The organism is Actinomadura rugatobispora (assembly GCF_042656285.1).
Lineage (GTDB): Bacteria > Actinomycetota > Actinomycetes > Streptosporangiales > Streptosporangiaceae > Spirillospora > Spirillospora rugatobispora.
This window is the reverse complement of sequence record NZ_JBHSON010000090.1, coordinates 1-50510: the sequence shown is the minus strand read 5'-3', so window position 1 is coordinate 50510 and position 50510 is coordinate 1. Positions and strand designations below refer to the sequence as shown.

Sequence of the window (50510 nt, the reverse complement as noted above, 5' to 3'; positions counted from 1 at the left end):
GGCCGTTCATCTTCTCGTGGTGGTGCATGATCCCGGCCAGCGCCTCGTCCAGGAACCCGATCTCCCGCACGATCTCCAGCCCCCGCATCGGATGCAGCTGGATCGCCGCGAACTCCTCCTCCGTCAGCGACCCCGACTTCTGCAGGAACTTGGTCGGCACGCCCAGCTTGCCCACGTCGTGCAGCATCCCGGCGTACCGGATCGCCTCGACCCGGTCGGACCGCATCCCGATCTCCTGCGCGATCATCACCGAGCCGCGCGACACCCGCTCGGAGTGGCCGCGGGTGTAGTAGTCCTTGGTCTCCACCGCCTGGCACAGCGCGGCGAGGGTCGCGGCGTGCGCCTGCTGCTGCGCCCGCGTCTGCTCGAACGCCCACCGCGCGATGAACAGCGGCAGCAGCACCAGCACCGCGGCGAACGGGCCGATGCCCACCCGCGACCACAGCCCGGCGATCAGCAGCCCGAACATGCCGTAGCCCAGGCAGCCGAAGGCGAGCTGGCCGCTGGCGCTCAGCAGCTCGCGCGGCGCCGCCTGCTTGCTCAGCAGCAGGATCCCCGCCACCAGCAGCAGGTTGACCAGGACGAAGGTGACCAGCGCGCCCAGGAACGGCCCGATCACGTGCTCCACCCAGTCGACCTGGCCGGGCTCGAACCGCTGCCCGCCCAGGGCGCCGAAGACCACGCCCGACGCGTACCCGCACAGCGCGAACTGGGCGCCGTTGAACAGCCGCTTCACCGGCGCGAACAGCCGCTGGCCGGTGACGATCGCGCACACCCCCAGCAGCGCCGCCCCGGCCGGGCCCAGCAGCACCACCGAGGCCAGGCTGGCCGCGAAGCTCAGCGAGACCCGGGCACGCTCCACGTTCAGCAGCGCCGGGGCCGAGTCGCAGATCAGGAACAGCACGGCCAGCACGGCCAGCGTGCGCCATTCCATGCCCTCGTAGGACGCCGTCGCGATCAGCCCGGCCGCCAGCGCGACCACGCCGCAGACGTACGCCCAGGCAGCGAGAGGTAGTCCACGCATGCCGCCCCCTCGGGAGTGACCTTCCCCCGTGCCGTCGCCGGGGGTTCGACGCGGGCCGCCGCCGGGGCCGGCCGTGCCGCGCTCGCGGCACGTCAGACCCAGGACACGCCCCTGGTCATGGTCAGCGACGACGACGTCATGACAGGCCCGATCCGGTCGAGACCGGCGGTGACCACATGCACGAGCATGGCTCGCTGCCTCCCCCGCGTTCCAAGGCCCGCCGGATCCCTCGACCCGGCCCCCAGGCGAACACTTCCCCTCCGCCCGGGCACGCATGTGTTCCCGTCGCTGATTCCGGCACAAGCGTAACGCGCGAGGTCCAGGTCACACAGGCAAGCCGAGAATCGTGAGCAAAGTGTGAAGGGAACGTCACCCGGGGTGAGAGGCGCGGCCGCGGGCCCACCCGACGGTGGCGGCCAGCCCCTCGCGCAGGGGTGTGCGGGCCGTCCAGCCGAGATCCTCGCGCGCGGTGGACGGGTCGACCGCCATCGCGGGCAGGTCGCCGAGCCGGGGCGGGGCGAACGCGGGGTCGTCGGGCGCCCCGGCGGCCTCGGCGACCAGCGAGTGCAGCGCGCGGTCGGTGGTCTGCACGCCGGTGCCGACGTTGTAGCGGCCGCCCCCGCCGCGCCCGTCCACGGCGCGGGCGAAGGCGTCCACGACGTCGAGCACGTAGACGTAGTCGCGGGTCTGCGTGCCGTCGCCGAACACCCGGGTGGGACGGCCCGCCAGCAGCGCGTCGGTGAAGATCGAGATGACCCCGGCCTCGCCCTCCGGCGTCTGCCGCGGGCCGTACACGTTGGCCAGGGTCAGGATGGTGAAGTCGAGGCCGTGCAGGGCCCGGTAGGTGCGCGCGTACACCTCGCCGGTGACCTTGGACGCCGCGTACGGCGAGGCGGGGCGCAGCTCGGCGGACGCGGGGACGGGAAGGGCGTCCGGCACGCCGTAGACGGCGCAGCTGGAGGTGAAGACCACCTTGCGGACACCGGCGGCGCGGGCGGCCTCCAGCACGTTGGCGGTGCCCAGAACGTTGGTGCGGGCGTCGGCCAGCGGGTCGGCGACGCTGGCGCGCACGCTGACCTGCGCGGCCAGATGGCAGATCACCTCGGGCGGGCGGGCGGCGACCCGTCCGGCCAGGTCCGGGTCGGCCACGTCCATGCGCCACAGGTCGATGTCGGAACGGGTGTTGGAGCCCGACGACAAGTCGTCCAGGCCGGTCACCTCATGGCCGTCGGCCAGCAGGCGGTCGACCAGATGGGACCCGATGAAGCCGGCCGCGCCGGTGACGAGTACGCGCACCCGAGCACGATACCCAGGCCCCCGGGCGCGGCGCCGCCGCCGTCAGGCCGTCAGCCCGTCAAGCCGTCAGCCCGAGCCGGTGATCTTGCCGGGGGAGGCGGACTCGGCGGCCGCGGACGGGGCGGCCGACTCGGCCGTCCTGATCTCGCCGCAGACCTCCTCGATCCGTCCCATCACCTTGGCCCGCAGGTCCTCGGGCGCCTGGTCGGACCGGCAGCACTTGTTCACCAGCTTCTTGACGGCCTCCTCGAGGCCGTACTCGCGCAGGCACGGGCCGCACTCCTCGAGATGCTGCTGCACCTCGCCGCAGCCGCCCTGGTCCAGCTCGCCGTCCAGATAGGTGTAGACGCGGGCCAGTACTTCCTCACACGGCGTCTCGTGGTGGTCGCCACAGCTCATGGCTCACTCACCCTTCCCGCTCGCCCGGGACAGGCCGCGCTCCCGGGCGTAGTCCTCGAGCATTCCGCGCAGCTGCCGCCTTCCGCGGTGCAGGCGCGACATCACGGTCCCGATCGGCGTGCCCATGATCTCGGCGATCTCCTTGTACGCGAAGCCCTCGACGTCGGCGAGATAGACCGCGATCCGGAACTCCTCGGGCAGGTCCTGCAGCGCCCGCTTCACATCGGAGTCGGGCAGGTGCTCCAGGGCCTCGGCCTCGGCCGACTTCAGGCCGCTGGAGGTGTGCGACTCCGCGCGCGCGAGCTGCCAGTCCTCGATCTCCTCGGTGGCCGCCTGCTGCGGCTGCCGCTGCTTCTTGCGGTAGGAGTTGATGAAGGTGTTGGTCAGGATCCGGTAGAGCCACGCCTTGAGGTTCGTGCCCTCCTTGAACTGGTGGAAGGACGCGAACGCCTTGGCGAAGGTCTCCTGCACGAGATCCTCGGCGTCCGCCGGGTTGCGCGTCATGCGCAACGCGGCCGAGTACAGTTGGTCCAAGAACGGGAGCACGTCGCGCTGGAAGCGCTCCTGGCGCTGCTCCACGGTCTCCGTGGTGCCCGGTACCTGACCCACCCCCTCCGCTGTGGTGACGCCGTCGGCGTCGTACTGCACAGACGATAGCGGGCCTCGCTGCCTCTTCACGCCGCCGGGGGCGGGCACGCCACCGGTGCGCACCGGCGCCGCGGGGCCTCTCGCGTGTTCGGCAACGGCTGTGGTCATGGGCTGCACCTCCGCTGTGACGGACTCTTCTGCCGCGCGCCGGACGTGCCCCGGACGTGCCGGGGCAGCACCGTCCGAAGTTCGGAAACCGGCCACCCGGAACCCGTGTCGTTCGGCGCATGCGCGCGGGCGTTATGAGACGGTGCAACGCCGGTACGGCCCCGTCGATTCCCGGCGCCGGGGCCGGAGGGCATTCCATCCGGAACTGCACGGAGGGTGATGTCCGGGCCCGGCGGGGGAACAATCGACATACACGGCGAGAACAGGAGCAAACCGTTGCTACCGGTGCCGGCCCGACCTCCCGAGCCCTCCGTTGCCAGCCTGCGCGATTCCCCGGGCGAACCCGTCCCGGACGAGGACGAACCTCTCGCGCTCTACTGGCGGTTCTACTGGGCGGTGGCCGCGGCCCAGCTGGACCGCTGGCTGCCGCGCCGGCCCGCGCGGATCCTGGACCTGGCGGGCGACACCGCGCGCAGCGGCGCGCAGGCCGCGGCCGCCGGGCACCGGGTGATCCAGGTGCTGGACCCGCAGCTGGGCCCGCACGGCCCCGCCGGCGCCGAGGCCCCCGCCGGCGCGCTGGAGATCAACGGTTCGGCCCGTCCCGAGACGGCCGGGCCCGGAGCGACCGGGCCCGGGGCGGCCGGCGGCCCCGAGGGCGGCGCGAAGAGCGTGCCCGCGAACGCGAACGCGAACGGGAACGCGCACGCGCGGGGCCGCGGGAACGGGATCGCCCCGAAGAACGGCCGGGGCTCCGGCCCGCCCGCCGGCCCGCCCTCCGAGCCGCGGCGCGTGATCGCCGACTCGGGGGCGCTGGGCTTCCTCACCGACGGCTGCGTGGACGCCGTGGTCGCGGAGAACCGGGTGCTGTCCCGGCATCTGGTGACCGAGGCGGCGGTCGCGGAGATCGCCCGGGTGCTGCGGCCGGGCGGCCGGGTCCTGCTGTCGGTCGACTCGCTGACGCTGGGCATGGCGCTGCTGGCCGAGCAGAACTGCTGGGCGCACCTGTCGGACGTGCCGAGCGCCGAGGTGCTGCTGGTGCCGTGGCCGGACGGCACGATGACCCGCTGCTTCTGGGCCGAGCAGCTGCGCGAGCTGCTCGCCGACGCCGGGCTGGAGGTGGAGTGGATCAGGCCGCGCACGGTGCTGTCGCCCTCGACCGTCGAGCACGTGCTGTCGTCCTCGCCGCGGGCGCTGCCGCGGCTGGTGCGGACCGAGCTGAACGCGCCGCTGAACGACGACTCGCTGGGCGTCCACCTGCTGGCCAGCGCACGCCGCCGCGGCTGACCCGCCCCGCCCGCCGGCCGGGCGGACGGAGGGGCGGGGCGGCCGGCGCGCGGCGGGGTCAGCGCATGGCGCGGTCGTGCTTGGCCTGGCAGGTGACGCAGCGGGCGGCCTCCGGGCGCACCTCCAGCCGGCCCTCCGGCACCTGCTTCCCGCAGCCCAGGCACCGCCCGTAGCTGCCCGCGGCGACCCGGGCCAGCGCCGCCTCCACCGCGGCGCGGTGCCGCCCCATCGACTCCAGCGCCGCCTCGACGCGGTCGCTGTCGGAGAGGTTGGAACCCGCGTCGGCGGCCGAGAGCTCGCGCTCGGGATGCTCGCTCTTGAGGACCGCTGTCGAACGGTCCAGATCGGCCAGCAGGGCCTCGAGGCGGGTGCGGGCGGTGGCGGTGTCCACGGTGCCGGAACTCCTCCCGGTACGCGCCGCTGGGGGGTCGGCGCAGGGGTTCGCCGTCCGACCGCCTTCGCACCGACGGTCAGAACAAGGTGTCGGAATGTCCGCCTGGACTATCCCCGTTCGCCGAAGGTTTTATGAGTTCCGGACCGTTGTTTCTCACGCTGTTGACCGCTTTTGATACGGGATAGGCGTCCATGGTCCCCGACATGGCGGGCACCAGCAGGCCGCGGACCTGCTCGGTGTCGGTGAGGGCCGGGTCCAGCCAGGCGTCCCAGCGGTCCGCCTCGACGATCATCGGCATCCGGTCGTGGATCCGGCCGAGATCATCCGGCGCGTCCGTGGTGATCACCGTGCAGGTCCACACCCATTCGCCCGTCTCGGGGTTCTTCCACAGCTCGTAGAGCCCGGCCATGGCCATCAGGCCGCCGTCCTTGGGGTGGATGAAGAAGGGCTGCTTCTGCGGCTTCTTCTTGCCCTTCTTCTGCTTCTCCGCCGGGTCGGCGGGCTCCTCGCCGCCCTGGTCCTGGAGGGTGTACCACTCGAAGTAGCCGTCGGCCGGGAGCAGGCAGCGGCGCTTGGCGAACGCGCGGCGGAACGAGGCCTTCTCGTGCACCGTCTCCATCCGCGCGTTGATCATCCGGCTGCCGATGGACAGGTCCTTGGCCCAGGAGGGCACCAGGCCCCAGCGCAGCGTGCGCAGCTGCCGGACGGCCTCGGCCTCGGCCTCCGCCCCCTCCGGCGGCGCTCCCCCGCCCGCCTCGGCGCCGCCCGCCGCCCGGTCCCCGGCGTCCCGCGGCACGCGCGTCAGGATGGCCGGCACCTGCTTGGTCGGCGCGACGTTGTAGTCGGGCTGCAGATCATTCTCTACGGCGTCCAGCTGCACCTGGAACTCGTCGAGGAGTTCCTGGCGCGCCCTCGCCGTGGCATATCGACCGCACATGGGTCCATCCTGCCCGTTCCCTACGACGGCGCGCCGTGCTTGACCCCGCAAGCGGTGGGCATGTAGCCCTCCATGCGACCCTTCACGACCCTGGCCCGCCCCCTCGTGGCGGCGCCGTACATCATGACCGGGCTGGAGACGCTCCGCGATCCCGGCCCGCGGGCGGAGCAGGTGGCGCCCGCCGTCAAGCCGATCGCGGACCGGCTGGAGTGGCTGCCCACCAAGGACCCCGAGACCCTGGTGCGCGTCCAGGGCGCGCTCAGCCTCGGCACCGGGGTGCTGCTGCTCACCGGGAGGTTCCACCGGGCGACCACGCTCCTGCTGGCCTGCCAGCTGGTCCCCGCGCTGGCGACCGAGCACCGGTACTGGACCGAGGACGACCCCGAGCGCCGGGCGAGCGAGCGCTCCCACCTCCTCAAGAGCGCGAGCCTGTTCGGGGCGCTGCTGATGGCCGCCACCGAGCCGCGCCGCTCGCCGCGCACCGCCGAGCTGCGCCGTGCGGCCCACGACGCGCGGGTGCAGGCCGCGGCCGAGACCAAGGCGCTGCGCCGGGAGACCGCCGCCGAGATCAGGAACGCCCGGCGGGAGGCCGCCCGGCAGGTCCGCGACGCCCGCCGCCGCGGTGCGCTGCGCCGGGCCCGTACGGCGAAGGCGGCGCGGTCAGCGCAGGGCCCGGTGAAGGCGGTCCAGGGGTCGGTGAAGACCGTGAAGGGGCAGGTCAAGGCCGCCAAGGGCCCGATGAAGGCGGCGCAGGGGTCGGCGCGGCGGTCGGGACGCGCGGCGGTCCGCAAGATCAAGCGCTGAGCCGCCGGCGGAGGCCTCTTCCCGAAGAGAGCCTTAAGAAAGCCTCAAAGGTGTTGAACCCGGTGCCGAATCGGGACCGTACTGCCTGCTGACCGCCCGTCCCTCCGGGCCACCCGGCGGCGCCGCCGCGCGCACTCCGCGCGGCGGCCGGCCGGGGACCCCCCGACCCACGGAGACGCACGGCCATGGCAGCACCTGGAGCGGCCGGGCGCACGACCGGCGGGCTGCGGAACCTCATCCGCCGCCCCCGTCCCGCGCCCGCGGCCGACGACGAACGGCTCGTCGGCGAGCTGTACCGCGAGTACCACCGTCCCCTGCTCGCCTTCGTCCTGCGGCTGACCGGCGGGGACCGGCAGTGGGCCGAGGACGTCGTGCAGGAGACCATGATCCGGGCCTGGCGCAGCGCCGACCGGCTCGACACCGGGGCGGCGTCCCTGATGCCCTGGCTGGCGACCGTCGCGCGCCGTATCGTCATCGACCATCGGCGGTACCGCGACGTGCGCCCGCCGGAGGTGGGCGACGCGCCGCTGGAGAACCTGCCGATGGCCGACGAGATGGACGGCCTCCTGCGCAAGGTGGTGGTGGCCGACGCGCTGCGGGCGCTGTCGGCGCCGCACCGGGAGGTGCTGACCGAGACGGTGCTGCGCGACCGCACGGTCAACCAGGCCGCCGAAGTGCTGGGAATCCCGGTGGGCACGGTCAAGTCCCGCGTCTATTACGCGCTGCGCGCGTTGCGTGTCGCACTGGAAGAGAGAGGGGTGACGGCATGAACTCGCGAGTGGAGCACACCGATGTCGGCGCCTACGCCCTGGGCCTGCTCGAAGAGGACGACCGAAGGGCCTTCGAGGCACATCTTCGCGAATGCGGGTCGTGCGCCGCCGAACTCAGGGACATGGCCGGAACGGCGCATGCCCTCGCCGATATCAAGGACTTCACCGACGCCGTGGACGGCGCGCCCGCGCCGCCGCCGGCCCCGGCGGCGCCCCCGGCCCCCGCCGCGGACGCGCCGCCCGCCGAGGTGATCGATCTGGTGCGGCGGCGGCAGCGGGCCGCGCGCCGCACCCGCCGCGGCACGTACGTGATCGGTACCGCCGCGGCGGCCGTCCTGCTGGCGACCGGCGTCACGATCGGATCGGCGATCACCGACGGCGAGTCCCCCGCGCCGTCCGGGCACGACCACGGGCCCGCGCAGGCGCTGGTCATCTGGGGTGAACGGCACTCGGGGACGGACCGGGCGAACGGCACGTCCGGCACGCTGGGCCTGGAGAGCAAGGGCTGGGGCACGCACGTCGGGCTGGAGTTGCGCGGCGTGCGCGGCCCGCTGCGGTGCCGCCTGGAGGCGGTCTCCCGCGCCGGTGAGCGCTCGGTCGTGACCGGCTGGGCCGTCCCGCCGAAGGGGTACGGCGTGCCGGGCTCCCCCGCGCCGCTGATCACGCACGGCGGCACCGCGCTGTCCAAGGGCGAGATCGACCGTTTCGAGGTCGTGGTGGAGGGCACCGGCGCCAAGCTGCTGACCATTCCCCTCTGAGCGGGGCGGGCGGCGGCCCGCGCCCGCGCCCGCCAAGCCCGATAGCCTTGCGGCATGCCCTCGACGCACTGGTCCGCCCCGGTCGCCGACGCCCCGGTGGACGCCACCGTCCCGCTCCCGGGTTCCAAGTCGATGACCAACCGGGCGCTGATCCTCGCCGCCCTGGCCGACGGCCCGGGCCGGCTCGTCCGCCCGCTGCGCAGCCGCGACACGCTCCTGATGGTCGAGGCGCTGCGCGAACTCGGCGTCGGGATCGTCGAGGACGCCTCCGGCGACCTGCGGGTGATGCCGCACGATCTGGCCGGCCCCGCCCAGATCGATGTGGGCCTGGCCGGAACGGTGATGCGGTTCCTGCCGCCGGTCGCGGCGCTGGCCGCGGGGCCGGTCGACGTCGACGGCGACCCGCGCGCCCGGGAGCGGCCGATGGGCCCGATCATCGGGGCGCTGCGCGATCTCGGCGCGACCGTCGACGACGGGGGGCGCGACGCGCTGCCGTTCGTGGTCCGCGGCACGGGCGCGGTGCCGGGCGGCGCGGTGACGATCGACGCCTCCGGGTCCTCGCAGCTGGTGTCCGGGCTGCTGCTGGCCGCGCCGCGGTTCGGCAAGGGCGTGGAGGTACGGCACGAGGGCCCGCCGGTGCCGTCCGCGCCGCACCTGGCCATGACCGTGCGGATGCTCCGGGAGGCCGGTGCGGCGGTCGAGACGGGCGAGGACGTGTGGCGGGTGGCGCCCGGCCCGATCCGCGCCCGCGACTGGGTCATCGAGCCCGACCTGTCCAACGCCGCCCAGTTCCTCGGCGCCGCGCTGGTCACCGGCGGCCGGGTCACGGTGCCGGGCTGGCCGGAGGACACCACCCAGCCGGGCGACGCGCTGCGCGGGCTGCTGGCGCGGATGGGCGCCGAGGTGTCGTACGGCCCCGGCGGCCTGACCGTGCGCGGCACCGGCCCCGCCGAAGCCGGCGGCGTCGCCGGGTACCGCGGGCTGGAGGCCGACCTGCACGAGGTCGGCGAGCTCACGCCCGTGCTGGCGGCGCTGGCCGCGCTGGCGGGCACCCCGTCCCGGCTGACCGGGATCGCGCACCTGCGCGGGCACGAGACCGACCGGCTGGCCGCCCTGGTCGCCGAGATCAACGGGCTGGGCGGGGACGCCCGGGAGCTGCCCGACGGGCTGGAGATCCGGCCGCGGCCGCTGCACGGCGGCCTCTTCCGCACCTACGACGACCACCGCATGGTGATGGCCGCCGCCGTACTGGGCCTGGCCGTCCCGGGGGTGGAGGTCGAGAATGTGGCCACCGTGGGCAAGACGCTCCCGGGGTTCACCGATCTTTGGGACGGCATGCTCGCCGAGGTGCCGCCGGCGGAGAGGGGCTGACCACTGCCACCGCGCCGAGCACGGGAGTACGACGAGGACGACGTCCGGGTGCGGCCCGGCCGCCGCGGGTCGCGGCCGCGCACCCGCCGCCGTCCCGCGCACGAGGACGCCGTCGCCGGGTTCGTGACCGCGGTCGACCGCGGCCGCTACCGCTGCCTGGTCGACGACGGCGAGGGCGAGGGCCGGCGGACGGTGACCGCGATGCGGGCCCGCGAGCTGGGCCGCAAGGGCGTGGTGGTGGGCGACCGGGTGGCGCTGGTCGGGGACGTGTCCGGGGCGCCCGACACGCTGGCCCGGATCGTCCGGGTCGAGCCGCGGACCTCGTCGCTGCGCCGGACCGCCGACGACAGCGACCCGTTCGAGCGGATCATCGTGGCCAACGCCGACCAGCTGGTGATCGTGACCGCGCTGGCCGATCCCGAGCCCCGGCCGCGGATGATCGACCGGTGCCTGGTCGCCGCGTACGACGCGGGCATGGACCCGCTGCTGTGCCTGACCAAGGCCGATCTGGCGGCGGCCGACGAGCTGGTGACCGCCTACGCGCCGCTGGGCGTCCCGTACGTGGTCACCCGGCGCGGCGGCGACACCGCCGAGCTGCGCGGGCATCTGACCGGGCGCGCCAGCGTCCTGGTGGGGCATTCGGGCGTGGGCAAGTCGACGCTGGTCAACGCGCTGGTCCCGGAGGCGGAGCGGGCGGTGAGCCATGTCAACGCGGTCACCGGCCGGGGCCGGCACACCTCGTCGTCGGCGATCGCGCTGGAGCTGCCCGGCGCGGACGGCTGGATCATCGACACCCCCGGGGTGCGCAGCTTCGGGCTGGCGCACGTGCGGCCGGAGCGGGTGATCGAGGCGTTCGAGGACCTGGCCGAGGGCGCCGCCGAGCGCTGCCCGCCGCACTGCGACCACCTGCAGGAGGCGTGCGGGCTGGACGGCTGGGTCGCCGACGGGCACGCGAACCGGGCCCGGCTCGACTCGCTGCGGCGGCTGCTGGCCAGCCGCGAGGGCGAGCGCGAGGGCGACCGCGAACCCGAGCCCGAGGGCGCCCCCGAGGGCGGATTCGACGGCGAGAGCGAGCAGGGCGGCGCGGAGCCGTCCGCGGCCGGATAACGCTCAAAACGGGCGACCGTCCGTCGGTAGGGTCCTCCTATGGCCCCCCAAGTGATCGCCGCACGCTACGAACTGGTGGAGCTGCTCGGCCGCGGCGGGATGGGCGCGGTGTGGCGCGCCCGCGACCGCACCCTCGACCGCGAGGTGGCGATCAAGGAGGTGTCGCTGCCGCGGGGCCTGGACGAGGCCGCGGTGGGCCGGGTGTACGCGCGCACCTTCCGGGAGGCGCGGTCGGCGGCGCGGCTCGACCATCCCGGGATCGTGACCGTGCACGACGTGATCGAGGAGGACGGCCGGCCCTGGATCGTGATGCGGCTGGTGCGGGCGCCCGCCCTCGACCGGGTGCTGGGCCGGGACGGGCCGCTGCCGCCCGGCCGGGTCGCCGCGATCGGCCTGGACCTGCTGGACGCGCTGCGCGCCGCGCACGCCGCCGGGGTCGTGCACCGCGACGTGAAGCCCGGCAACGTCCTGCTCCCGCACGGCCGGGCCGTGCTGACCGACTTCGGGATCGCGACCATGGCCGGGGACGAGACGCTCACCCAGGCGGGGGCGATCGTGGGCTCCCCCGCCTACCTGGCGCCCGAGCAGGCCCGGTACCAGAAGGCCACGCCCGCCTCGGACCTGTGGTCGCTGGGCGGGACGCTGTACGCGGCGGTCGAGGGGCGCCCCCCGTTCCGGCGGCCGGACATGTGGGGCGTGATGGCGGCCGTGCTGTCCGACGAGCCCGACGCGTTGCGGCTCGCGGGCCCGCTGACCCCCGTCCTGAACGGGCTGCTGCGCAAGGATCCCGAGCAGCGGATCGGCCATGACGAGACCGAGCGGCTGCTGCGTGAGGTCGTGCAGGGGGCGCCCGCCCCGAACCCCATGGCGAGCCCGTCCGGCCCGCCTCCCGCGCCGCCCGCGAACGTGCCCCGGAACATGACGCTGCCGCCGATGCCCGCGCCGCCCACGGTGGAGACTCCCCTGCCCGGCACGCCCGGCACGCCGCGTGCGCCCGCCAGGCGCGGCCCCCGCTGGGCGCTGATCGTCCCGGGGGGCGTGCTCGCCGCCGCGCTGCTGGCCGCCGCGGTCGTGCTCGTGGTGTTCATCGGTACCGCCCAGGACGACCCCGGCGTGTCCCCGTCGCCCTCGGGCCGGTCGGGGTCGCCGGGGGCCACGGCGCAGTCCACGGCGGTGCCCCGGGGCTACCGGGAGTACCGCGGGGCGCGGTTCGTCGCGGCCGTCCCCTCCGGCTGGAAGGAGGACCGCGACGGCTCCGGGCCGGACATCACCTTCACCGATCCCGGGCGCGACGCCAGGCGGGGGATCGCCGTCCAGAAGGTCGCGAACACCACCGGCAACGAGGGCGCGTACCTGGCGCAGGCCGAGCGAGGACTGCGCCAGGAGTACGACGAGTACGACCGGGTGTCGTTCGATCCGTCCCTGCCCTACCTGGGAGGCCAGGCCGCCCAGATCGAGTTCACCTTCACCAGGGACGGCGTGAAAGGCCGCTGCCGGGTCCGGCTGATCAGTTTCGACGCCTCCCTCTACATGATCACGATGGTGGGGCGGGCCGACACCTGGCAGGCGGGCATGCCCCACTTCGACACCTTCCTCAGCAGCTTCCGCAGCCCCTGACCCCGGCAGGCCGGGGGCCGCGGTGCCTGGGTCCGGTGGGACCACGCCGGCCGCCGATCCGTCGCCGATACTGACCCCATGGACAAGCGAGCCGAGCTGAGCGAGTTCCTGCGGTCCCGGCGGGCCAGGCTGCAGCCGGAGGACGTGGGGATCCGCCCGTTCGGCGGGCGGCGCCGCGTCCCCGGGCTGCGCCGCGAGGAGCTGGCGCAGCTCGCCGGGGTGAGCGTCGACTACTACGTGCGCCTGGAGCAGGGCCGCACCCGCAACGTGTCCGAGGAGGTCCTGGACGCGGTGGCGCGGGCGCTGCGGCTCGACCACGACGAGCGCGCCCACCTTCGCAACCTGGCCAGGCCGAAGGCGACCGCGCGGCGGCGGCCCGCGCCCCGTCCCGAACGGGTCCGGCCGGGGCTGCGGCGGCTGCTGGAGATGGCCGACGGCGTCCCGGCCTACATCATCGGGCGGCGCTGCGACGTGCTCGGCTGGAACCGGATCGCGGCCGCGCTGTTCACCGACTTCGGCGCGCTGCCGCCGGCCGAGCGCAACTGGGCCCGGCTGATCTTCCTGAACGAGGACGTCCAGGCGCTGTTCGACGACTGGACGTACAAGGCGAAGGAGACGGTGGCGTACCTGCGGCTCAAGGCCGGCGAGTACCCCGGCGACCCGGAGATCGCCGCGCTGGTCGGGGAGCTGTCGGTGCGCAGCGAGGACTTCCGCCGCTGGTGGGCCGACCACAACGTGCGCGACAAGGGCCACGGGCGCAAGCACGTGCACCATCCGCTGGTCGGCGCCATCGCGCTGGACTACGAGACGCTGCGGCTGCCCGACGACCCCGACCAGGCTTTGGTGACCTACACCGTGGAGGCGGGGTCGGAGTCGGAGACGGCGCTGCGGCTTCTGAGCGGTTGGGGGGTCAAGGACGCCGAGATGCGGTGACAATGGCCGGATGGAGCGACGCGCGTTCCTCATGACGGCGTTGGGCACTGCCGGTACGGCCGTGTCGGGTGCGACGATGGCGGGGTGCTCTGACGACAACCGGCCGCCCGCCGCGCGCCGCACGCCCGCGCCCCCCGCCGCCGGATCTCCCGCCGTGACCGCCCCGGCCGACTGGAACGCCCTCGAACGCGGCCTGGAGGGGCGGCTGATCCGGCCCGGCGACGCCGCGTACGACGAGGCCAGAAGGCTCTACATCCCGCGCTTCGACCGGGTCCGCCCGGCGGGCGTGGCCTACTGCGACGGCCCCTCCGACGTGGCCGAGTGCCTGGCGTTCGCCGCGGCCAAGCGGCTGCCCGTGGCGGTGCGCAGCGGCGGCCACAACTACGCGGGCTGGTCCACCGGGACCGGCCTGGTGATCGACGTCTCCCCGATGGACTCGGTCAGGGTGGAGGGCGGGGGCCGCGGCGGGCGCGCCACGGTCGGCGCCGGGACCCGCCTCATCGGCCTCTACGACCGGCTGGCGGCCGAGGGCGCCGCCGTGCCCGCGGGCACCTGCCCGACCGTGGGCGTCGCCGGGCTGACGCTGGGCGGCGGCCTCGGCGTGATGTCCCGGGCGCACGGCCTGACCTGCGACGTCCTGGAGTCGGTCGGAATCGTCACGGCCGACGGCAGGTACCGGGTCTGCGACGCCCGCCGCGACCCCGAGCTGTTCTGGGCATGCCGCGGCGGCGGGGGCGGCAACTTCGGCGTCGCGGTCGGGTTCACCTTCCGCACCCATCCCGCCGGCGGCCTCACCACGTTCTCGCTGCGCTGGCCGTGGTCGCGGGCGGCGGAGGTGATCGGCGGCTGGCAGCGGTGGGCGCCGTCCGCGCCCGACGAGATCTGGACCAGCCTGCAGATCAACACCGAGCCGTCGGGCGGCTCCCCGACCGTCGACGTCACCGGCGTCGCCCCCGGCGAACCCGACCTGGACGGGCTGATCGCCGCCGTCGGCGCCGACCCGTCCGGACGCGACGCGCAGAACCGCTCCTACCTGGACGCCATGAAGGCCACCGGCGGCTGCGCGGGCCAGTCCACCACCGAGTGCCACGCGGGCGGCGACCTGCCGGGCCGGCGGCCCGGGGGCCGCTTCCCCCGCACCGACTACTCCGGCAAGTCGCACGTCGCCCACCGGCCGCTGTCCGGCACCGCGATCGGCGCGCTGACCGGGCGGTTCACGGACGGCAACGGGGTCGGCGGCCGGTCAGTGCTGATGGACGCGATGGGCGGCGCGATCGCCCGCACCGCGCCCGGCGCCACCGCGTTCCCGCACCGCCGCGCCCTGTTCTGCGTCCAGTACCTGGCCGACGGCGACGACCTCGGCTGGTTGCGCGCCACCCACCGGGCGATGGAACCCCATCTGGGCGGCGCCGCCTACGTCAACTACATCGACCCCGACCTGCGGGACTGGCCGCGCGCCTACTACGGCGCCAACCACGACCGGCTCGCCAGGGTCAAGGCCGCCTACGACCCGAGCTCGCTGTTCCGCTTCCCGCAGTCCGTCGGCCGCTAGTCGCGGCCGGAGGAGCCGTCCGGCTCGTGGCGCTCGGGGCCGTCGGAGGCGGTCAGCTCGTCCAGCAGGCCGCGCGCCCGCTCCTCCACCTCGTCGAGCGCCCGCACGTGCGCGGGGGCCAGCTCCTCGACGCACCGCGTCATCGCGTTCGCCACCTGGCTGAACGCCGCCTCCTCCGCGCCGCGCAGCGCGGCCCGCACGGTCGCCGACCGGGCGCCCAGCGCCGCCCACTCCAGCTCCAGCCGCGCCACCGCCTCGTCGAACGCCCGCGCGGTCTCCGCGCCCGCCTCCTGCAGCGGCCCGGGGACCGGGCCCCGCCCCGCCTGCCGGGCCTGCGCCGACAGCGCCGAGATCCGGCTCGCCAGCGCCAGCCCCTCGCGGGCCAGCGGCAGCACGTCGTGGATCAGGTCGGTCACCGCCTTGGCCAGCTCCTCCACCCGGCCGAGCAGGACCTGCGTCGCCTCCTGCAGCCCGGTCGAGGTGGCGGCGGCGACCCGCTCGGCGGCCTCCCGGTGCCGCTCGTCCACGACCGGGACGATCTCGGCGTCCAGCCGCCCGCGCAGCTCCCGCTCGCGCCCGTCACCGGCCGACCCGTCGCCGGAGCGTTCCCGCCAGGCGGTCCAGACCCGGTCAAGGCGCTCCCGGCCGGACGCGGCGATCTCGCCGCCGATCTCCTCCAGCGCCTCGGCGGACCGCGCCTTCAAGCGGTCGACGCGGTCCTGCAGCGCGTCCCTCTTGAACGGGTCGTTGATCTCGTTGAGCAGGGTCTGCAGCCGCCGTGACACGTCGATGGCGTGCTCGGCCAGGGGGACCAGCCGGTCGGCCAGCTCGTCCAGCGTCTGCGCCCGGCGTGGGTCGGTCAGCTCGGCGACCCACCCGGGAAGGTCGTGCGCCATCCTCCCATGCTCCCATCCGCGGGGACCCGAACGGCCGCGCGACGCCCCGCCCACGGGCCCGCGCGCCTCCCCCGAGGGCCACACCTCGGCGCATCGACGCCGGTAAGTGTGTCGGCGCACGGTGTGATCGCGGTAGCGTGGCACGCCGTGGCGGGCTATTCCGATGACCTGCGTCTCGCGCATGTACTGGCGGACGGGGCCGACGACATCACGACCAGGCGCTTCCGCGCGCTCGATCTCGACATCGAGACCAAGCCGGACCTGACCCCGGTCAGTGACGCCGACCGCAGCGTCGAGGAGCAGATCCGCGGCACGCTCAAGCGCGCCCGGCCGCGCGACGCGGTCATCGGCGAGGAGTACGGCAAGACCGGCTTCAGCCAGCGGTGCTGGATCATCGACCCGATCGACGCCACCAAGAACTTCGTGCGCGGCGTCCCGGTCTGGGCGACCCTGATCGCGCTGATGGAGGACGACGAGGTCGTGGTCGGGCTGGTGTCGGCGCCGGCGCTCAACCGGCGCTGGTGGGCGGCGCGCGGCGGCGGCGCCTGGACGGGCCGCAGCCTGTCCCGGGCGTCCCGGATGCAGGTGTCGTCGGTGACCGAGCTGTCGGACGCGTCGCTGTCGTTCTCCAGCCTCACCGGCTGGGAGGAGGAGGGGCGGCTCGAACGCTTCCTCGACCTGACCCGCTCGGTGTGGCGGACCCGCGCCTTCGGTGACTTCTGGTCGCACATGATGGTCGCCGAGGGCGCGGTCGACATCTCCACCGAGCCGGAGGTGTCGCTGTGGGATCTGGCCGCCCTCCAGGTGATCGTGGAGGAGGCCGGGGGCATGTTCACCGACCTGTCCGGGGTGCCGGGCCCCGACGGCGGCAGCGTCCTGTGCACCAACGGCCGGCTGCACGCCGAGGTCCTGCGGGTGCTGGGCGGCGGCCAGCTCTCCCTGCGCATCTGACGGCGCATCTGACGGCGCATCTGACCTGCGGGCCGCCCCGATCTGGCCTTCGACGGCAGACGCGACATATCGTGGAACGACCGGCCGCGTGCGCTCGTTCTCCTGATGGGCGGCCGTACGGAGGTTAAAGATGTCGACACCGACCAAGATCCTGATCGGCGGGGTGGGCGCGTTTCTGGTCCTGTCCATCCTGGGCTGGTGGACCGTCGCGCTGATCCTGCTCGGCGTGACCGCGATCCCGGTCGTGGGCTACCTGATGCTCGACCCGTCGCAGCGGCGCCGGGTCCGCGCGCAGGGCCGCAAGCGCCTGGGCAGCTGACCTGGGGCCCGGCGGTCCCGCGGCCGCCGCCCCGCCGCGTTCCGCGCGCCGGCGCTCGCCTAGGGTGCGGGTGTGGCGGAGACGCGGATCGGTGTGGTGGGCGCGGGAATCCTGGGGCTGGCCGTCGCACGGCGGCTGGCGGAGCTGCGCCCTGACGCGCGGCTGACCGTCCTCGACAAGGAAGACCGCATCGCGGCCCACCAGACGGGCCACAACAGCGGCGTGGCGCACGCGGGCCTCTACTACAAGCCCGGGTCGCTCAAGGCCACCCTGTGCCGCCGCGGCATCGTGCTGCTCCGCGACTACTGCGCGGAACGGGGCCTGCCGTACCGGGAGTGCGGCAAGGTCGTGGTGGCGCGGAGCGCGGCCGAGCTGGGCCCGCTGGAGGAGATCGAGCGGCGCGCCACCGCCAACGGCGTCCCCGGGCTGCGCCGCCTGACCGGCGCGGAGCTGCGGGAGATCGAGCCGCACGCCGCCGGGGTCGCCGCGCTGCACTCGCCGCATACCGCGATCGTCGACTTCACGGCGGTGACCCGGGCCTACGCCGACGACGTGCGGGCCGCGGGCGGCGAGCTGCGGCTGGGGTTCGAGGTGACGCGCCTCGGCCGCCGGGGCGGGTCCGTCACGGTCGCCTCCCCCGGCGAGGAACTGCTGTTCGACCGGCTGGTGATCTGCGGCGGCCTGCAGACCGACCGGCTGGCCCGGATGGCCGGCGACTCCCCGGCCCCGGCGATCGTGCCGTTCCGCGGCGAGTACTACCGGCTCGTCCCCGAGCGGGACGACCTCGTCCGCGGGCTCATCTACCCGGTGCCCGACCCGCGCTACCCGTTCCTGGGCGTGCACTTCACCCGGCGCGTCGGCGGCGGCGTCGACATCGGCCCCAACGCGGTCCTGGCGCTGGCCCGCGAGGGCTACCGGCGCCGCGACGTGCGGCCCGGGGAGCTGTGGGAGACGCTGCGCTGGCCCGGTTTCCGCCGCATGGCCGCGCGGCACTGGCGGACCGGGATCAAGGAGATGTACGGCTCGGCGGTTAAGCGGGCCTTCCTCTCCGAGGCCCGCGCGTTCGTGCCGGCGCTGGAGGCCGCCGACATGGTGCCCGCGCCCGCCGGGGTGCGGGCCCAGGCCGTCGATCCGGACGGGTCCCTGGTGGACGACTTCCGGATCGGCCGGCTGGGCCCCGTCACGACCGTGCGGAACGCCCCGTCGCCCGCGGCCACCTCGTCCCTGGCGATCGCCGAGCACCTGGCCGACCGGATCCTGGCCGACTAGGGGCGGGCGGTCACCAGAGCTCGCGGTCGGCGCCCCTCGGGTCGGCGACCACGGCGTCGGCGGCGCCGTCGAACACCTTGACCAGGCGGGTGCCGGGCTCGAACCGCTCCCAGCCGGGGTCGCCGGCCACGGCGAAGTCGACCCAGGCCCGGTGCATGGCGGCGGCCAGGTCCCGCGGCGGGTCGGAGCCGGTCAGCTCCCCGCCGGTCTCCAGGGTGTCGAAGACGAACGGCAGCTCCAGCGCGTGGCAGGCGCCCAGATCGGGACTGGGCGAGCGCCAGGCGAACTCGTACATCCAGGTGCGCCCGGCGGAGTGGCCTTCGGCGAGGCGGTTGGCGGGCATCCGGAACAGGCCGTCGGTGATGATCATGGCCAGCAGCTCGCCCGCGGCCGTCCCGGCGTGCCGCTCGCGGTACGCGGCGATCACCCCCGGCGGCACGCCCATCCCGGCGGCCACCAGCCCCACCACGTCGTCGGTGAGCGCGGCGGCCAGCCCGGTCGGCATCAGGAACAGCCGGAACTCCTCGCTGGTGTAGCCGGCGAGCAGGTCCACGTCCCGGCCCGCCCCGGCGGCGACGGCGTCCTCGGGACGGCGCGCCAGCAGGTCGCCGTCCAGCACGGGGATCAGCGCCATCCCGGACGCGGCGGTGCTCGCGCCCCAGCGGCCGGGGTCGGGCACCGCCGACACCTCCGCCGACACCGCGCTCTGCGCGGGGATGATCGCGGCCGGGTCGAGGGCGGCGAACGCCTCGGCGCTCGGCTCCACGCCGAGCCGGGCCGCGATCTCCTTGGTGACCAGCAGGGCGTCCTCGGCGGTCTGCGCCACGGCCCCGGCCCCGCTCTGGGCGATCGCGCGGTGGAAGAGGCCGAGGTCGAGCGACAGCAGCGTGCTGACGCTCATCCCGCCCGCCGACTCGCCGAAGACGGTGACCCGGGCGGGGTCGCCGCCGAACGCGGCGATGTTGCCGCGGACCCACTCCAGCGCGGCGATCTGGTCGCGCAGGCCGCGGTTGGCGGGCGCCGCCGCGCCGGGCAGGTAGGCGAAGCCCTCGACGCCGAGCCGGTAGTTGACGGTCACGCAGACCACGCCGTCGCGGGCGAAGGCGGCGCCGTTGTAGGTGCCGACCGCGCCCGAGCCGTTGCGGAACGCGCCGCCGTGGATCCACACCATGACCGGCAGGCCCTCGCCGCCGGGCGTCCAGACGTTGAGGTTGAGGCAGTCCTCGCCGGGGATGTCGGGGTCGGGCAGCAGCCGGTCGAACGGCTTGGCGTAGGGGGCCTTGGGGGCGGTGGGCCCGTAGGCGGTGGCGTCGCGGATCCCGTCCCAGGGCTCGGGCGGACGGGGCGGGCCGAACCGGTCAGGGCCGAACGGGGGCGCGGCGTAGGGCACGCCGAGGAAGGCCGAGACGCCGTTTCCGCGGGTGCCGCGCACTCTGCCGTACAGGGTTTGGACCACCGTCTCCATGCGCCCGCCCACCTCCGCCACTAGAACGAGATTCGACCCCGCTGAGCTTAGCGAACGGCCGAACGCCCGGGCCGTCGGTGACGGCCCGGGCGTTCGCAACAGTGGCGGGGGCGGGATTTGAACCCGCATAACCCGGCTTATGAGACCGGTGGGCTTCCGAATTGCCTCCACCCCGCGTCGGTGTGCCTCCACGTTAGGGAACGACCCACGGGACGGGCAATCGATTATTCGGGCCGGTGGAGCATGCGGGTGAGGTAGGAGCGGGCGAAGGCGCGGATGTCGTCCTCGTCGTCCAGGGCCAGCCCGCCGCCCGGGACCAGCAGCAGCGAGACCGCCACCCGGAGCAGCACCTCGGCGACGGCGGCGTAGTCCTCGCGGTCGTCGGGACGGGCGCGGCGCAGCCGGTCGGCGAGGATGTCGCGGGCGGCCAGCATCACGGCGCCGCCGTTCATGCTCAGCTGCGGCAGGAACGCCTCCGGCTCGCTCTCCAGCACCCGGGTCATCAGCGGATGGGTGCGGGCGCCCCGCAGCCCGGCGACGAAGCCCTCGACGACGGCGTCCTCCGGCGAGGGCAGGTCCTCGGTCGCCTCGGCGATCGAGGTCAGGAAGCGGCGGCACTCCCGCAGGATCACCGCCTGGAGCAGCTGCTCCTTGTTGGTGAAGCGGCGGTAGATGGTGGTGCGGGCGACGCCGGCGCGCTTGGCGACGTCCTCGACGCTGACCCGGCGCAGCCCGTAGCTCTCGAACTCGGCCAGCGCGGCGTCGAGGATCCGGGCGTCCAGGTCGTCGCCGTCGTGCCCGGCGTCCGGCAGCCGCGCCAGCAGCCCGGCGATCCGCTCGGTCATGAGCGGATGCGCTCGTCGTAGGCCCTGCGCGCCTCCGGGTCGTACTCCAGGAAGATCCTGTCCAGCCCGTACCGGCGCGCGATCGCCCGCTTGAGCCGGTCCGGGAACAGCACCCCCAGGCGCGCCTGCGCGCCCAGCTTGCGCGGGACGACGACCTGCGGCCGGGGCCGCCCGATCAGCTCGACGACCGCGGCGGCGATGTCCTCCGGCTCGGCGTTCGGCTGGCCCTTGGGACTGGCGGTGCCCGCGACCAGCTCGGTGTCGGTGAACGTGGGCAGCACCGCGCTGACGTGCACCCCCCGGTCCAGCACCTCCAGGCGGGTGGCCTCGGTGAACGCGACGACCGCGGCCTTGCTGGCGTTGTAGAGCGCCAGGCCCGGGGTGTAGAGCACGCCCGCCAGGGACGCGATGTTGATGATGTGGCCCCTGCCGCGCGGCAGCATGCCCTCCAGGGCGAGCTTGGTGCCGAGCATGACGCCGTGCACGTTGATGTCGAGGCAGCGCCGCGCGTCGGCGTCGCTCTCGCCGGTCACCGGCCCGATCGGCATGATCCCCGCGTTGTTGATCAGCACGTCCGGCGGACCCGCCGCGGCGAGGAAGGCGGTGAACGACTCCCGCGAGGTCACGTCCAGGGGATGCGCCGCGACGCCCAGCCGCGCGCCCGCCTCCTTGACCGCGCTCTCGTCGATGTCGCCGATCACCACCGTGGCGCCCTTGGCCTTGAGCGCCCGCGCGGTGGCGTACCCGATCCCCCGCGCCGCCCCCGTGATCGCGATGACCTTGCTCATCCCGCCTCCAAGCGCTCGAGCCGCACGGGCAGCCCGTCCCTGGGCGAGGGGAGGGACGTGGTGTCCAGCGGCCACTCGTACCGGCCGGGCACGCTCCACCGGTAGTTCAGCAGCACCTGGTGCAGGATGCTCTTGACCTGCATTCCGGCGAAGTGCAGCCCGATGCACTTGTGCGCGCCGCCCCCGAACGGCGCCCAGGCGTACTTGTGGATCTTGTCCTCGCGCCGCTCGGGGGCGAACCGCTCCGGATCGAACCGCTCCGGGTCGGGCCACCATTCGGCCATGTGGTGGTTGGTGAGCGCCGGCACCACCACGGTCGTCCCGGCGGGAATGTGGTAGCCGAGAATGGAGGTGTCCTTCACCACGCGGCGCGGCAGGGCCGGGACGGGCGGCAGCAGCCGCAGCGCCTCCTTCATCACCAGATCCGCCGACGGCAGCGCGTCCAGGTCGTCGAACTCCAGCACCGGCCTGCCGAGCGCCAGCGACTCGTCCCGCAGCCGCTCCTGCCACTCGGGGAACTTGGCCAGGTAGTACGCCATGGTCGTCAGGGTGATGGTGGTCGTGTCGTGCGCCGCCATCAACGCGAAGATCATGTGGTTGACGACGTCGTCGTCGGTGAACCGGTGCCCGTCGTCGGTCTCGGCCTGGCACAGCGCCGCGAACAGGTCGTCCCCGCCGTCCCGCCGCTTGGCGGGCAGCTGCCGCCGGAAGAACGCCTCCAGCACCCTCCGCGCCTGGACCCCCTTGTGCCACCGCAGGCCGGGCACCGGGAAACGGACGTAGGCGGTCCCGGCGCGCACCGCGTCGACGAACGCCCCGTTGACCCGGTCCGCCTCGGCCCGCCCCAGCTCCACGCCCATGAACACGTCGGTGGCCAGATCGAGCGTGAGCTGCTTGATGTGGTCGTACACCGTGAAGCCCTGCCCGGGCTCCCACTTCCCGAGGCCGTCCTTGATCCCGGGGGCCATCGCCGTCATGTACGAGCGCAACCGGTCCCGGGTGAACGCCTGCTGCATGATCCGCCGGTGATGCAGGTGCTCCTCGAAGTCCAGGAGCATGATGCCCCGGTAGAAGAACGGCCCGATCAGGTAACTCCAGGCGGGCCCGTTGGCGAACGCCTTGTCCCGGTTGACCAGGACGGTCTCGGCGGCCTCCGGCCCCTGCACGGTCACCATCCGCTGCCCGAGCAGCCAGCCCCAGCTCACCGGTCCGAACTGCTCGTACCGCCGCTGCGCCACCTTGAACGGCTGCCGCATGACCTGGAGCGTGTTGCCGATATAGGGCGGACCGGGCTGCCCGACGACGGCCTTGAGCCCGCTGCCCTCCGGCGGCGACGCGAGGATGCTGGCCATGAACCCCTCCGGCCGAGGAACAAAAACGCGAAATCTGTAGCTTTGTTGTAACCCAGCCTCGCCCCGGACGTCCAGTCGAGCGTCAGCTCGAAGCCAGCCGGCGGCGGGCCGGCTCGGTGAGCGGGCGGTAGGCCCCCGCGCGGTCCCGGTAGTAGGCCCGGCCCTCGGCGGCCGGGACGCCCTCGGCCCTCAGCGGATCGGTGCGCAGCCGCCGCCCGGCCGTCACCGGGACCTCGTCCACCACCCTGACCAGGGCGGGCCGCAGTTCCGGCGGGAGCCGCAGGAGCGCCTCCGTCAGGTCGATGGGCCGGAGCTCGGCGCCCTCCCGCAGCGTCACCGCCGCCGCGGCCAGCTCCGCACCGCCCGCGGGCACGCCGTAGACGGCCACGACATCGATGTAAGGCAGATCACCCAGGGCGTCCCGGATCGGTCCCGGCGGGACCACGCCCTCCGCCGTACGGATCAGCTCGGCGTCCCGCCCGGCCAGCCAGAAGTCCCCGTCCTCGTCCCGGTGGAACAGGTCGCCGGTGGACGCCCACGCGTCACCGGGCGCGAACAGCCCGCGCAGCGGCCGCCCCTGGCCCGGCTGGACCCGCGCCACGAGCATCCCGATCTCACCCGGCTCGCACTCCACCGCGAACCCGTCGGGGCCTTCCGCCAGGCGGCCGTTCTCCAGGTCGTACAGGGCCAGCCGGGTCTCGGCACTGCCCGGCAGCGGACGGCCCAGCGAGCCGGGCTTCTTCCCGCTGACATTGACCAGGATCGCCTCGCCCTCGGTGGAGGCGTAGAACTCCAGCACCCGGGCCGGGGCGAACCGCCGCTCCACCCTCCGCCACAGGCCGCGCGGCATGCCCGAGCCGATGAACAGCCGCACGGGATGGTGCCGCTCGCCCGGATGCGGGGGCGCGTTCACCAGGTCGCGCAGCAGCGTCCAGGTGTACGAGGCGACCGTCACGCCGTACCGCCGCGCCTCGTCCCAGAACGTCTCGGGGTCGTAGGCGCTCGCCAGGGCCAGCCGCGCCCCGCCCGCCGCCGCGCCGCCCAGGCTCATCAGCAGCGCCGACGGGTGCTGCAACGGCGTCAGGCTGAACACGGTGTCGGCCGGGGACAGCGCCGCCGACGAGGCCGTCCCGAACGCCGACAGCGCCCACCGCCGGTTGGTGATGCGGCTCGCCCGCAGGTGCTCACCGTCCCCGGTGAACAGCACCAGCGCCAGATCACCCGCCAGCCCGGGGTTGGGCTCGTACCAGCCCGGGACCTTGACCGACTCGGGGTCGATCCGCTCCATGTCGAAGACGTCGACATCGCGCCCGTCCCGCACGCCCCCCAGCAGGAAGGTCTCCACGTCCAACTCCAGGGCGCGGCGCACGTTCTCCGGATCGGCGATGACGCGGCGCACCTCGCCCAGCTCGGCCTCGCGCCGCACGTCCCCGTCCGGCCGCAGCAGCACCGCCACCGCGCCCAGCCGGCTCAACGCGGCGACCAGCGCGAGCGCCGTCGGCCGGGTGTCCATCAGCACGCCCACCGGATCGCCCTGCCGCACCCCGATATGGATCAGCCCGCGCACCACCGCGTCGATCCGGTGCTTGGCCGCCTCCTGCGTGTACGCCCTCCCCCGGTACAGGAAGAAGACATCGTCCGGGGCCCGCCCGGCCTGCTCGTCCAGCAGCAGGCCCAGCGACATCCGCGTGCCGGACTCGATCCGCTCCAGCCGGGCCAGCCGCGGCAGGTTCTGAGCGGCCTCCTGCCCCAGCTGCTTGGAACTCCGGACGACCCGCGCCGCCGACCTGACCGCGCCGGCCCCGATCCCGGCGACCAGCTGCAGCCCGTACTCCGCCGCCCCACCGGACGGCGCGGGAACCTCCGCGCCCGCCGGGACCACGATCTCCGGCAGCTCTCCCAGCCCCTCCCGCCACTTCGCCCAGTCCGCCACCGCGGGCCACGTCCGGGCCGCCGCGAGACTGCCGACCACCAGGCCGAAGTGCCCGGCCCGCAGGAACGCCTCGTACACCTCCGCCCGCGGCGCCGCCCGCCGGATCCCCCGCACCATCTCCGGCGAGGCGATCTCGTCGGCCTCCCCCACGAACGTCAGCACCGGGCAGGAGATGTCGGCCAGCGTCACCAGCCGGTCCCCGATGACGAACCCGCCGGTCAGCATGCGGTTGTGCGCGATGAACTGCCGCACGAACTCCGCCAGCGCGGGCCCCGGCCAGGACACCCAGCCCTCCCGCTCCAGGAAGCGCCGCTGCCGCTCCCGGGGCGCGAGCCGCTCCCGGTCGTGCAGCCCCAGGATGAAGTCGACCCGGCTGCGCACCGACTTCACCGGGCTCAGCAGCTGGAACCCGGTCCGCGTCACCCACCCGGGCACCGCGAAGCCGCCCAGCGGGATGCGCCCGGTCTCGCTCGCGATCCACGCGGGCAGCCCGAACGGCAACCCGACACTGGTGTCGGCGGGACTGCCGAACGACACCACCGACGCGATGCCCTCGCCCCGCCGGTACGCGGCCGCCTGGTAGCAGAACATCCCGCCCTGCGAGTAGCCCGCCAGGTGCACGTCCCGCCCGGTGATCTCCCGGGCCCGGTCGACCGCCTCACCGACCGCCAGCACGTGGTCGGTGACGGTCCGCTCCAGCCCGCCCGGCTCCCTCTCGGGCGCCCCGAAGTCGACGACCCACGGATCGACGCCCGCCTCGTGCAGCACGCCCACGGCGCTGACCCGCGACGAGATGTCGTACACCTCGGCGCTGACCATCAGCGGCGGCACCAGCACCACCACGGGCCGCGGCCCACTCCCCGGAAAGTAGTGCCGCAGCCGATGGGTCCGGCGTTCGGCGACCACCTCGTAGGGCGAGGCGTCGTCATCGGTGTCCAGGCCACCGAACCGCACGACTTCCAGGGCGTTCTGGGCGGTGCGGACCACCGCGCCGAGCAGAGAGGGCATCCACGACATGCTGCTACAACGTGCGGGCTCCCGCCATCCGTCCCGCGCGGAGCAGCTCCCACATGTACCGCCGCCGCGGCTTGCCGCTGGAGGTCCGCTGGATGAGGCCGCTGCCCACCACCACGGTGACCTCGACCTCGTCCCCGAGCCGCCGCCGCAGCATCTCGCGGACCTCGGAGACCCACCCCTCATCGGCCGTCTCCGCGAACAGCGCCAACCCCTTGGTCCCGGCCCCCGGAACGCCCACCACCACGATGCGCCCCTTACCCAGCCCGCTCACCTCGGCGATCTTGGCCTCAAGATCCTCGACATAAACGGACCGCCCACGCACTTTGATGCTGTCCCCCATCCGCCCGAGCACGAACAACTGCCCGCGATAGAAGAACCCGGCATCCCCCGTAAAAACGAATCCACCGTCAAATCGCGTCGACCTGCCCTCCGCCCCCGCGTAATACCCCCCGCACGCGGAAGCCCCACCGACAACGATCTCGCCGAGAAACCCCTCCCCCAACACCCGCCCGTCATCATCAACGATGCTGACCGGCACATCCTCCTCAGGAGTCCCGCACCCCACCACCCACCCGGCCTTGGCCCCCACGGACTCAGGCCCCAGCTCATGCTCCTCCAGAACCCGCACAGGCTTCCCGAACTCCAACGAGGAGTCATCGGGCCGCACGGCCAGCGGCCGGCGCCGCACCTGGTCCATCGTGACCAGCAGCGTCGTCTCCGCCATCCCGTAGGCGGGCTTGAACGACTCGCGCGCGAACCCGAACGGCTCGGCCATCCGCGCGAACACCTCCAGGGCGTGCGGGTCGATCGGCTCCGCCCCGATGATCGCGGTCCGCCACCCCGACAGGTCCACGCCCTCCAGCTGCTCCGGCTTGATCCGCCGCGCCGCGTACGCGAACGCGAACGGAGGCGCCGCCGTGTGCGCCGCCTCCGCGAAGGTCCGCACCCATCTCGCCGGGTCCCGGATGAAGTGGTCGGGCCGCATCAGCCGCAGGTGCCCCTGCCGCGCGATCGGCACGAGGAAGCACCCGATCAACCCCATGTCGTGGTAGAGCGGCAGCCACGACGAAACGACGTCCTCATCCTCGAACCCGGCCGTCCGAGCGATCAGCTCGGCATTCGCCTCGAGATTCTCCCAAGTAACAACAACCCCCCGAGGCGCCCCACTAGACCCAGACGTGAACTGAAGAAGCGCCAACTCCCCCGCATCCTGCACCGGCGCCTCAGCATCACCCTGCCGGGGCCGCCAGGGAGCTCCCCCCACCCCCGCCTCCGCCATGGCACGCCCCGCCAAAGGGGAGAGCTCCTCCGAGGCCACCACCAGAACGGGCCGGGCCTGCCGAAGAATGGCGGCCACATGCGCCACGTAGTCGTCCCCGTCCTGGAACAACGGCGGCGTGATGAGACACACCGTGGCACCCGCCGCCCAGACCCCGTAGTACGTCTCGATACACGTGAAGTCCGTGGGCAGGATGACGCACACGACATCCCCGGGAGCGACACCCTCCTCGATCAGCGCCGCCCCGGTCCGCCGCGCGGCACCCGCCAGCGCCGTGTACTCGCGAAACTCCCAGGAGCCGTCATCCCGCGCGAGATGGACGCCGCGTCCGGCCTTCGGCTTGTCCAGCCAGTCCCGCAGCGCTGATGCCATCTCGTTCCCTTCGCCCGTACCTGACTCGTGGGTAACTTCACCAGTGCCCGGGCCCGGCCGTCAACCGGAGAAACGATCAAAAAGGGCCCGCCACCCCAGAAGCACGGCCGCGAGGAACAGGGTCGCCACCACCACGAACGCGACCGCCGTCCCCTGCCCCGAAACCGCCCTGAGCAGCATCCCCACGACGAGCGTCGCCGCCCAGATCCCCACCCCCACGGGAAAGAGCACCGCCGGCCCCCTCCAGGCCCGGGTAACACCCCACCCCAAGGCCAGCCCCACCAAAAACGGCCAGGCCGCACCAGCAAACCCAACCAGGCCCAGCCCCTCATCATGCGAGGCCCGCCCGATCCCCACGAAGACCAGCACCGAACAAACATCCAGCCCGGCAGCCCACCCATTCCGCATACCCCAAAGCATATGAACGCCCGAGACCCATAAACACAAAGCGCCGGCTCAAAAACCCCGCACCCACCCGCACACCCACGACAACCGCCAAGGAAGGGCGCCCAGCGCCCGCCCAAAGGCCCCCCACACAAGGGGGCGTGGGGGCGGAGCCCCCACATCGGGGGTTCCAGGGGGTCGCCCCCCTGGGAGAAATGCGAAGGGTCCCCTTGGGAGGGCGCAAAGCGCCCGACCAAGGGGACCCCAGGACCAGTAGCGGGGGCAGGATTTGAACCTGCGACCTCTGGGTTATGAGCCCAGCGAGCTACCGAACTGCTCCACCCCGCGGCGTTGAGATAACTCTATGGGGCCCGGGGGGCTTAGGCAAACTGATTGGCGGCGAGCGCGGCGGTGAGCATGTCGGTGAGGTCGCGGACGAAGGCGTCGTGGCCGAGGTGGGAGTCGGCACGTCCGACGCGGTCGGCGAGGGCGGCGGTGAGGAAGGCGATGAAGACGGAGATGCGCTCCTGGGCGAGCGTCTCGGTGAGGAAGGCGCGGCAGCGGTCTTCGAGGGCGGCGAGCTGGGCCGCGAGGGCGGTGTCCTTGATCAGCGGCGGGAGGTTGTGGCCGCGGATGCCGGCCTGCCCGGCGACCTGGACGACGATGCGGAGGAAGTCGCGGCCCTGTTCGGTGCGGAGTTCGGCGGCGGTGGGTTCGACGATGGCGGCGACGACGGCGCGGAGCGGGGCCGTGCGGAGGGGGCCGAGGGAGGCGGCGCGGCCGGGCTCCATGCGTTCGACGCCGGCTTTGAGGATGGCGGCGAGGAGGCCGCCGCGGGAGCCGAAGTGGTAGGTGATCGCGGAGTCGTTGGCCTGGCCGGCGCGTTCGACGATGTCGCGGGTGCGGGCGCGGTCGACGCCTTCGGTGGCGAAGAGGCGGGCTCCGGCGGCCATGAGGCGTTCTCGGGTGGCGGTTGCGTCCTTCGGCACGCCGATGATACTAACAGGAGGCGTTAATAACGGAGGCCGTTACCATGTACGACCCGTTCTCCCCCGCCTTCCAGGCCGACCCGTACCCCGCCTACCGCCGGCTGCGCGACGAGGATCCGGTCCACCGGCACGACGACCCGCCGTTCTGGGCCCTGTCCCGCTTCGAGGACGTCTGGGCGGCCGTCCGCGACCCCGCCGCGTTCTCCTCCGCGCAGGGCCTGACCTTCTACCCCGACGAGATCGGCAGGCTCGGCCTCGCCCCGACGATCGTGATGCTGGACCCGCCCCGGCACACCGCGCTGCGCCGCCTGGTCAGCCACGGCTTCACGCCCCGCCGCGTCGCCGCCCTGGAGGACCGCCTGCGCGCGTTCGTCCGCGACCGGATCGCCGCCATGGAACGACGCGAAGCCGACGGCGAGCAGGCCGACCTGCACCGCGACTTCTCCTCGCCGATCCCCACCTACGCCCTGGCCCACCTGCTCGGCGTCCCCGAGCCGGACCGGGCGCGGTTCGCCCCCTGGGTCTCCGCGCTGACCACCCTCCAGGACGACGGCTTCACCGCCGCCTCCCTGAACGAGGCCGGCGCGGCCGACGCCGTCGCGGAGATGTTCGGCTACTTCACCGACGTGATCGCCGCCCGCCGCGCCGATCCGGGCGACGACCTGATCAGCGCGCTGACCGCCGCCGAGGCCGACGGCGAGAAGCTGACCGACTGGGACGTCCTCGGCTTCTGCTTCGTCATGGTCGCCGGCGGCAACGACACCACCGGCAACCTGATCTCCCACGCCGTCGCGCTCCTGGACGAGCACCCGGCCGAGCGCGAGAGACTGCTCGCCGACCCGGCCCTGATCACCGGCGCCCTCGTGGAGTTCCTCCGCCTGGAGGGGTCGGTGCAGGCCCTCGCCCGCACGACGACCAGACCCGTGACCCTCCACGACGTCGAGATCCCGGCGGGCCAGAAGGTGATGATGCTGTACGGCTCCGCCAACCGCGACGAGCGCGAGTTCGGGCCGGACGCGGATCGCCTGGACGTGACCCGCGCCATCCCGCGCCACCTCGGCTTCGCCACCGGAGTCCATTTCTGCATCGGATCCCACCTGGCCAAACTGCAAGCCAGAGTAGCCCTGGAAGAGCTTCTCTCCCGTCACCCGAACATAGGCGTCGACAGGACGAGGGCCGTCCGCATCCATTCCCCGTTCACCCGGGGCTGGCGATCGCTCCCGGCCACGAACCTCTGACTCAGCCCATGTGCGGGTAGCGGTGGTCGGTGGCCGGGACGAAGGTCTCCTTGATGGAACGCGGCGACGTCCAGCGCAGCAGGTTGAGAATCGACCCGGCCTTGTCGTTGGTCCCGGACGCGCGACCGCCGCCGAAAGGCTGCTGCCCCACCACGGCCCCGGTGGGCTTGTCGTTGACGTAGAAGTTGCCGGCCGCGAACCGCAGCACCTCGGCCGTCCGGGCGATCGCCGCCCTGTCCTGGGCGATGACCCCGCCGGTCAGCGCGTACGCCGACACCGACTCCAGTTGCGCCAGGACCTCCTCGTACCGTTCGTCGTCGTAGACGTGAACGCCGAGGATGGGCCCGAAATACTCGGTCTTGAAAATATCGTTCGTGGCATCGTCCGAGACCAGCACGGTCGGCCGCACGAAATACCCCACCGAGTCGTCATAAGTACCACCCGCCACGATCTCGACCGCCGGGTCGGCCTTCGCCCGCTCGATCGCCTCACGATTCTTGGCGAACGCCCGAGCATCGATGACGGCACCCATGAAATTGCCGAAATCGCTGACATCACCCATCGCCAAGCCCTCGACCTCCTCCACGAACTCCTCCGCGAACCCACCTTCCCAGATGGACCGCGGAATGTAGGCCCGCGAGGCCGCCGAGCACTTCTGCCCCTGATATTCGAACGCGCCCCGTACCAGCGCCGTCTTGAGCACCGCGGGATCGGCCGACGGATGGGCGACCACGAAGTCCTTCCCACCGGTCTCGCCCACCAGCCGCGGGTAACTCCGATAGCCGGAGATGTTCTCGCCCACCGCCCGCCACAGCTTCTGGAACGTCGCCGTGCTCCCGGTGAAATGGATTCCGGCCAGTTCCGGATGGACCAAGGCGACCTCCGAGACGGCGACCCCGTCACCGGTCACCAGGTTGATGACCCCGGGCGGCAGGCCGGCCTCCTCCAGGAGCCGCATCAGCAGAACGGCCGAGTACGTCTGCGTCGGCGACGGCTTCCACACCACCACGTTCCCCATCAGCGCGGGCGCGGTCGGCAGGTTCCCGGCGATCGCCGTGAAGTTGAACGGGGTGATCGCGTACACGAACCCCTCCAGCGGCCGGTGGTCGCTGCGGTTCCACACGCCCGGCCCGCTGATCGGCTGCTCGGCCAGGACCCGCCGGGCGTAGTGGACGTTGAACCGCCAGAAGTCGACCAGCTCGCAGGGGCTGTCGATCTCCGCCTGCTGCACCGTCTTGCCCTGGCCCAGCATGGTCGCCGCCAGCAGCGTCTCGCGCCACGGCCCGGCCAGCAGGTCGGCCGCCCGCAGGAAGATCGCCGCACGGTCGTCGAACGCCATCGCCCGCCACCCGGGCGCCGCCGCGAGCGCCGCACCGATCGCGTCCCGCGCATCGCCCTCCGTCGCGGTCCCGAACGTGCCGAGCACGTCCGAGTGCCGGTGCGGCTGGACCACCTCGACCTTGGGCCCGGCACCCATCCGCCGCACGCCCCCGATCGTCATGGGCAGGTCGATCGGCGCGGCCTGCAACTCGGCCAGCTTCGCCTCGAGCCGCGCCCGCTCGGCGCTGCCCCGAGAGTAAGCACGCACGGGCTCGTTAACGGGCTCGGGCACACGGGTCACAGCGTCCATGAGTACCTCCATCAGACAAACGAGCGGAGAAAGAACACGAGATTGGCGGGACGTTCGGCCAGCCGCCGCATGAAGTAGCCGTACCAATCGGCCCCGTAGGGGACGTAAACGCGCACGCGCTCCCCGGCGCCGACCAGCCGCCGCTGCTCGGCGGCGCGGATCCCGTACAGCATCTGGAACTCGTACGACCCGGGCTCCCGCCCCCTCGCCAACTCCAGGGCGATCTCGATCATGCGGGGATCGTGCGTGGCCACCATCGGATACCCGTCCCCGCGCATCAGCAGCCGCAGCGCCCGCACATACGCACGGTCGATCTCACGCCTGCTCCCGTACGCGACCGACTCCGGCTCCGCGTAGGCGCCCTTGACGAGCCGCACCCGCGACCCGGCGAGCTCCCGGAGATCCCCCTCACTGCGCCGCAGCATCGCCTGGATCGCCACGCCCACCCAGGGGAAGTCCACCCGCAGTTGCCGGACCACCTCCAGGGTCGCGTCCACCGTCGTGTGGTCCTCCATGTCGACCGTGACCGTCATCCCGGCGAGCTCCGCCGCCTCGCAGACCGACCGGGCGTTCTCCAGCACCAGCCCCCGATCCACCGCCAGCCCCAGAGCCGACAACTTCACCGAAGCCTCGGCGTCCCACCCCTCCAGAGCCGCGAACAACTCCAGGTAGGCGTCCCGAGTACGCTCCGCCTGCGCCCTGTCCAGGGTGTCCTCGCCGAGATGGTCCAGCGTCACCGCGAGCCCGTCACCCGCCAGCTCCCTGACCGCGGCGACCGCCCCGCCGAGATCCTCCCCGGCCACGAACCGGTCGACGACCCCCCGGCTGAGCGGAAACCCCGTGACCAGACTCCGGACCCGCCGCGAACGCGCGGCCGCCAGAAGAAGAGGACTGAGCATAAGACGGACGTTAGATTCCGTTCACCAACAGCCCATACAGTCAAATGCCACTTTCTAGAGAACCCCTCACCATACAAATGTCTGAACGCGACGACCTGCAGGACCTCGTGGAGACGGCCGCCGATCTCCTGAGGGCCCCCGCCACGCTCGAAGACCGCGACTTCCACCTGGTCGCGTACGCGGCGCACGGCCCCACCATCGACCCCGTCCGCACCGACTCGATCCTGCACCGCCGCTCGACCTGGGAGGTCCGCGCCCGCTTCGAGCAGCACGGCATCGCCCGCGCCACCGGCCCCGTCCGCATCCCCGCCGACCCCGAGGCGGGCCTGCTCGCCCGGCTCTGCCTGCCCGTCCGCTGGAACGGCGTGACCTACGGCTACCTGTGGCTCCTGGACGACGACCAGCACATCACCCCCGCCATGACGGCCCAGGCCGCGCCCCTCACCGAACGCGCCGCCCTCCTGATGGCCCGCCAGACCAGGGACCGCGACGACCTCGGCTGGAAGCTGGCCGACCTGCTGACCGTCCGCCCGGACGTGCGCGCCCAGGCCACCAGCGAACTGGCGGAGGTCATCAAACCCCCGTTCGCCGTGGCCGTCCTGCGCGGCGACGACCTGGCCCCCCTCAACCCCTGGCTGCTCCCCCGCAGCGCCGTCACCACCGTGTGGGAAGGCGACCACATCCTGGTGACCCCGCCCGCCAACGCCGTCCACATCATCGAACGGGCCCGCCAGCTCCTCCTGGAACGCAGGCAGTCGCCCACCTACGCGGGCCTGTTCAGCCCCTGCACCAGCCTCGCCGGCATCCGCGAAGCCTGGCTGCGCGCCCGCGTGGCCGCCCGCACCGCCGCCGACGGCGAGACCCGCACCTGGTCGTCCCTGGGCGCCCTGCGCCTGCTCCGCTGCGCCGACGACGCCACCCTCGCCGCATCGGCGATCCCGCCCCAGCTAACGCCGCTCCTGGACCACCCCGAACTCACCGAGACCGCCCGCACCTACCTGGACCTGGCCGGCGGCGTCCAGGAAACGGCCCGCGACCTGAACATCCACCGCCAAACCCTCTACCACCGCCTGCGCCGCATAGAGGAACTGACGAACCTCTCCCTCTCCAACGGCCAGGACCGCCTCACCCTCCACCTGGCGCTGACCCTCCACCCCCACCTCAATACGTGACCGACCGCCGAACCAAGCAGTTCGCCCCGGACGACGTCCGGGGACCGCGGCTGCACGGTCGTCATGCCTGACAGAGGCAACCCAGCAGGAAGCGTCCCTAAAGCCCGCAACCACCCGCAGAAACCCAACAACCGCCAAGGAAGGGCGCCCAGCGCCCGACCAAAGGCGCCACGCGCAAGGGGGCGTGGGGGCGGAGCCCCCACATCGGGGGTTCCAGGGGGTCGCCCCCCTGGGAGAAACGCGAAGGGCCCCCTCGGAAGCAAGCGCAGCTTGCGACCAAGGGGACCCCAGGACCAGTAGCGGGGGCAGGATTTGAACCTGCGACCTCTGGGTTATGAGCCCAGCGAGCTACCGAACTGCTCCACCCCGCGGCGTTGAGATAACTCTAGGGCATGGCGGGTGGGGTGCCAAATCAGTTCCCCCCGCAGGAGGGGACGGCGCCCTTGCCGCTGTTGATGGCGTTGATGGCGCCGATGGTGCCCTTGAGGGTGTCGGCGCGGACGAGGCGGAGGCCGTCGGGGCGAGCCTTGACGGCGTCGGGGCAGTTGTCCTTGGGGGTGAGGAAGACGGTGGCGCCGGCGCGGCGGGCGGCGATCATCTTCTGCTGGATGCCGCCGATGGGGCCGACCTGGCCCTGGGGGGTGATGGTTCCGGTGCCGGCGATGAAGGTGCCGCCGGTGAGTGGGCCGGGGGTGAGCTTGTCGACGATGGCGAGGGAGAACATCAGGCCGGCGCTGGGGCCGCCGACGTCGCCCACACTGATGTTGATCTTGAAGGGGAAGCGGTACTGGTCGCTGAGGACGATGCCGACGACGGCGCGCTTGCCGTCGGGGGCGGCGGCGGTGGTGAGGGTGGTCTTCTCCTCCTTGCCGCCGCGCTTGTAGGCGACGGTGACCGGGTCGCCGATCTTCCGCTTGGCCATGAGGCCGGTGACGGCGGAGACGTTGGCGACGGCGGTGCCGTCGACCGCGGTGATCTCGTCGCCGGGGCGCAGCTTGCCGTCGGCGGGCAGGCCCTTCTGGACGGAGTCGACGATCGCCTGCGTCGGGACCTTGATGCCGAGTTCGTGGAGGGCGGCGGCCTCGGCGCTCTGCTGGGAGTCGCGCATCTGGCGGGTGTTCTCCTCGTCGACCTGCCGCTGCGACTCGTTCTTGGGGAAGATCGTCTCTTCGGGGACGATGGCGACATCGCCGTCCAGCCAGCCCTGCAGGGCGCTGAACAGGTCGATGCGGCTGCCCGGACCGCCCCGGTACGTGACGGTCGTGAAGTTCAGGTGGCCCTTGTCGTCGTAGGTCTGCCGCCCCTCGATCCTGACGAGGGGCTCACCCTTCTCGTTGGTGCCGAGGGTGTTGCTCGTCGGACCGGGCATGAGCGCGACGTACGGGACGGGCATGAGGGAGCCCACCAGCGCCAGCACCATGACGAGAGCGCTGGCGACGGCGAGCGTGGCGGCACGACGAGACATGCGGAAACTCTATGCGGGAACGGGTGTTCAGCAGGCCCCGACCCACTCGTCGCCGCCGTCGGCGAACCGCTGGTGCTTCCAGATGGGCACCTGGGCCTTGAGGTCGTCGATGAGGCGGCGGCAGGCGTCGAAAGCCTCGGCGCGGTGGGGGCAGGACGCGGCGACGACGACGGCGAGGTCGCCGATGTCCAGGTCGCCGACGCGGTGGACGGCGGCGAGGGCCTTGACGGGGAAGTCGGCGGCGACCTTCTCCATGACGGCGCGGAGTGTCTGTTCGACGGTGGGGTGGGCGCTGTAGGAGAGGCGGCTGACGGCGCGCGCGTGGTCGGAGTCGCGCACGGTGCCGACGAAGAGGGCGACGCCGCCGGCCCCGGGGTGGCCGACGGCGGCGAAGACCTCGTCGATCGACAGCGGCGTCTCGCGGACGCCGATCAGCCTGATGACTTCCTGTCCGCTGTCCTCGTTCACGTTCCGCAGGCTACCCGGCGGCCGGAACGCCGGGCAGGGCGCCCGGTGCGTCGGGTTCGTCCGGGTCGAAGGTGGCGGCGAGGGCGTCCGCCAGACCGGGGACGAGGTCGGCACCGAGCAGGACCTCGTCGTCGACGTCGTGGCGGCGCAGCCTGAGCGCGGCGTGCCGGGTGCCGTCCCGCAGCACTCCGACGATCATGCGGACGTCCTCGCGGGCGGGGTGCCTGGCGGCCCATTCGGCGGCCTCGTCCTCGTCCTCGGGGATCTCGTCCTCGGCTTCGGGGGGCAGCACGACGCGTTCGAGGACGAGGGCGCAGCCGGCGACCGCGTCCGGCCAGGCGATGGTGGCGAGGGCGTCCTCGACGGCGGCCTGTTCGGGGAGCGCGGGCTGCTCCAGGGCGGCGAGGGTGTCGGTGTCGGCGCTCAGGCCCAGCTGGTCGGCCAGCTCCGGTTCCGCACGGCGCAGTTCGGCGCTCTCCACCAGGGCGTAGAGGCGCGGGGCGGCATCCCAGCCCTCCTGCGCGGTGTGGCGTTCCAGATCCTGTACGACTTCTTCCAGAAGACTCACGGGCCCATCTTTCCCCCAATCGGCGGGAGGAAATGCGGGAACCCCCCGTCTACTCGGTAAGTTGCATAGACAGCACCGGCGGGCGGCCGGTGGGCACGACCCTTCGAACGGAGAGGCCCTTGACGTTCCGGACCCCCTCATTCGGGCGCCGGCTGGGGAACGGCCGGAGCCGGCTGGTGCTACCGGTCCTGGTGGTACTGGCGGTGCTACTGGTCGCCTTCCTGCTGTTCACCTCGATCTGGACGAACCTCCTGTGGTACCGCTCGGTCGGCTTCTCGTCGGTCTACACGACCGAGCTGTGGGCCAAGGTGCTGCTGTTCTTCGGATCGGGCGCGCTGATGGCGCTGCTTGTGGGCGCCAACATGGTGATCGCGTACCGGCTGCGGCCGGCGTACCGGCCGCTGTCGGTGGAACAGCAGGGGCTGGAGCGCTACCGCGCGGTCGTCGATCCGCGCCGCAAGCTGATCGCCGCCGGGCTGCTGGGCCTGCTGGGGCTGCTGACGGGTTCGTCGGTGGCCGGGCAGTGGCCGGTGTTCCTGGCGTGGCTCAACCGCACGCCGTTCGGCGTGAAGGACCCGCAGTTCCACAAGGACGTGTCCTTCTACGTCTTCACCTACCCGTTCCTGCGGCTGCTGCTGGGCGTGCTGTTCGCGACGGTGATCCTGTCGATCCTGGCCGCGCTGATGGTGCACTACCTGTACGGCGGGCTGCGGCTGCAGGGCCCCGGCGACAAGGCCAGCCCTCCGGCGCGCGCGCACCTGTCGGTGCTGGTGGGGCTGTTCGTGCTGATGAAGGCGGTGGCGTACTGGTTCGACCGGTACGGCCTGGTGCATTCCGAACGGGGCGCGACGACGGGCGCCTCGTACACCGACATCAACGCGCTGCTGCCGGCCAAGACGATCCTGGCGGTCATCGCGGTGATCTGCGCCGCGATGTTCTTCAGCAACATCGTGCGGCGCGGGATGATGCTGCCGGGCGTGGGCTTCACGCTGCTCGTGCTGTCGGCGGTCCTGGTCGGCGGGGTGTACCCGCTGGCGATCCAGCAGTTCCAGGTCCGGCCGGACGAGCTGGCCAAGGAGCGCGAGTACATCCAGCGCAACATCGCGTTCACCCGCAAGGCGTACGGGGTGGAGAACACCAAGGTCACCACCGAGTACGGCGCGCGTCCCGAGACCGACCCGAAGAAGCTGCAGACCGAGGCCGAGCAGCTGGGCGGGGTGCGGCTGCTCGACCCCAACGTCGTGGGCGAGACGTTCCAGCAGCTGCAGCGGATCCGGCCGTTCTACCGGTTCCCCGACACCCTGGACGTCGACCGCTACAAGGTCGGCGACCGGAACGTGGACGCGATCGTGGCGCTGCGGGAGCTGTCGGGCGCCCCGGCCGGGCAGCGCAGCTGGGTCAAGGACCGGATGGTCTACACGCACGGGTACGGCTTCGTGTCGGCGTACGGCGACCGGTTCGCCAACGGCGGCGTGCCCGAGTTCCTGACCAAGGACATGCCGCAGGCGCCGAACTCGCAGGTCAAGGTGGACCGGCCGCAGATCTACTTCGGCGAGCGGTCGCCGGCGTACTCGGTCGTCGGCGGCGCGGGGCAGCAGGAGCTTGACTACCCCGACAACAGCCCGGCGGGCCAGAAGAACACCACCTACGAGGGGCGCGGCGGCGTCCCGATCGACTCGTTCTTCAACAAGCTGCTGTTCGCGACCAGGTTCCAGGAGAAGAACCTCCTGCTCTCCGGCGCGATCAACGACAATGCCAAGATCCTCTACAACCGTCATCCGCGGGACATGGTGCAGCGGGCGGCGCCCTGGCTGACGCTGGACGGCGACCCGTACCCGGCCGTGGTGAACGGCCGGATCCTGTGGATCCTGGACGGCTACACCACCTCCGGCGCCTACCCGTACTCCGAGCAGACCAGCCTCGGGGACGCCACCCGCGACACCATCACCGACACGCGCTCGGCCGTGGCCCGGCAGGCCAACGACCGGATCAACTACATGCGCAACTCGGTGAAGGCGACGGTGGACGCCTACGACGGCCAGGTGCGGCTCTACCAGTGGGACGAGAACGACCCCATCACCAAGACGTGGATGAAGGTCTTCAAGGACACCGTCCAGCCGCGCAACACCATCCCGCCGGAGCTGGAGAGCCACTTCCGCTACCCGCTCGACCTGTTCAAGGTGCAGCGGCAGATCCTCACCAAGTACCACGTGACGGACGCGGCGGCGTTCTACAACGGCGAGGGCTTCTGGGAGGTGCCGGAGGACCCGGGCGCGAAGGGCCGGCGCCAGCCGCCGTACTACCAGAGCCTGCGGATGCCGGGCACCGACGGCCCGGACTTCTCGCTGACCACGGTGTTCAACCCGCGGGAGAACCCGAACCTGGCGGCGTTCATGTCGATCGGCTCGACACCGGGCCGCAACTACGGGCAGATCGAGGTCCTGCAGCTGCCGCGGAACTCCCCGGCGCAGGGCCCGGGCCAGGTGCAGAACTCCTTCGAGACCGATCCGAAGGTCAAGAACGAGCTGTTCGCCCTACGCCAGGGCGGCACCCGGACCGTGCCGGGCAACATGCTCACGATCCCGTTCGGCAACGGGGTGCTGTACGTGGAGCCGATGTACGCCATGGCGGCGGGCACGGCCGAGCAGCAGCCGTACCCGCTGCTGGGCAAGGTGCTGGTGCGGTTCGGTGACAGGATCGCCTCGGGCAACAACATGAGCGAGGCGATGGAGCAGCTGCTGGGCGGCATCTCGGCGGCCCCGCCGCCGTCCAACACCCAGCCGGGCCAGAACCAGCAGGGCGGCACACCGCAGCTCACCCAGCAGGCGCAGCAGGCGATCGACGAGCTGGAGTCGGCGGTCGGCGCCTACGAGAAGGCCCAGAAGGAGCTGAACTACCCCGAGATGGGCAAGGCCTGGGAGCGGATCAAGAAGGCCCGCGACGCCCTGGCCGCGGCCCAGCAGACCGCCGGCCGCCCGGCCGCAGGCGCAACCCCGAGCCCCAGCCCGTCCCCCTCAGGCTCCCCCTCCCCGTCAGCCTCACCCAACCAAGACTGACCACCACGACACCGGAGAAGGGCCGCGCGACAGATGCCACGCGGCCCTTCGCCTTTTCCCCCGAGTAACAAGCTCAGCCGTCGGCCAAGCCCCGAACGGTGGCTCGGGCGTGCGATCGCGTCCGAAGGCAGTTCCGAGCCTGCGAGGAAACTGATCGCGGAGCGAGCCGCCAGGCGAGTTCGGAGCGATGCAGCGATCGCCGCGTTCGCGACAAGCGACGAGCCCCCAGGCGAGGAGCGCAGCTCGCGAACGCAATAAGCACAGCGAGTTCGGAGCGATGCAGCGATCGCCGCATGCGCGACAAGCGACGAGCCGCCAGGCGAGGAGCGCAGCTCGCGCATGCAATAAACACTACCGGCGCCGTTTTCGGGCGCGGCGGATGGCGGCGGCGGCGCCGATCGCGGCGACGGTGGCGCCCGCGGCGGTGGCCATGGTGGCCTCCTTGCCGCCGACGCGGCGGCCGACGACGGCGTGCCGTCCCGCGCCCTCCTCCATGAGCGTCCGCAGCGCGGTGGCGTTGTCGTAGGCGGGTTTCCATCCGGCGGCGCGCAGGCGGGCGCAGTCGACGACCCACGGGTAGGCGACGTAGTGCAGGTCGGTGGCGGGGGCCGGGGTCATGCCGAGGCGGTGGAGCCGCTGCGCCATGCCGAAGGTCAGCGCGGCGGGGAGTTCGAAGGTGCGCTTGCCGGTGATCTCGGTGACCTCCTCCGGGCCGAGCCAGCCTTCGCAGCCGACCCCGATGGGCCCGGTCAGGCTCTCGGCGACGACGAGTTCGAGCGCGGACGCCAGGTCCTCGATGTGGCAGAACTGCCAGCCGGGGGTGCTGCCCTTCACCGACAGCAGCCGGGGCGCCTCGAAGTGCCGGGTGATCACGGTGTCGACGCCCGGTCCCACCAGTGCCGCGGGCCGTACGACCGTGACCTCCAGGCCGGGGTGGCTGAGGCGTGCCCCGGCGGCCAGTTCCTCGATCTCGACGTAGTCGCCGGCGATGCTGGTGTTGGCCTCGGCCAGCATCGGGGCGTCCTCGGGCAGCGGGATCTGGTTGTCGGGGCCCGCGCCGTACACCATGGCGCTGGTGACCAGCACCACCCGGCGCACGCGGGCCGCGGCGGCGGCGGTCACGACCGTCTGGGCGCCCCGCACGTTGTGGGTGCGGCGCTCGCGCGGGTCCAGCTCGGGCGAGCGGCGCAGGTCGAGGTTGACGATCACGTCCACGTCGGAGAGCCGGTTGGACAGCAGCGGGTCGCGGATGTCGGTCACCCGCCAGGTCACGTTCGGCACGTCGCCGCGCTGCTCGTCGATCGCGACGACCTTGCGGACGGCCTCGTGCCCGGCCAGCCGGGCGGCCAGCAGGCGGCCCGCCCCGGTGGCCGCTCCGGTGACGGCGACGACCGGGCCCTTGCTACGCCCAGGGCGAACCTTGCCCGTTGCCACGGAGCTGCCCCCTTCCTTGTGTTCGCGACTTCGCCGGGACCGGCTAACGTTGCGGATATGAGCCCATCATGCATCCCAGGGGCGAACCGATGAGTGACACTCCCTTCGGCTTCAACCGTCCCGGCAACGACGACGGTGACGACGACAAGCCCCAGGATCCATTCAAGGCCATGGGCGGCGACATGCAGCAGTTCGCCGACATGCTGCACCGCTTCGCCGACATGATCGGCAGCCAGGGTGCTCCCGGCGCCGGCGGTGGCCCGCTGAACTGGGATCTGGCCAAGAACATAGCCCGCCACGCGGTGGCCGAGCAGGGCGACCCCTCGGTCGTGGACGCCGAGCGCCGTCAGGTCGAGGAGGCGCTGCGGCTGGCCGACCTGTGGCTGGACGAGGGCACCACGCTCCCGGCGGGGATCCGCAGCCCGAAGGCGTGGAGCCGCTCGGAGTGGATCGAGCAGACGCTGCCGGTGTGGTCGAAGGTCTGCGACCCGATCGCGACCCGCATGGTCGAGTCGATGGGCGGGGCGCTGGGCTCGGGCGACATCCCCGCCGACATGCAGGCGATGGCCGGTCCGCTGATCGGCATGGTCAAGCAGATGGCGGGCGCGATGGTGGGCGGCCAGGCGGGGCAGGCGCTGGGTGCGCTGGCCCGCGAGGTGGTCGGGTCGTCCGATGTGGGCCTGCCGCTGGCGCCGGAGGGCGTGGGGGCGCTGCTGCCCGCCGGGGTGGAGGCGTTCGGCGAGGGCCTGGAGATCTCCGATGACGAGGTGCGGCTGTACCTGGCGCTGCGGGAGGCCGCGCACCAGCGGCTGTTCGCGCACGTGCCGTGGCTGCGCGCCCATCTGCTGCGCGCGGTCGAGGACTACGCGCGGGGCATCACCGTCGACCTGTCGGGCATCGAGCGGGCCGTGCAGGGGCTCGACCTGAGCAACCCGGAGGCGATCCAGCAGGCGCTCGGCGGCGAGCTGCAGCTGACGCCGGAGGAGACGCCGCAGCAGAAGGCGGCGCTGGCCCGGCTGGAGACCAGCCTCGCGCTGATCGAGGGCTGGGTGGACACGGTGGTCAACCAGGTCGCGGGCGACCGGCTGCCCGGCTCGGTGAAGCTGGCCGAGGCGGTGCGGCGGCGCCGCGCCACGGGCGGGCCGGCCGAGCGCACCTTCGCCACGCTGGTGGGTCTGGAGTTGCGGCCGCGGCGGCTGCGCGAGGCGGGCGCGCTGTGGCGCAGCCTCACCGAGGCGCGCGGCGTGCAGGGCCGGGACGCCATCTGGGAGCACCCCGACCTGCTGCCGAACGCCGAGGATCTCGACGACCCCGAGGGGTTCGTGCACGGCCGGGACCTGATCGAGGGCTTCGACCTGGACATCTCCGCGCTGACCGGCGAGGCGAAGCCGGACGAGAGCAAGGGCGAGGACGACGAGAGCGGCGGCAAGGGCGGCGGGGACGGCGAGCCCGGTGACGGCCCGGGGTCCCGCGCGTGAGGTCGCGTCCGGGCCGCTCGCGCGTACCCGGCTGCCGGTTCACACCGGAGACCGCGTCCGCGCAGGTCAGAAGGCGTGTGGCGGGGGCCGGGCTGTGCTGGCAGCGGCCGCGTGATCAGGAGCGGCGGCGCCGCCACCCGGTGAACTCGCTGTATCCGCGTGTGAGCCGCCGCGTATGACGGGTCCGTCGCCGGGCCCGCTGCACGCGGACGCCGTACGGGTGCTGGAGGGGTGGCGGGCGCCGGACGAGCGCCAGGAGAAGCTCCGCCGCGACTTCCTGCGCCATCTGGCCGATCATCCGGACGGAACGTTCCGGGAGTGCGTGGCCGGGCACATCACCGCCAGCACGATCGTGGTGGACGAGTCCCGGACGCGGGTGCTGCTGACCCTGCACCGCAAGATCAGGGCGTGGCTCCAGCTGGGCGGGCACTGCGAGCCCGGCGACGCCACGCTGGCGGGGGCGGCGCTGCGGGAGGCGACCGAGGAGTCGGGGATCGACGGGCTGCGGCTGCGGCCCGTGCCCGCGCAGCTCGACCTGCACGCCGTCCGCTGCCATCCGGAGGGGTCGTGGCATCTGGACGTGCAGTTCGTGGCGCTGGCGCCCGCGGACGCCCGGCACGCGATCAGCGCCGAGTCGGAGGATCTGCGCTGGTTCCCGGTGGACGCCCTGCCCGAACCGACCGACGACGCCGTCCGGCGGCTGGCCCGTCTGGCGTCGTCCCGGTCCGGCACGGCGGGTTAGCGCAGCGGGTGGCCCTGGAGGAGGGCGCGGGTGTTCTCCCAGCCCTCCAGGCCGGGGTCGAGCAGGCGCATGTCGGCGGGCGTGCGGAGGCGGTGCCAGCCGGGGCCCTGCGGGACCAGCCCCGGACGGGGCGCGGCGGTGCGCAGCCGGGCCAGTGCGTCGGGGGTGTCGAGATCGACGTCGCCGAGGGCGGCGGCCAGCCACCCGGGCAGCGGCAGCCGTGCGGCCAGCGCGACCAGCCCGTGCGGCGTGCCGCGACGGTGTTCGTGCCGCGGCGGGCCCGCGTCCAGGGGGCCTTCGGCCTGGCAGGCGGCGGCCGGGGCGTCGCCGAGGGCGCGGAAGAGCTTGCCGATCAGCAGCGGCGGGAGGTCGGGGGCGTCGGAGGCCAGCAGCACGGCTTCCTCGGCGCCCAGCGCGTGCAGGGCGGCGAACGCGGCGGCGAGACCGTGCTCCCGGACGATCGCGGTGCCGGGCCAGGTGATCGCCTCGGCGGCGGGCTGCCCGGGAGGGTCCAGCACCAGCGCGGGCGTGACCAGTTCCAGGCCGGCCACGACCTCGTAGGTGTCCTCCAGGAGCGCGAGGCGGAACTCCTCGGGATCGATTCCCGGCGGGCTCGGGCTCGGGGCGGCGCCGTCCGGGTCCTCGACGGACAGGACGGCGGCGTAACGGCGGGAGGCGGGGGACGACGGGCCGGGGCCGGAACTCACCCGGCGACCCCGTGGTGGCACTCGGGAGGCAGCTCTTCGTCACCGGCGGCGCCGTCGGCGTCCATCTCCATCGGCAGGTGGGCGGCGGCGGCCACGCCCTCGAGGTAGCCGCGGGCCCGCTCGGCCTTGGGATAGTTGCCGACCAGCTTCCAGAAGTCGGCGCCGTGCCCGGGGACCAGCAGGTGCGCCAGCTCGTGCACCAGCACGTAGTCGACGACCCAGGACGGCATGCCACGCAGCCGTGTGGAGAGCCTGATGGTGCCGTCGTCAGGCGTGCAGGACCCCCAGCGGGTGCGCTGGTTGCCGACCCAGCGGACGCTGGCGGGAACGGCGCGGCCGCCGAGATGGCGCCTGGACAGTTCGCGTGCCCGCACTTCCAGGTCGGCGTCGGAGGGGCGGCGACGGCGTTCGCGCTCCTCGAGCCGTTCGAGGATGGTCGCGATCCACTGCTCCTCCTCGGCCTTGGTCAGCCGGGAGGGCAGCATCACCACGACCTTGTCCCCATCGCGGTATGCGGACACCGTCCGCCGGCGGCGGTTACTGCGGCGGACCTCTACGTTAGGGGGCACTCCAGAACCGTACCTAAAAATTTGCTTCCTCCACAGGGGGTGTTGGGAGTTTCCGCAGGTCAACCGGCCTGTTTTCAAGCATCCCCATACTGTTTCCACAGTGTCTCCGCGCGGTTTCCACACCGACTGCCCAATGGGCCCCACCTCCCGTCCGCAGCGTGGCGCCGACGCTCGCCGGGGCCGCGCGCGTTCCGGAAGGTCGCCGCTTGATCCGTTCGCTGCCGGGTACGAAGGGGGCGTTCACGACCGAAATGCGACATGAGCAGGGGTGATCACGCTGACAGGGCACCAGCGGCGGCAGGCCAGCGGCACCGGTGCGGAGACCGCGCCGGAGATCCTGGAAGGGCCGGACGGCACCCGGCTCGGCACCCCGCCCCCGTCCCTGGGACGCCGCGTGGGCGGCGGCATCGCGGGCGCGGTCGCCGGAGGGGCGGCGGGCCGGGTGCTCCGGCCGGTGGCACGCAAGATCGCCCAGCGGTACGGGCTCCCGCCGGGCGCGGTGGTCCGCGTGACGGAGATCGCCGCGCCGATGCTGCTGTCGGCGGCGATGGAACGCCTGGCCAGGCACAGGGCGCGCGCCAGAACGGGCACGACGGCCGAGGACGCGAAGGCGGAACTCCCCCCGGACGAGCCCCCCGGCCCGATCAAGCTCTGACCCGCCTCGACCCCGGCGGGGCGGGCCGTTTCGAGGCGGCCCCGCCGGGGTCGTCCGTTCGGCGCGCCTACTCGCCGGTGAAGACCGGGCGGCGCTTCTCGCGCTGGGCCGCCAGGCCCTCCACCATGTCCTTGGACGCCATGGTGACCGGCTGGGCGAGGGATTCCCAGCGCAGCGCCGACTCCATGTCGGGATGGCCGCCGTTCGAGAGGGCCACCTTGGTCAGCCGGGTCGCGATCGGCGCCTGCGCGGCGATCTGGCCCGCCACGTCCAGGGCCTCCTGCAGCACCAGTTCGCGCGGGACGGCCCGGTTGACCAGCCCGTGCGACTCGGCCTGCGATCCGCTGACGGCCCGTCCGGTGAACAGCAGCTCGCGGGCCAGCGGCAGCCCGGCCACCTCCGGCAGCAGCCAGGTCGTGGCCATGCCCGGGTGCAGTCCGAGGGCGGTGAACGGCACCAGCAGCTTGGCGTCGGCCGCCGCGTACCGCAGGTCGCAGGCCAGCGCGAGCGCGAACCCGGCTCCGACCGCATGCCCGTTGATCGCCGCGATCGTCGGCACCTCCAGGGCGCGGATCGTCAGCCAGGTCCGGTAGAACTCCAGCATCCGGTCGCGCAGCGGCGGAACGGCGATCGCGTTGCTGTCGGCCAGGAAGCCCAGGGCGCCCCCCGAGGAGAACGCGGTTCCGGCGCCGGTGACGACCACGCAGCGCAGGCCCGTGTCGGCGCGCAGGGCGGCGATGGCGTCCTTCCAGGCGGCGGTCATCTCGTCGGACATGGCGTTGCGCCGGTCCGGGTCGTTCAGGGTGAGGACGGCGACGCCGTCGGGACGGCGCTCCACGAGCAGGACATCGGACAGCTCTTCGGGCATGGCCCGCACGCTATCGCCCCCGCCACCCCGCGCTGCGCACCGGCCTCGCCCACGCGCGTGCGGCGCGGTCGTCCAGGCCGGGCACGGCTCTCACGCGCGCATGCGCAATATCACAGATCGGGCCACGGCGTGAGAAAGCGCACACTTACCGCATTGTCGCAGGTCGCCGCCGCGCACCGGAGGAAGGCGCCGGGGCGGTTGCCGTATCGTTGTAGCGGAAACGGAAGCGGATCACCGACAATGGTCGGCGTGAGCGATCTCCCCCGCCGCGCGGTGACGCGGTCCGCAAAGCTGGCGTCCCTCCCGCTCGGTTTCGCCGGGCGCACCGCGCTGGGGGTCGGGAAACGCACCTTCGGCCGCCCCGCCGAGGCCGTCGCCATGGAGATCCAGCAGCGCACCGCCGAGCAGCTGTTCAAGGTGCTCGGCGAGCTCAAGGGCGGGGCGATGAAGCTCGGCCAGATGCTGTCGATCTTCGAGGCCGCGCTGCCGCCGGAGATCGCCGGACCGTACCGGGCCACGCTCACCAAGCTCCAGGAGGCCGCGCCGCCGCTGCCGGCCGCCGCCGTCCACAAGGTCCTGGCGGAGGGGCTCGGCCAGGACTGGCGGGAGCGGTTCGAGTCGTTCGACGACGAGCCGGCCGCCGCCGCCTCGATCGGCCAGGTGCACCGGGGCGTGTGGGAGGACGGCCGCGCGGTCGCCGTCAAGGTCCAGTACCCCGGCGCCGGGAAGGCCCTGATCAGCGACTTCAACCAGCTCGCCCGGCTGGCCAAGCTGTTCTCGGTGCTCATGCCCGGCCTGGACGTCAAGTCGATGCTGGCCGAGCTGAAGGAGCGGGTCGCCGAGGAGCTCGACTACACCGTCGAGGCGGCCTCGCAGACCGCGGTCCGCGAGGCGTACCCGGCGGACGACCCCGACTTCTACATCCCCGAGGTCATCGCCCAGTCCGGCGACGTGCTCGTCACCGAGTGGATCGACGGCACCCCGCTCTCGAAGATCATCAGCTCGGGCGACGAGGAGGAGCGCAACCACGCCGCCCTGCTGTACTGCCGCTTCCTGCTGTCGGGCCCCAAGCGGTCGGGCATGCTGCACGGCGACCCGCACCCCGGCAACTTCCGCGTCATGGCCGACGGCCGCCTCGGGGTGATGGACTTCGGCGCCGTCGACCGGATCCCCGAGGACTTCCAGTACCGGATGGGCCGCCTGCTGCGCATCGGCACCATGGCCGACATCGACCAGGTCGAGGAGGCGCTGCGCCGGGAGGACTTCATCCGCGAGGGCGTGGACGTCGACGCCGAGTCCCTGCACGCGTTCCTGGCCCCGATCACCGAGCCGTTCGTGAACGACACGTTCAAGTTCAGCCGCGAGTGGCTGCGCGACATGGCCGCCCGGGTCACCGACCTGCGCCCGACCAACGTCGTCCGCCAGCTCAACCTGCCGCCGGAGTACGTGATCGTCCACCGCGTGCTGTCGGCCGGCACCGGCGTGCTGTGCCAGCTCGAATGCGAGATCCCGGCCCGCGCCGAGTCCCTCCGCTGGATCCCGGGCTTCGCCGACGAGGACGCCCCGGCCGAGATCACCGCCGCGGCCGACGAGGACGACGAACTGGCCGGCTGACCCGCACTCTTTTGCCCCTCAGGCAGGAGTCGTCCCCGCTCGGGGACTCGATGTCGAGCGGGGCCTCGGGCCTGTCCAGAGGTGGCACCAGCAACCGCGCGAAGCGCGATGTCGCGATCGAGCGGGGCCTCGGGCCTGTCTCGAAGTGGCCTCAGCGACCGCGCGGGCGCGCTACCTGGGCGGTGAGGCGGCAGATCGCGAAGCGATGTCGCGCTCGCCAAGGCCCGTCAGGTGCGAGCCGCCAGGCGAGCGCCGTAGGCCGGGACTTTGAAGCGGGCCCCGCGCGTTGATGAGACGCGCGGGGCCCGCTTTCGTGCGTGCCCGGCGAGGGGGTCGCCGGGCACGCCTCCGGAGGCCCGCACGGGAGGCCGCCCGGCCGCCAAACCATCCAAGAAGAGCGGCGGCGGCCTGCCACCGTGCGGGCTTCGTCGTTTACCTGTGGCCGGTCTCGCGAGCGGGCCGGGACACGTAAGGGTCCCCGGCCGAGGTGGGCGCCAGCAGGGCGCGCCGGACGCGGGCCGCCCGCGTCCTGGCGTCCCGGCGCGCGCGCCGCAGGGCGCGCACCCGCTGTGCCAGCTCCACCTCAGCACCCGGTATTCGTTCCCGGGACAGGTCCTGGCTGAGCAAGTTCATCTGGTTCTCCCCGGCGGCCCGGGGGCACGGCCCCTGTACGGGGACCGTGCCCCCGATCTCCACACGGTCGAGTGTCGGTATGGCGGTCACGTGGTCCTCACACGGCCACTTCGTCCGGGACCGGGTTCTTCCGCGGACGGCCACGGGGCCGCTTGCGCGGAACGATGACACCGCGGACGAACAGCTCGCCGCCCCATACGCCCCAGGGCTCCTTGCGCTCAAGGGCGCCGGCGAGGCACTCCTTGCGGAGCGGGCACTCCAGGCACAGGGCCTTGGCGAGCTCGACGTCGGCGGGAGCCTCGGCGAAGAACAGCTCCGGGTCGGTCCGGCAGGGAAGGGTGAGGTCCTCCTCGCTCACTGCGAGAGCCCCCTGCATCACAGTCACCCTGATTCCTCTCGTTGGTTCGCAACGGGTGTGTCGGTGCGTTTTTGGCAAACAAGAAGGCCGCGGATCCGGTGTCTGGATCCGCGGCCTGGGGGCTTGCCGGTGTCTTCTAGACCGGTCGCCTCCAGGGGTACGGACCCTTGCCACCCTTGATCGAGATGGCGTCCACGTGGGCCGTGGCCGGAGCGCTGGGGTTGGCGCCTTCGAGGTGTTCGAAGACGGTCCGCCCCTGCTCGTCCTGGACTCGCTGCACGCCTTGCCGAACAGACGCTGTACGCAGTCGCATGCCGAACAGGTCGGCCTCGGACCGCGCGGTGCCGCGCATGGCATCGCCGCGCAGCGCCGCCGCGCCGCCGGACACGCCACCCACCACGTCATGACGCGGGGGGCACACGGCGGCCACTGGCTGGAGGGCGCTCCACGGCTGGACGGCGAACATGGCGCCGCCGCCATACCTCATCGAGGAGCCGGCGGGGCAGGCGCGCGTCCAGGACTGCGCTGATTTGATCAACATCGTGCTCACCGGACCGCACACCACCTTCCTGGCTCCTTGGGGCCCGTCCGCCGGATCCAAGATCCATCGTCGGGCCGTCTGATCGCTCGCGTACGAGAGTACGGCCACTTCCGCAAATCAATCAAGGTATTTTTGACCTGCGGTTTTGTGGGTCACTTCACGGGCCTCGAAGAGAACCGGGCCCCCGATTCGACCGTCTAAGTCAGTGATGACGGCTTCGTCATCATCCTTGAATACTCAAGGGATTTGGGGCTCCCCCTGAGGCTCGGCCGAGGTCCTGATGAGACCCTCCTGCATGACCGACACGACCAGGTCGCCGTTCTGCGTGAACACCTGGCCCCTGGCCAGGCCGCGGGCGCTTCCGGCGAACGGGGTGTCCTGGTAGTAGAGCAGCCAGTCGTCGGCGCGGAACGGCCGGTGGAACCACATGGCGTGGTCGAGGCTGGCGCCCATCGTCCGCTGGTCGCCCCACGCGAGCCCCTGGTTGAGCAGCACGGTGTCGAGCAGCGTCATGTCGGAGGCGTAGGTCATCAGGCACACGTGCAGCATCGGGTCGTCGGGCAGTTCGCCGTCCACCTTGAGCCACACCTTCGACTCGGGCGTCCTCAGGGCCGGGTCCTTGGCCGCCTCCCAGGTGAGCGGCGTGGCGTGCCGGACGTCGAAGGGCCGTCCCTCCACGAACTCCACGGCGCCGCGCTCCCCGAACAGCGGCGTGAACCGCTCGAGCGCGGTCGGCAGCGTCTCGGGGTCGGGCGCCTCGGGCATGGCGGCCTGGTGCGCGGGGCCGTCCTCGACGATCTGGAACGAGGCGGACAGGCTGAAGATCGCCTTCCCGTGCTGGATGGCCAGCACCCGCCGGGTGGTGAACGACCTCCCGTCCCGCACCCGGTCGACGGTGTAGACGATCGGGACCAGCGGGTCGCCCGGCCGGATGAAGTAGGCGTGCAGCGAGTGCACGGGCCGGTTCACCGGGACGGTCCGTCCCGCGGCGACCAGCGCCTGCCCCGCCACCTGCCCGCCGAAGACACGCTGCCGGCGCTCCTCGGGACTGCGGCCGCGGAAGATGTCGTTCTCGATCTGCTCGAGGTCGAGCAGCTCCAGCAGTGCCTTCAAGGAAGCCTTCACACCAGCGATTCTCCCAAACAATCCGAAGTGACCGCACTCTCCCCCAACCCGGCCGACACCCGAGCACGTTTCCGTCTCTCAGAAGCCATCCGCACAAGCACCCCACTTACCCCGCCCACCTCGCAGCAAGCCCTCAGGCTGTGTCTCAAAGTCCCGGCCTACGGTGCTCGCCTGGCGGCTCGCCCCTAACCGGGCCTTGGCGAGCGCGGCATCGCTTCGCGATCTGGACGGTGATGCTCGTCTCCGGCATCGCACCACCGTCCAGGTAACGCGCTCGGGCGGCACCTGAGGCCACTTCGAGACAGGCCCTAGTAGGACTTTGTTAGTTCGGTATCATATGGGATGATCTTGGTGTGACTCCGGCTGAGCTGGCTGAGGTTCGTGGCCGTCTTGAGGACTTCGCGGGTGAGATTTTCACGCCGTTCGCGC

General features: G+C 72.8%; 47 protein-coding genes and 3 tRNA genes. 19 read left to right on the top strand and 31 right to left on the bottom strand.

All coding sequences use genetic code 11. From position 1 onward, the window contains the following. The 4 genes from ACFPZN_RS43820 to ACFPZN_RS43805 form a co-directional block, all read right to left on the bottom strand. Window positions 1-1024: HD-GYP domain-containing protein (locus tag ACFPZN_RS43820; RefSeq protein ID WP_378288703.1), on the bottom strand; the 1024-nt coding region annotated here is incomplete at its 3' end. A 369-nt stretch (window positions 1025-1393) separates the two neighbouring features. Continuing rightward, window positions 1394-2320, bottom strand: a complete 927-nt coding sequence (locus ACFPZN_RS43815; RefSeq protein ID WP_378288701.1) for an NAD-dependent epimerase/dehydratase family protein — start codon at window positions 2318-2320, stop codon at window positions 1394-1396. 66 nt (window positions 2321-2386) lie between these two features. Beyond that, window positions 2387-2719 carry a mycothiol system anti-sigma-R factor gene (gene rsrA / locus ACFPZN_RS43810; RefSeq protein ID WP_378288699.1) on the bottom strand — a complete coding sequence of 111 codons (333 nt, stop codon included), beginning with the start codon at window positions 2717-2719 and terminating at the stop codon, window positions 2387-2389. Window positions 2720-2722: 3 nt separating this feature from the next. After that, the gene (locus tag ACFPZN_RS43805; RefSeq protein WP_378288697.1) at window positions 2723-3475 is read right to left on the bottom strand and encodes a sigma-70 family RNA polymerase sigma factor; all 753 of its coding nucleotides are present in this window, start codon (window positions 3473-3475) and stop codon (window positions 2723-2725) included. Window positions 3476-3760: 285 nt separating this feature from the next. Between ACFPZN_RS43805 and ACFPZN_RS43800 the strand changes: the two genes are divergently transcribed. Next, entirely contained in the window at window positions 3761-4759 is a 999-nt protein-coding gene (locus tag ACFPZN_RS43800) for a methyltransferase domain-containing protein (RefSeq protein ID WP_378288695.1), read from the top strand. A 58-nt stretch (window positions 4760-4817) separates the two neighbouring features. On the opposite strand, the gene ACFPZN_RS43795 is transcribed toward ACFPZN_RS43800, so the two are convergent. Further along, window positions 4818-5150 (bottom strand): TraR/DksA family transcriptional regulator, encoded by a 333-nt coding sequence (locus ACFPZN_RS43795; protein WP_378288693.1) that lies wholly within the window; start codon window positions 5148-5150, stop codon window positions 4818-4820. Window positions 5151-5229: 79 nt separating this feature from the next. Then, window positions 5230-6090, bottom strand: coding sequence for an SOS response-associated peptidase (locus ACFPZN_RS43790; protein WP_378288691.1), 861 nt, complete (start codon window positions 6088-6090; stop codon window positions 5230-5232). 72 nt (window positions 6091-6162) lie between these two features. Between ACFPZN_RS43790 and ACFPZN_RS43785 the strand changes: the two genes are divergently transcribed. From ACFPZN_RS43785 to ACFPZN_RS43750, 8 genes are all read left to right on the top strand, one after another. Next, window positions 6163-6894 carry a DoxX family protein gene (locus tag ACFPZN_RS43785; protein ID WP_378288689.1) on the top strand — a complete coding sequence of 244 codons (732 nt, stop codon included), beginning with the start codon at window positions 6163-6165 and terminating at the stop codon, window positions 6892-6894. A gap of 185 nt (window positions 6895-7079) precedes the next feature. Continuing rightward, window positions 7080-7664: a sigma-70 family RNA polymerase sigma factor gene (locus ACFPZN_RS43780; RefSeq protein ID WP_378288687.1), complete on the top strand. Its 585-nt coding sequence runs from the start codon at window positions 7080-7082 to the stop codon at window positions 7662-7664. Further along, complete coding sequence (locus ACFPZN_RS43775; RefSeq protein ID WP_378288685.1) at window positions 7661-8422, top strand: zf-HC2 domain-containing protein; 762 nt, start codon at window positions 7661-7663, stop codon at window positions 8420-8422. Before ACFPZN_RS43780 ends, ACFPZN_RS43775 begins: the two co-directional genes overlap by 4 nt. 54 nt (window positions 8423-8476) lie before the next feature. Continuing rightward, window positions 8477-9793 carry a 3-phosphoshikimate 1-carboxyvinyltransferase gene (gene aroA / locus ACFPZN_RS43770; RefSeq protein WP_378288683.1) on the top strand — a complete coding sequence of 439 codons (1317 nt, stop codon included), beginning with the start codon at window positions 8477-8479 and terminating at the stop codon, window positions 9791-9793. Between the two features lie 48 nt (window positions 9794-9841). Then, window positions 9842-10900, top strand: coding sequence for a ribosome small subunit-dependent GTPase A (rsgA, locus tag ACFPZN_RS43765; protein WP_378288681.1), 1059 nt, complete (start codon window positions 9842-9844; stop codon window positions 10898-10900). 39 nt (window positions 10901-10939) lie between these two features. After that, window positions 10940-12517, top strand: a complete 1578-nt coding sequence (locus ACFPZN_RS43760) for a protein kinase domain-containing protein (protein ID WP_378288679.1) — start codon at window positions 10940-10942, stop codon at window positions 12515-12517. A gap of 78 nt (window positions 12518-12595) precedes the next feature. Further along, entirely contained in the window at window positions 12596-13450 is an 855-nt protein-coding gene (locus ACFPZN_RS43755; RefSeq protein ID WP_378288677.1) for a helix-turn-helix transcriptional regulator, read from the top strand. Between the two features lie 10 nt (window positions 13451-13460). Further along, complete coding sequence (locus tag ACFPZN_RS43750; protein WP_378288675.1) at window positions 13461-15002, top strand: FAD-binding oxidoreductase; 1542 nt, start codon at window positions 13461-13463, stop codon at window positions 15000-15002. Here ACFPZN_RS43750 and ACFPZN_RS43745 read toward each other — a convergent pair. Then, complete coding sequence (locus ACFPZN_RS43745; RefSeq protein WP_378288673.1) at window positions 14999-15898, bottom strand: hypothetical protein; 900 nt, start codon at window positions 15896-15898, stop codon at window positions 14999-15001. The genes ACFPZN_RS43750 and ACFPZN_RS43745 overlap by 4 nt on opposite strands. Before the next feature lie 147 nt (window positions 15899-16045). On the opposite strand from ACFPZN_RS43745, the gene hisN reads away from it, so the two are divergent. From hisN to lhgO, 3 genes are all read left to right on the top strand, one after another. Next, the gene (gene hisN, locus ACFPZN_RS43740) at window positions 16046-16849 is read left to right on the top strand and encodes a histidinol-phosphatase (RefSeq protein WP_378288671.1); all 804 of its coding nucleotides are present in this window, start codon (window positions 16046-16048) and stop codon (window positions 16847-16849) included. Between the two features lie 130 nt (window positions 16850-16979). Then, complete coding sequence (locus ACFPZN_RS43735) at window positions 16980-17168, top strand: hypothetical protein (RefSeq protein WP_378288669.1); 189 nt, start codon at window positions 16980-16982, stop codon at window positions 17166-17168. A 72-nt stretch (window positions 17169-17240) separates the two neighbouring features. After that, on the top strand, window positions 17241-18437 hold the full coding sequence (lhgO, locus tag ACFPZN_RS43730) for an L-2-hydroxyglutarate oxidase (RefSeq protein ID WP_378288667.1): 1197 nt from the start codon (window positions 17241-17243) through the stop codon (window positions 18435-18437). Window positions 18438-18447: 10 nt separating this feature from the next. Here lhgO and ACFPZN_RS43725 read toward each other — a convergent pair whose 3' ends face one another. The 10 genes from ACFPZN_RS43725 to ACFPZN_RS43680 all read right to left on the bottom strand — a co-directional run bounded on the left by ACFPZN_RS43725 (window position 18448) and on the right by ACFPZN_RS43680 (window position 28861). Further along, window positions 18448-19902 carry a carboxylesterase/lipase family protein gene (locus ACFPZN_RS43725; protein ID WP_378288665.1) on the bottom strand — a complete coding sequence of 485 codons (1455 nt, stop codon included), beginning with the start codon at window positions 19900-19902 and terminating at the stop codon, window positions 18448-18450. Between the two features lie 102 nt (window positions 19903-20004). Then, window positions 20005-20079 (bottom strand) — tRNA-Met (locus ACFPZN_RS43720). Between the two features lie 47 nt (window positions 20080-20126). Beyond that, complete coding sequence (locus ACFPZN_RS43715; protein ID WP_378288663.1) at window positions 20127-20747, bottom strand: TetR/AcrR family transcriptional regulator; 621 nt, start codon at window positions 20745-20747, stop codon at window positions 20127-20129. Then, window positions 20744-21535 (bottom strand): SDR family oxidoreductase, encoded by a 792-nt coding sequence (locus ACFPZN_RS43710; RefSeq protein ID WP_378288661.1) that lies wholly within the window; start codon window positions 21533-21535, stop codon window positions 20744-20746. The genes ACFPZN_RS43715 and ACFPZN_RS43710 overlap by 4 nt, the downstream gene beginning before the upstream one ends. Further along, window positions 21532-22887: a cytochrome P450 gene (locus tag ACFPZN_RS43705; RefSeq protein WP_378288659.1), complete on the bottom strand. Its 1356-nt coding sequence runs from the start codon at window positions 22885-22887 to the stop codon at window positions 21532-21534. The genes ACFPZN_RS43710 and ACFPZN_RS43705 overlap by 4 nt, the downstream gene beginning before the upstream one ends. An 82-nt stretch (window positions 22888-22969) precedes the next feature. Further along, window positions 22970-25828: an AMP-binding protein gene (locus ACFPZN_RS43700; RefSeq protein WP_378288657.1), complete on the bottom strand. Its 2859-nt coding sequence runs from the start codon at window positions 25826-25828 to the stop codon at window positions 22970-22972. A 13-nt stretch (window positions 25829-25841) separates the two neighbouring features. Continuing rightward, window positions 25842-27488, bottom strand: a complete 1647-nt coding sequence (locus ACFPZN_RS43695) for an AMP-binding protein (protein ID WP_378288655.1) — start codon at window positions 27486-27488, stop codon at window positions 25842-25844. Between the two features lie 60 nt (window positions 27489-27548). Then, window positions 27549-27896, bottom strand: a complete 348-nt coding sequence (locus ACFPZN_RS43690) for a DUF3054 domain-containing protein (protein ID WP_378288653.1) — start codon at window positions 27894-27896, stop codon at window positions 27549-27551. Between the two features lie 250 nt (window positions 27897-28146). After that, window positions 28147-28220: transfer RNA gene (locus ACFPZN_RS43685), tRNA-Met, on the bottom strand. 32 nt (window positions 28221-28252) lie between these two features. After that, entirely contained in the window at window positions 28253-28861 is a 609-nt protein-coding gene (locus ACFPZN_RS43680) for a TetR family transcriptional regulator (RefSeq protein ID WP_378288651.1), read from the bottom strand. A 44-nt stretch (window positions 28862-28905) separates the two neighbouring features. On the opposite strand from ACFPZN_RS43680, the gene ACFPZN_RS43675 reads away from it, so the two are divergent. Next, on the top strand, window positions 28906-30099 hold the full coding sequence (locus ACFPZN_RS43675) for a cytochrome P450 (protein ID WP_378288649.1): 1194 nt from the start codon (window positions 28906-28908) through the stop codon (window positions 30097-30099). A gap of 1 nt (window position 30100) precedes the next feature. Here the strand turns inward: ACFPZN_RS43675 and pruA are convergent, their stop codons facing one another. Then, complete coding sequence (pruA, locus tag ACFPZN_RS43670) at window positions 30101-31729, bottom strand: L-glutamate gamma-semialdehyde dehydrogenase (protein WP_378288647.1); 1629 nt, start codon at window positions 31727-31729, stop codon at window positions 30101-30103. Between the two features lie 11 nt (window positions 31730-31740). Continuing rightward, on the bottom strand, window positions 31741-32628 hold the full coding sequence (locus tag ACFPZN_RS43665) for a proline dehydrogenase family protein (RefSeq protein WP_378288645.1): 888 nt from the start codon (window positions 32626-32628) through the stop codon (window positions 31741-31743). Window positions 32629-32705: 77 nt separating this feature from the next. On the opposite strand from ACFPZN_RS43665, the gene ACFPZN_RS43660 reads away from it, so the two are divergent. Further along, entirely contained in the window at window positions 32706-33800 is a 1095-nt protein-coding gene (locus ACFPZN_RS43660; protein WP_378288643.1) for a PucR family transcriptional regulator, read from the top strand. Window positions 33801-34097: 297 nt separating this feature from the next. On the opposite strand, the gene ACFPZN_RS43655 is transcribed toward ACFPZN_RS43660, so the two are convergent. The 4 genes from ACFPZN_RS43655 to ACFPZN_RS43640 form a co-directional block, all read right to left on the bottom strand. Then, window positions 34098-34171, bottom strand: a tRNA-Met gene (locus ACFPZN_RS43655). 41 nt (window positions 34172-34212) lie between these two features. After that, window positions 34213-35265 carry a YlbL family protein gene (locus ACFPZN_RS43650; protein WP_378288641.1) on the bottom strand — a complete coding sequence of 351 codons (1053 nt, stop codon included), beginning with the start codon at window positions 35263-35265 and terminating at the stop codon, window positions 34213-34215. 27 nt (window positions 35266-35292) lie between these two features. Then, complete coding sequence (locus ACFPZN_RS43645; RefSeq protein ID WP_378288639.1) at window positions 35293-35733, bottom strand: molybdenum cofactor biosynthesis protein MoaE; 441 nt, start codon at window positions 35731-35733, stop codon at window positions 35293-35295. 10 nt (window positions 35734-35743) lie between these two features. Next, window positions 35744-36301, bottom strand: a complete 558-nt coding sequence (locus ACFPZN_RS43640; protein WP_378288637.1) for a PPA1309 family protein — start codon at window positions 36299-36301, stop codon at window positions 35744-35746. Between the two features lie 119 nt (window positions 36302-36420). Here ACFPZN_RS43640 and ACFPZN_RS43635 point away from each other — a divergent pair, with 119 nt between their 5' ends. Next, window positions 36421-39357, top strand: coding sequence for a UPF0182 family membrane protein (locus ACFPZN_RS43635; protein WP_378288635.1), 2937 nt, complete (start codon window positions 36421-36423; stop codon window positions 39355-39357). 351 nt (window positions 39358-39708) lie between these two features. On the opposite strand, the gene ACFPZN_RS43630 is transcribed toward ACFPZN_RS43635, so the two are convergent. Beyond that, window positions 39709-40791, bottom strand: a complete 1083-nt coding sequence (locus ACFPZN_RS43630; protein WP_378288633.1) for an NAD-dependent epimerase/dehydratase family protein — start codon at window positions 40789-40791, stop codon at window positions 39709-39711. A gap of 89 nt (window positions 40792-40880) precedes the next feature. On the opposite strand from ACFPZN_RS43630, the gene ACFPZN_RS43625 reads away from it, so the two are divergent. Further along, on the top strand, window positions 40881-42269 hold the full coding sequence (locus ACFPZN_RS43625; RefSeq protein ID WP_378288631.1) for a zinc-dependent metalloprotease: 1389 nt from the start codon (window positions 40881-40883) through the stop codon (window positions 42267-42269). A gap of 175 nt (window positions 42270-42444) precedes the next feature. Continuing rightward, the gene (locus tag ACFPZN_RS43620; protein ID WP_378288629.1) at window positions 42445-43011 is read left to right on the top strand and encodes an NUDIX hydrolase; all 567 of its coding nucleotides are present in this window, start codon (window positions 42445-42447) and stop codon (window positions 43009-43011) included. Here the strand turns inward: ACFPZN_RS43620 and ACFPZN_RS43615 are convergent. Together ACFPZN_RS43615 and ACFPZN_RS43610 are read right to left on the bottom strand one after the other, a co-directional pair. Then, complete coding sequence (locus ACFPZN_RS43615; RefSeq protein ID WP_378288628.1) at window positions 43008-43718, bottom strand: hypothetical protein; 711 nt, start codon at window positions 43716-43718, stop codon at window positions 43008-43010. The two genes, ACFPZN_RS43620 and ACFPZN_RS43615, sit on opposite strands and share 4 nt — an antisense overlap. Further along, a complete protein-coding gene (locus ACFPZN_RS43610; protein ID WP_378288625.1) occupies window positions 43715-44287 on the bottom strand; it encodes a M48 metallopeptidase family protein in 573 nt (190 codons plus the stop codon). Before ACFPZN_RS43610 ends, ACFPZN_RS43615 begins: the two co-directional genes overlap by 4 nt. 268 nt (window positions 44288-44555) lie before the next feature. Between ACFPZN_RS43610 and ACFPZN_RS43605 the strand changes: the two genes are divergently transcribed. Then, the gene (locus ACFPZN_RS43605; RefSeq protein WP_378288623.1) at window positions 44556-44942 is read left to right on the top strand and encodes a hypothetical protein; all 387 of its coding nucleotides are present in this window, start codon (window positions 44556-44558) and stop codon (window positions 44940-44942) included. 67 nt (window positions 44943-45009) lie between these two features. Here the strand turns inward: ACFPZN_RS43605 and ACFPZN_RS43600 are convergent, their stop codons facing one another. Beyond that, window positions 45010-45810 carry an enoyl-CoA hydratase/isomerase family protein gene (locus tag ACFPZN_RS43600; RefSeq protein WP_378288621.1) on the bottom strand — a complete coding sequence of 267 codons (801 nt, stop codon included), beginning with the start codon at window positions 45808-45810 and terminating at the stop codon, window positions 45010-45012. 249 nt (window positions 45811-46059) lie between these two features. Between ACFPZN_RS43600 and ACFPZN_RS43595 the strand changes: the two genes are divergently transcribed. Then, window positions 46060-47424, top strand: a complete 1365-nt coding sequence (locus tag ACFPZN_RS43595; protein ID WP_378288619.1) for an ABC1 kinase family protein — start codon at window positions 46060-46062, stop codon at window positions 47422-47424. 432 nt (window positions 47425-47856) lie between these two features. Here the strand turns inward: ACFPZN_RS43595 and ACFPZN_RS43590 are convergent, their stop codons facing one another. The 4 genes from ACFPZN_RS43590 to ACFPZN_RS43575 all read right to left on the bottom strand — a co-directional run bounded on the left by ACFPZN_RS43590 (window position 47857) and on the right by ACFPZN_RS43575 (window position 50081). Then, the gene (locus ACFPZN_RS43590; protein ID WP_378288617.1) at window positions 47857-48057 is read right to left on the bottom strand and encodes a hypothetical protein; all 201 of its coding nucleotides are present in this window, start codon (window positions 48055-48057) and stop codon (window positions 47857-47859) included. Between the two features lie 97 nt (window positions 48058-48154). Next, a complete protein-coding gene (locus ACFPZN_RS43585; protein ID WP_378288705.1) occupies window positions 48155-48433 on the bottom strand; it encodes a WhiB family transcriptional regulator in 279 nt (92 codons plus the stop codon). A gap of 118 nt (window positions 48434-48551) precedes the next feature. Continuing rightward, on the bottom strand, window positions 48552-48965 hold the full coding sequence (locus tag ACFPZN_RS43580) for a hypothetical protein (protein ID WP_378288615.1): 414 nt from the start codon (window positions 48963-48965) through the stop codon (window positions 48552-48554). A gap of 228 nt (window positions 48966-49193) precedes the next feature. Continuing rightward, entirely contained in the window at window positions 49194-50081 is an 888-nt protein-coding gene (locus ACFPZN_RS43575) for an acyl-CoA thioesterase (protein ID WP_378288613.1), read from the bottom strand. Window positions 50082-50510 lie beyond the last annotated feature (429 nt).

What these genes read in the sequence shown, in the direction of transcription:
- ACFPZN_RS43745 (WP_378288673.1), bottom strand. Translation starts at nt 15,898, where the DNA reads ATGGCGCACGACCTTCCCGGGTGGGTCGCCGAGCTGACCGACCCACGC.
- ACFPZN_RS43710 (WP_378288661.1), bottom strand. Translation starts at nt 21,535, where the DNA reads ATGAGCAAGGTCATCGCGATCACGGGGGCGGCGCGGGGGATCGGGTAC.
- ACFPZN_RS43785 (WP_378288689.1), top strand. Translation starts at nt 6,163, where the DNA reads ATGCGACCCTTCACGACCCTGGCCCGCCCCCTCGTGGCGGCGCCGTAC.
- ACFPZN_RS43780 (WP_378288687.1), top strand. Translation starts at nt 7,080, where the DNA reads ATGGCAGCACCTGGAGCGGCCGGGCGCACGACCGGCGGGCTGCGGAAC.
- ACFPZN_RS43735 (WP_378288669.1), top strand. Translation starts at nt 16,980, where the DNA reads ATGTCGACACCGACCAAGATCCTGATCGGCGGGGTGGGCGCGTTTCTG.
- ACFPZN_RS43650 (WP_378288641.1), bottom strand. Translation starts at nt 35,265, where the DNA reads ATGTCTCGTCGTGCCGCCACGCTCGCCGTCGCCAGCGCTCTCGTCATG.
- ACFPZN_RS43700 (WP_378288657.1), bottom strand. Translation starts at nt 25,828, where the DNA reads ATGCCCTCTCTGCTCGGCGCGGTGGTCCGCACCGCCCAGAACGCCCTG.
- ACFPZN_RS43620 (WP_378288629.1), top strand. Translation starts at nt 42,445, where the DNA reads ATGACGGGTCCGTCGCCGGGCCCGCTGCACGCGGACGCCGTACGGGTG.
- ACFPZN_RS43695 (WP_378288655.1), bottom strand. Translation starts at nt 27,488, where the DNA reads ATGGCATCAGCGCTGCGGGACTGGCTGGACAAGCCGAAGGCCGGACGC.
- ACFPZN_RS43750 (WP_378288675.1), top strand. Translation starts at nt 13,461, where the DNA reads ATGGAGCGACGCGCGTTCCTCATGACGGCGTTGGGCACTGCCGGTACG.
- ACFPZN_RS43725 (WP_378288665.1), bottom strand. Translation starts at nt 19,902, where the DNA reads ATGGAGACGGTGGTCCAAACCCTGTACGGCAGAGTGCGCGGCACCCGC.
- aroA (WP_378288683.1), top strand. Translation starts at nt 8,477, where the DNA reads ATGCCCTCGACGCACTGGTCCGCCCCGGTCGCCGACGCCCCGGTGGAC.
- ACFPZN_RS43755 (WP_378288677.1), top strand. Translation starts at nt 12,596, where the DNA reads ATGGACAAGCGAGCCGAGCTGAGCGAGTTCCTGCGGTCCCGGCGGGCC.
- ACFPZN_RS43625 (WP_378288631.1), top strand. Translation starts at nt 40,881, where the DNA reads ATGAGTGACACTCCCTTCGGCTTCAACCGTCCCGGCAACGACGACGGT.
- ACFPZN_RS43585 (WP_378288705.1), bottom strand. Translation starts at nt 48,433, where the DNA reads ATGCAGGGGGCTCTCGCAGTGAGCGAGGAGGACCTCACCCTTCCCTGC.
- ACFPZN_RS43790 (WP_378288691.1), bottom strand. Translation starts at nt 6,090, where the DNA reads ATGTGCGGTCGATATGCCACGGCGAGGGCGCGCCAGGAACTCCTCGAC.
- ACFPZN_RS43760 (WP_378288679.1), top strand. Translation starts at nt 10,940, where the DNA reads ATGGCCCCCCAAGTGATCGCCGCACGCTACGAACTGGTGGAGCTGCTC.
- ACFPZN_RS43665 (WP_378288645.1), bottom strand. Translation starts at nt 32,628, where the DNA reads ATGCTCAGTCCTCTTCTTCTGGCGGCCGCGCGTTCGCGGCGGGTCCGG.
- rsrA (WP_378288699.1), bottom strand. Translation starts at nt 2,719, where the DNA reads ATGAGCTGTGGCGACCACCACGAGACGCCGTGTGAGGAAGTACTGGCC.
- ACFPZN_RS43600 (WP_378288621.1), bottom strand. Translation starts at nt 45,810, where the DNA reads ATGCCCGAAGAGCTGTCCGATGTCCTGCTCGTGGAGCGCCGTCCCGAC.
- ACFPZN_RS43775 (WP_378288685.1), top strand. Translation starts at nt 7,661, where the DNA reads ATGAACTCGCGAGTGGAGCACACCGATGTCGGCGCCTACGCCCTGGGC.
- pruA (WP_378288647.1), bottom strand. Translation starts at nt 31,729, where the DNA reads ATGGACGCTGTGACCCGTGTGCCCGAGCCCGTTAACGAGCCCGTGCGT.
- ACFPZN_RS43590 (WP_378288617.1), bottom strand. Translation starts at nt 48,057, where the DNA reads ATGAACTTGCTCAGCCAGGACCTGTCCCGGGAACGAATACCGGGTGCT.
- ACFPZN_RS43675 (WP_378288649.1), top strand. Translation starts at nt 28,906, where the DNA reads ATGTACGACCCGTTCTCCCCCGCCTTCCAGGCCGACCCGTACCCCGCC.
- ACFPZN_RS43660 (WP_378288643.1), top strand. Translation starts at nt 32,706, where the DNA reads ATGTCTGAACGCGACGACCTGCAGGACCTCGTGGAGACGGCCGCCGAT.
- ACFPZN_RS43715 (WP_378288663.1), bottom strand. Translation starts at nt 20,747, where the DNA reads ATGACCGAGCGGATCGCCGGGCTGCTGGCGCGGCTGCCGGACGCCGGG.
- ACFPZN_RS43690 (WP_378288653.1), bottom strand. Translation starts at nt 27,896, where the DNA reads ATGCGGAATGGGTGGGCTGCCGGGCTGGATGTTTGTTCGGTGCTGGTC.
- ACFPZN_RS43805 (WP_378288697.1), bottom strand. Translation starts at nt 3,475, where the DNA reads ATGACCACAGCCGTTGCCGAACACGCGAGAGGCCCCGCGGCGCCGGTG.
- ACFPZN_RS43705 (WP_378288659.1), bottom strand. Translation starts at nt 22,887, where the DNA reads ATGGCCAGCATCCTCGCGTCGCCGCCGGAGGGCAGCGGGCTCAAGGCC.